The sequence below is a fragment of the Streptomyces sp. NPDC096046 genome (genome assembly GCF_040303285.1).
In the GTDB taxonomy this organism is placed as follows: Bacteria; Actinomycetota; Actinomycetes; order Streptomycetales; family Streptomycetaceae; genus Streptomyces.
On sequence record NZ_JBEOSZ010000052.1, the window covers coordinates 1 to 54,443 of the forward strand.

The window sequence follows — 54,443 nt, forward strand, 5'->3', positions numbered from 1 at the left end:
CGGGCGCTTGCCGCTCAGCGCGTAGGACACGGTGCTCCGCGAGACACCGGCACGCTTGGCGATCTCACCGATGTTCACGAAGAACTCCTTGCTCGAACCGCGGGTCCGCTCCGAGAGGAGCCGGGGGTCGCGGGTCCGGGTCGGACTGGGGACTGACGACGAGGCCGCATCCGGTCATCGAACCGGTTCGCGTGAAGTGAAGGTAGGAATGACCCGGACGGCTGTCAATACTCCGCGCAGCATTTCCTGGGGCGGAGCTGCAACCGTCGGTGACCTTCTCCGCAGCCGTTGTGACGCGGGTGTTGTCGACTGGCTGCGCACAGTGCGAGCATGACGCGAACCGGTTCGACGAAACGAGCCCTCCGGTCGCCCGTAGGAGGCACGTTGCCTGGATCCGTGCGGTCACAGCGGGGTGCGGCGGGCTTGTGGTCTGGGACGGTTGAGGGAGACTGCCGGCTCCGGGCCGGCGATGACGGCTGTCGCCGGCGCGAGGATCCGTGGTATTCCCCGCCACGGATGGTCGGCGCCACGGGCGGCGCGTCGTGCATGAGGAACGGGTGACGTGCAGCCGGGGACGCGGGCTGGGGCCCTTGTGACGCGGGCCTCTGACACCCGACGGCCGTAAGTGCCGCCCGAACACCTCCCGTTCACGAAGGTAGCCGGCGGTGACCGCGGTAGGGGTGTAGGCCATGAGCTTGCTGACGCCGGCCGGCCGCGAGCGGACGGTCTGCGTGGCGAGATGGCGCAGCATCCCCGTGAAGTGGGTGGTGGAGGTGCTGGTGATGCGGTGGTCTGCCGGGTGCCAGGCACCGGCGTGGTCGAACGCCGGGGAGTTGCGGCGGGGGCTGGACATTGTCGGTCTGGCGGTGCCAGCAGTCGGCGGTGTCACGCTCCCCCAGCGCCGGGTGGTGCGGGTTCAGAATGCTTACCTGGGGCATGTCCCCAGCTCCTCCGTCACGGGCAAGTTCTCGGCGAGCAGGTCCACGATGTCGCGCCAGGCGCGCCGCGCGTGCCGTGGGTGGTAGCCGACGCCGGGGACTGCGGGGTGGTCGACCGGTGGGTGGTGGAAGGCGTGCAAGGCGCCGCCGTAGACCGAGAGGCGCCAGTCGACGCCTGCGGCCTGCATCTCAGCGGTGAACGCGTTCCGTTGCGCGGGCGGCATGATCGGGTCTTCCGACCCGACCCCGGCCCACACCGGGCAGCGGATGCGCGCCGCCTCGCCCGGTCGGCCCGTGGTCAGTGCGTTCACTGTCCCGATCGCGCGCAGGCTGACGCCATCACGCCCGAGTTCCAGCCCGATGGCGCCCCCGGTGCCGTAACCGACGGCGGCGATCCGGTCGGGGTCGGTCCGCGGTTCGGTGCGCAACACGTCGAGCGCCGCATGGCCGATGCCCCGCATCCGGTCGGGATCAGCGAGCAGTGGCATGCAACGGGCCAGCATCTCCTCGGGGTCACCTAGATAGCGCCCGCCGTGAAGGTCGAAGGCCAGCGCTACATATCCCAGCTCGGCGAGAGCATCGGCCCGGCGGCGCTCGACGTCGCTGAGGCCCATGCCCTCTGGTCCGAGCAGCACCGCGGGCCGGCGGTCGACGCCGGCCGGGAGCGCGAGGTGCCCGATCATCGTCAGACCGTCGGCCGGATACTCGACCGTACGTGTCGTAATTGTCGTCATGAGACTGGATCGTAGTGATCGTCGAGCCCGGTCCGGCCGCTGTTCTGCCGCTGGCAGAACAGCGCGGGTCCCTCTGAAATACGGCGAGGACTCAGAGGAACCGTCACAATCCCCGTCCTCACGGTGGCACTGTCGGATCACCTGCCAAGGCCACGGTGTTGGAGGCTGACCCTCGCGGCAGGATTCTGGCGTATACCGACGCGCTCCCGTGAGGGGCGTCACCAGCTAGTTCACCTCACGGTTCCTCGCGATGGGCCCCTCCGGGCCCGTTTCCAAGCCACAGGCGCTGGGAAAGCGGCCCGTCACACCACGGGATCGCCCTTGCGCTGCACCCTGCTGCGCGCTCACTCACCCGTGCGACGCGCCGCGATCTCCTTCGCCGTGTCAGCGACAAGACGCCCCAGCTCCGGTAGCCGTGCGGCGTCGTACCGCGACTCGGGCATGGAGACGGTGATCGTCGCAAGGGGCGCGCCATCCCCATCCAGGATGGCGGCAGCCACCGCGCAGACGCCCGGCCGGTACTGATTCAGGTTGACGGAGAATCCGCCGGCCCGTACCCGCTCCAGCTCGGCGCGCAACTGAACCGGATCGGTCGGCGTGGCATCGCTGAAGCGTTCCAGGCCGCGCCTGACCACCTCGTCGACGTCCGCCGTCGGCAGATGCGCGAGGATCGCGCGCCCCGAGGCGGTCGCATTGTCCAGTACACCCGCGCCCGAAGCTGCTCCAGAGAAGGCCCGCACAGCCATGACCGCCGTCACCTGCGGTGAGCACGACCTGCTCGGCGACCACGACGTCCCCGCCGAGGCGATGCTTCCGTGGACGTTTCCGGTGTAGAAGATCTCGGGGAACGCCGAGATCTCGGCCCGGGCGGTCCGGACTTGTGTGATCTTCGAGCGACCGGGCAGACGCCGCCAATATGAGCATCTCGCGACCGAGCACGGCGGACGAGGACACGGAGCAGAGCCCTAACCTGCGCGCAGCGCCGCTCACCCCGTCGTCGGCACCACGGGGAAGAGAGGGCGGGCGGGGCTTTTCGTCGGCGCTGCGTGGCGGGCGGGTGGCGGGGCTGGACGGACTGCGGACGGTCGCGGTGGCGTTGGTGATCGTCTATCACGCGGAGCCGGACCGGGTGCCCGGAGGCTCGGTGGCGGTGGACTTCTTCTTCACTCTCAGCGGCTTCGTCATCACCCGGCTGCTGGTCGCCGAGTACGCCCGCACCGGTGGCATCGGCCTGTGGTCGTTCTACCGGCGGCGGTGGCTCCGGCTGGTGCCGGCCATGCTGCTGATGTGCGCGGTCACCGCCCTGCTCGCCGTGGCGCTCCCGCTACCGCTGTTCGACGGGGCCTGGGTAGCGGCGGCGCTGGCCGCGGCCTCGGTGGTCAATCTCGTACGGGCCGGGGAGTCCGGGACGTACTCCGACCTCACCGCGCCGCTGAGTCACACATGGTCCCTCGGAGTGGAGGAGCAGTTCTACCTGGCCTGGCCGCTCCTGTTGCTGGTGCTGCTGCGGCACGCGACGGCGCGGACGGTGCTGGGCTGGGCCGCGGCCCTGTGCCTCCTGCCGGTGCTGTGGCGCATGGTGCTGTGGGATTCCACGGCGGCGCACCGCATCTACAACGGCCCCGACACGCGCGCCGACCAGCTCCTCGTGGGGGCTCTGCTGGCCCTTGTCCTGGCCCGACTGCGCGCCGGGGACCCACGGCTGGCACTGCTGCGCCGATGGGCGGGACGGCTGTGCTGGCCCGCGCTCACGCTGCTGGGGCTGATCGCCTGGCAGGTGCCGATCACCGAACCCAGCGGGTGGAACCCCGTGTGGTACACCGTGGGATTCCTGGCCGCCGCCGTTCTGTCGGCCGTGGTCGTGGCCGCGATGGACCTGTGCCCGCGGGTGTGGCCCTCCCGCCTCCTGTCGCTCCCCGCACCGGCGTGGATCGGGCGCAACCTCAGCTACGGGATGTACCTGTGGCACTACCCCGTCCTCAGGTTGCTCTCCGACCTCGGTGTGGGCGGCGCCCGGCTGCTCCCGGCCGGCGTCGCGGCAACGGTTGTGGCCGCTCTCGCTTCGTACCTCCTCATCGAGCGGCCCCTGCTGCGACGTAAACGGTTCCGCGTGCGCCAGGTGGAACCGGTTGTGGCCACGGCGCGTTGACGAGCCCTGCGACAGAGCTCCCGACGACTGAGATCTGCCGCCTCTTGAGCAAGCCGGCCGACTGACACCCGCCGCAGCCCTCATTCGGCGGGGATCATGCACGCTCTCCCGCCGTGGGTCCGCAGCTGGGCCCCCCGCCCCGCATCGGCGCGAGCGGGCCCTATCGGCCGCCGGCACCGCCCGAAGGATGAAGAGCAACACCGTCGCACCGATGACGGTCAGGGCGCGTCGACCGGCTACGTGGGACGATCGGCTCGGTGGAGGGTGGCTTCCGTACGGGAGGAGACCCCGGTGAGACCCCGGTGTGCGTTCCGGTCATCGGTGATCGATGGTCGCCGCCGGGTACGTCGACGCCCTGACAGAGGTGTGCGGTCCGTTTCGGACCGGGGCGCGGCTTGACTGAGCGGCGACCAAACCGCGACACCGCTCACCGCGACACCGGTGGCGATGACGGTGCGCCGACTGGGCCCCGAGGTGGACTCACCGCTCCGGTGGGCGGAGAAACAGCAGTTTCAGGGAGTTCAGAGGACATACGTTCGCCTTTTCGTCGCGGACGGATCAGTCGTGTACACCGGCGGGAGACCAGGCACGAGATCGACGCCACCGCGGGAAACCGGGTGACCGCTCGCCTCGACGGGTCGGCTGATCACGCCGAGAGTCTTGCACCACGGGCGTCACCCGTGGCAGGGAGAGTTTTGTCCCCCCTTGCTTTTCCTTGGCCTTTCCATGGCTACTGCACCGCCAGTGAGACCGTCGGACACTGTCCGCCGGTTGAGTGGCCGGGCGAACGCCGAATTGCTCCCACCACGGCAGCGCTTACCGCGGGGCCTCGGAGGCTGGGGCGGCGGCGGGTGGTTCCTGGTCGCCGTGTTCGCCGAACCAGCGCGCGAGTTTGCCGCGGCGCCCGACGGCACGCAGCCGTCGCTCCGCGGCCTCCCGGGTCTGCGGCGTGGTGACCAGCAGCAGTTCGTCACCGGTGCGGAGCACGGTGTCGGGGCCGGGAACGTGGGCAGCGCCGTCGCGGACGATGAGGGTGAGCACGGTCGGCGCAGGCAGGCGGAGTTCGAAGACCGCCACCCCCTGCAGGCGGGAGCCCGGCGGGACGGTGACGGTGAGCAGGTCCGCGTCGAGGACGTCCAGCGGTGCGGTCTCGACCTGGACCTCGCGCAGAGCGCCGGGGCGGGTCAGTCCCAGCCGGCGGGCCGTGGCCGGCAGGGCCGGGCCCTGGATGAGGGTGAACAGGACGACCAGGACGAAGACGATGTCGAGCAGGTCCTGGGCGCCGTCGACGCCCGCGACGACGGGGAAGGTGGCCAGCACGATCGGGACGGCACCGCGCAGCCCGGCCCAGGAGATGAACGCCTGCTCCCGCCACGGCACGCGGAAGGGGGTCAGGCAGACGGCGACGCAGGCGGGGCGGGCGGCCAGCAGCAGCACGAGCCCGGTGATGATGGCGGGCAGGATCGCGGAGGGCAGCTGACGGGGGGTGACGAGCAGGCCGAGCATGACGAACAGGCCGATCTGGGCCAGCCAGCCGGCGCCTTCGGCGAAGGAGCGGGTGGCGGCGCGGTGGGGCAGCTTGGCATTGCCCAGCACCAGGCCGGCGAGGTAGGCGGCGATGATGCCGCTGGCGTTGGCGGCGCCGGCGGCGGCGAAGGCGATGACGCCGAAGCCGAGCGTGGCCAGCGGATACAGGCCGGTCGCGGGCAGCGCGATGCGCCGCAGCGCCACCGCCCCCAAGCGCCCGATCACCACACCGAGCAGCCCTCCCACGGCCAGTTGGTAGACGACGGTGCCGGCGACGGACCCCGCACCGGGCAGCTCGGAGGTGGCGGTGGAGAAGACCGTCACCAGGATGATGGCCGGCGCGTCGTTGAAGCCGGACTCGGCCTCCAGCAGCCCGGAGACCTTCTGCGGCAGCGGCAGCGAGCGCAGCACGGCGAAGACGGCCGCGGCGTCGGTGGAGGCCACGATCGCTCCGAGCAGCAGCGCCAGGTGCCAGTCCATGCCCAGCAGCCAGTGCACCCCCGCCGCGGTGACGACCACCGACACGGCCACTCCGACGGCGGCGAGCATCCCGGCCGGCGCCAGCAGGCGCCGGATGTCGCTCCACTGGGTGGTCAGACCGCCCTCGATGAGGATGACCGCCAGCGCGGCGGTGCCCAGCGCCTGGGCGAGCTGGGCGTCATCGAAGTGCAGGCCGATGACGTCCTCGCCGGTGATCACGCCGACGGCGAGGAACAGCAGCAGGCTGGGCAGACCGAGGCGGTGGGCGGCGCGGGCCGCGGCGATGCTGGCGAGCAGCACCGTGCCGGCGACCAGCAGCGTCATGTACAGCTCCTGGAGTGTCACCAGGACGCCCCGGCTTCCCAACCGCACGGTCCGAGCGGGGTGCATACGAAGCCGTAGCGCTCGGAGCGCCAGGTGAGCAACCCGTCGTCGGGGACCGGCCGCGGGTACGGCGGCCGTGGCCCAGAGGCACAGCCGCGCCGCCGCACAGGGTCGGCCGGAGTTACCGTGCCGCTCACCGTGGCCGTGACCCGGGTTGGAGCCCACCGTTCGGGCCGTAGTCGCTCGCCCGGGTCCTCGAGTTCACGGAACCGGGCCTTGGCCCCGGCCCGGACACGGCGAGCGGGCGGTGCTGACCTCCGCCGGAGGTTACCGCCATGGTCGGGGTGACCGCATGTCGCATGGATCGCATCAAGCACCCATGGTCGACGCTGGACCACCTGTCTGCGCGCATCGACACCGGCGACCGACAGGGACCGCGTCAGACAGGCGCCTGTCGCAGACCGCGTTGCCCGCGGTGCCGTAAAGCAGTACCACTGGCAGCTACCAGTACCTGCCCGCACGGACTCCGTGTACGCATCACGTCGGCGCAGACCCGCCCCGCGTCGCGGCCGGCGAACGCGGCGGCAGCCGGGAGGGTCTGCTTCCCTGAGAGGCGCGGTTCAGCGGGCGCCGGTTTCCTGATCGGAGTCCCCGTCCTTCGGGGGATGGGCGCGCAGGGATCCTGGGTGGGCCTTGGCAGTCGGGTCGCGCCGGGTCTTGATCAGACTTGCCACGGTGACGACCGCGAGCACGACGGCGATCACGGCGAGGCTGAGCGGGGTGGGAATCTCGGGGACGCCTTCGTGCACGTCGACATGCGCCCAGTGCAGGATGAGCTTGACGCCGATGAACGCGAGGATCAGCGCCAGCCCTGCGGACAGATACACCAGCCGGTCCAGCAGCCCCTTGACGAGGAAGAACAGGGCACGGAGACCCAGCAGGGCGAAGGCGTTGGCGACGAAGACGATGTAGGGCTCCCGGGTGATCCCGAACACCGCGGGGATGGAGTCGAGCGCGAAGAGCAGGTCGATGCTGCCGATGGCGAGCAGGACCACGAACAGCGGGGTGACCATCCGGCGACCGTCGACGCGGGTGGTGAGTTTGCCGCCGACGTAGTCGTCGGTGATCGGCAGGAACCGGCGGGTGGCCTTGACCATGACGTTGTCCTCGATGTCGGGGTCCTCGTCGCGGTGGCGGAACAACTGCACGGCCGTGTAGATCAGCAGCAGACCGAACAGCAGGAACATGAACGAGAACAGCGCCAGCAGGGTGGCGCCGAGCGCGATGAAGACCGCGCGCATGACCAGGGCGAGCACGATGCCGAAGGTGAGCACCTTGTGCTGGTGTTCCGCCGGCACGGCGAAGGTGGCCATGATGATGACGAAGACGAACAGATTGTCGACGGACAGGCTCTTCTCGACGATGTAGCCGGCGAAGTACTCGGTGCCGAACTGACCGCCGTACCGCGCGGCGAACCAGAATCCGAAGCCAATCGCGACGGCGATGTAGAACACTGACCACGCGGTGGCCTCGCCGAAGCCCACCCGGTGCGGGCGGGTCGCGGCGAGGATCAGGTCGACCGCGAGCAGGGCGAGGATCAGGCCGATGGTGACGGCCCAGGTGAGTGCGCTGATGTCCAGCACCGGTCCTCCATTCGGTTTCGGCGTCGGTCTCGGTTTCCGGGGCGGTCCTGGTTCGGCGGGGGCGACGTGGCGGTGGCGCCGCTGCCGCATCGAGCCGTGGGCTTCCCCGCCTGTGTGAGATTTCGTGATACGTGAGAGCGTCTGAGGCGTGAGTGAGACACCGTCGAACACCCTGCAGCACCGCTTTGACGGGCCAGAAGAGGCTCCCGTCCTGATCTTGGAGCCCTCCCTGGGTACCACATGGCACAGGTAGTCGGAACCGTCTTCTGGCGTCCACGGGGTCCAGGTTGGGAGTGTTCGGTTTGATCAGGTCCTTGTGGCGCAGCTGTGTCGACCCTGTCGGTGACACGTCTGTGACCGCTGTGGACCCCTGCCGGCTGATTCCGGCGGGGGTCTCTGCGTTCAGGGATGGGCCCGGTTGAGCGGTGGTCGATGAGGTTTGCTCTGCTCCGATTCGCTGTTCCGGGACTGCGAGGCGCGAGTGGCTGTGGCGACGCCGCGCGGAGCCGGGCACAGGCCAGCGTTCAGCGGTGACGCAGGAGCCTCATAGGCAGGGCACGAACCTTGAGCGTGTGGACATGGCAGTGCTTCACACAGCCGCGGAGCTGCCGGTCGCGTCGGGGCGCGAGGACCTTCTACGACGACTCGACCACGCCAACACCTTCCTGATCATCGCCGGCACCTGCACCCCCCTGGCCGTGCTCCTCCTCCGGCCGGAACAGTCCATGCTGCTGCGGATCGTATGGACCAAGGCAGTGGCCGGCATCGTGTTCCGGGTCCTGTGGGTCGGAGCTCCGCGCTGGCTGTACACCCGTGTTATCTGGCCCTGGGGTGGGTGCCGGTGCGCTACCTGCCCGACTTCCCGCACACCGGCGGAACAGCCTGACCACCTACTGAGGGCGCGGCGACGAGCATTGCCGCTCGCCGTTGATGCTTCCTCCGCTTCCCCCACCACTCCGAGGATTGGTGGCGAAGGGCCTGTTCCACCTGCTCGTCACCGGTGTGGTGGTCCTGACCGCTGTCTTCGTCTCTCAGCCTGCGCCTGGGCCGCATCCAAGGCGCCTCCCCCGGTGACGCCGCCATCCCGGGCAAAGCACCCCTGGGTCGTCCGCCCAAGGGCCCGCAGCAGCGGGGGACCGGAGAACGTCCGAGTCATGGTCCAGGAATGCTCTGCCTCGTCCGCGACGAGGCGGACGCGTCGCTGAGGTCGGCACCGGTGTCGGCGTCACGCCGGGAGTGGCCGACGCCCTGCCGGTCCAGGTATGTGACCGTCGCGTCGTCCTGCAGGTGACCGTGGTCGGCGTCGACGATCGCCGCGATGAGGGTGCGAGCGGCCTCGCGGGGACGCAGCACGCGGGTGTGCACGATCAGGTCTGGACGGATCGAGGCTGCCTGTGCTGCGCTCCAGCACGCCGTCGGGCAGCATCATCAGCGGGTCGCCCGGCCGCAGGTCCAGCGACTGGACCCGGTTGCTGTGAGGGGCAGGGGATCTTGAAGGTAGTAACAGCGTGGGGGCACCGAGAACGAAGCACGATTCCTGGACCGCTCGCGGACGCAGTCGTGGACGGTCGAAGAACGCGTCAGCTGACCCGGAGACCGACCGCCAGCGTCAGTTCAAGGACCCGGTGCGGCGATGCGAGATCGGGAAACAGCTCCCGCAGCTGCGACATCCGGTACCGGACGGTCTGGGGATGGACGAACAACGCCGCCGCCACCTCGTTCCGCCTGCCCTGGTGCAGCAGCCACGCCCGCAACGTCTTTTCCAGCCGCCCCGCGGTCGCGACAGGCAAGGCCCGCAGCGGTGCGAGGGCTCGGGCACGCAGGTCTGCGAACGCGTCCGGGTCGGCGCTCAGCACCAGCTCGGGCAGGTGGTCCTCAGTGTCGCGAATATCAGAGGAGAGGGAGCGCGCGCGTACGGCTCGTGCGTACGAGGCGGACGCACGAGTCCATGGCCGGGCCGGGCCGACCACGGCGGTGCGGTCGGTCAGCTGCCGCAAGAGATGTGATCGGTCGGCATCGGGGACGAGCAGCACACCGGTGGCGTCCGGCAGATCGTCGAGGACGAGGGTGCTCGGGTCGAGCACGCGGTAGGCAGGCCGGGCCTGGGCGGCGGGCAGCAGGACCGCGGTCAGCGAAACCGGGGGCTGCCACCCGGCCCGTTGAGCAGAGACAAGCAGTACGTCCGGGCTCGCGCCGGCGAGGAGGCCGCGGGCAAGCTGTTCCAGGTGGCGCTCGTGGGCCCTGCCCTGGGCGGCCAGTTCGTCGGCGTGGCCCGCGGCGCTCGCGGCGGAGAGCTCGTCGATGTAGGCGAAGGTCAGCTCGGCGAACTTGGCGACCTCGGCAGCGGGCAGACCTGCGGGCACGGCGCCGGCGGCCAGGCAGCGCCAGGCTACGCGGGCGCCGACGCGGTAGGCGCTGAGCAGGGCGTCCATCGAACGGCCGTCGCGTACCTCGCCGCGGCCCAGTTCGTAGGCTGCGTCACCGCCGTCGCCGCCCGTGGCGTTGCCGCTCGCGAGGTCCAGGTAGTGTCCCAGGGCAGTGCGGACGGCTCGGCGGATGGTGCCGCCCATGCTGCCCGAAAGGGCGTTGGCGTAGGAAGGGACCTCGTCGATGATCGCCTGGACGACCTCGTCGGCGGTGGTCTTCAGCTCGGCCCGAAGTGCGGTGACCGTCGTCTCGTCCAAGGCCAGTTCGCTGGCCCTCTGGATGGCATGGCTCACGTTTTGTTCCCCGCGAACAATTCAGCTGATCAGATTTACGTCCTGCGGTCAGGACTTTACGCCTTGAGGCGCAGCAAGCTGGAGTCATGACGAGTACAGCCCTGCGCACCCGGGCGTGGAAACTGCTGGAGATGGTCACGACGCCGCTGCTGCCGTCGGACTACCTGGACCTGGTCAGCCCGCTGCGTGCGGGCGCCGACCTGCGTGGGCGCATCGAAGCCGTGCACCCCGAGACGGGTGACGCCGCGACCATCGTGATCAGGCCGGGACGGGGCTGGCGCGGCCACACAGCCGGTCAGTACGTGCGGATCGGGGTCGACGTCGACGGGGTGCGCCTGTGGCGTGCCTACTCCATCACCTCGCCGACAAACAGTCAGGACGGCCGCGTCACGATCACTGTGAAGGCGATCCCGGACGGCAAGGTCAGCAACCACCTGGTCCGGAGGGCGAAACCGGGCACGCTGATCCAGCTCGACCAGCCGACCGGTGACTTCGTACTGCCGCAGGCCAAGCCCGCCAAGGTGCTCTACCTGACGGCCGGCAGCGGCATCACGCCCGTGATGGGCATGCTGCGCGACACCGAGTTCGACGACGCCGTCATGGTCCACTGCGCGCCACAGCCGCAAGACGTGATCTTCCGCAACGAGCTGCACGACCTGGTCGCGGACAAGAAGCTGCGGCTCACCGAGGTGCACACCGACATCGACGGCATGCTCGACATCGCCCGTCTCGACGAACTCGTGCCCGACTGGGCCGAGCGCGAGACTTGGGCCTGCGGACCCGCGGGCCTGCTCGACGCCGCCGAAAAGCACTGGAGCGAACACGGCGTCCCAGAGCGCCTGCACACCGAACGCTTCCGCCCCAGAGTCGTCGTCACCGGCGACGGCGGCCAGGTCACCTTCAGCACCACCGGCAAAACTGTCGACGCGGACGGCGCCACGCCGTTGCTGGACGTCGGTGAAGAGGCCGGCGTGCTCATGCCGTCGGGGTGCCGCATGGGCATCTGTTTCGGCTGCGTCACTCCGCTCAAAGCGGGCGCCGTCCGCGACCTGCGCACCGGCGAGCTCACCGAGGCCGAGCCGGGCGTCCTCATCCAGACCTGTGTGTCCGCCGCGGCGGGCCCCTGCGACATCGAACGGTAGGACCACTTTGACCGCCATTGACCCCACCGCCCACCTGACCGCGGAGCAGATCGAGGAGCTCGGCCGGGAGCTGGACGCGATCCGCGACGAGGTGATCGCCGGCCGCGGCGAGAAAGACGCCGCCTACATCCGCAAGGTCATCTCGGCGCAGCGCAAGCTCGAGCTGGTCAGCAGGGGCGTGCTGCTGTTCTCGCTCTTCCCGCCCGCGTGGCTGATCGGCACCGCCGGTCTGTCCGTGGCGAAGATCATGGACAACATGGAGATCGGCCACAACATCCTGCACGGCCAGTGGGACTGGATGCGAGACCCGAAGATCCACTCCACCACCTGGGAATGGGATCACGTCTCGCCGGCCGACCAGTGGAAGCACTCGCACAACGAGCTGCACCACACGTACACCAACGTGATCGGCAAGGACAACGACCTCGGCTACGGAATCATGCGCGTCGACGAGGACCAGAAGTGGCACCCGTTCCACCTCGGCCAGCCGCTGTGGAACTTCATCAACGCCTGCTTCTTCGAGTACGGCATCGCAGCGTACGACCTGGAGCTCGGCAAGAACCTGCACAAGCGCCGCCGCAAGAACCCGGAGTTCCGCGCGCGGGCCAAGGCAGTGGGCCGCAAGATCCGCAAGCAGGTGCTCAAGGACTACGTGATCCACCCGCTGCTGTCGGGCCCGTCGTTCCTCCCCACGCTCGCCGCCACGTTCACCGCGAACCTGGTCCGCAACATCTGGTCCCACTCGGTGATCATGTGCGGGCACTTCCCCGAGGGCGTGCAGGTCTTCGAGCGCCGGTCGATCAAGGGCGAGACGCGCGGCCAATGGTACCTGCGCCAGATGATGGGCTCGGCGAACATCAGCGGCAGCAAGGCCATGCACTTCATGACCGGCAACCTGTCGCACCAGATCGAGCACCACCTGTTCCCGGACCTGCCGAGCAACCGGTACGCCGAGGTCGCGGTGAAGGTGCGCGCGCTGTTCGAAAAGTACGAGCTGGAATACGTCACCGGGCCGCTGCCCAAGCAGGTGTTCTCCGCGTGGCACAAGGTCTTCCGGCTCTCGCTGCCGAACAAGAAGCCCAAGGTCGAAACGCCGGACCGCGAGCAGGAGCTCGTCGCGGCCTGATTCGGGGGACCGGGTCGGTACGCTGACGGCAGGCGTCCGCCCACGTCCAGAGTTCTCACGGACGCCGATCTACGGCTGCGCCATAGCCGACATCGACCGCTGCAGTGCCGAGCCGCACCACTGGACTGGAGTGGACTGCCGCTGCCTCGGCGTCCGGAGACGAGCGCCGGAGCTGCCGGACGCCGACGGATGGACTACCCCGCGAGTTCCTTGGTGATGCGGTCCAGCATGAACGCGGAGGATTCCTTGGCGCGTTCCTCCCAGGCGAAGACGCAGGCGGTGGCGACGCCGTCGAAGTCCAGTTCGCGCAGGGTGCCGAAGAAGGCGTTCCAGTCGACCTCGCCCTGGCCGATGTCGAGGTGCTGGTGGATGCGGGCGGTGGTGCCCGGTGGGTTGAGGATGTAGCGCAGGCCGGAGGAGCCCTTGTGGTTGAAGGAGTCGGCGATGTGCAGGTGCTGAAGCTTGTCGCCGGCGTAGCGCATCATCGCCGCGATGTCGGTCGTCGGATCCGCGCCGGAGAGGTGGAAGGAGTGCGGGGCGCAGTAGAGGTAGTTGACCCAAGGTTTGTTGATCGCGCGGACGAGGTCGACGGCGGGCGTGTTCTCCTCGCAGAAGTCGTCGGGGTGGGCCTCAAGATTGAGTGCTATTCCCTCGCGCTCGAACAGCGGGAGCAGCTCCTCCAGCGAGCGCCAGAAGGCGGCTTCGCTCTCGGCGGCGCGCTCGGGGCGGCCGTTGAACTCCGAGTTCATGAGGGGGCATTTGAGGTCGGCGGTGATCTCGATCATCCGCTTCCAGTAACGGACGGCCGCCTGTCGCTCCGCCTCGTCCGGCGAGGACCACCTGTAGAGGGGGAGGACGGAGGAGAGCTGGACGCCGTGCGTGCGCAGGGAGTTCTTCAGCTCGGTGATCCGCTCGTCGTCGGCGCGCGGGTGCAGGAAGAACGGCATGAAGTCGTCGCGGGGCGACAACTCGATGTATTCGTAGCCGAGTTCGGCGACCGTGCGCACCATGTCGTCGATCGGCAGGGCGCGGAACATGTAGGGGTCGAGGGCGATCTTCATGCGGTGCCTCCGTAGAAGGCCGGGCGGGGCTTCATGTCGACGGTGACGACGGGGCCGTGGGACTCCAGGGAGCGGACGGCGGCGTCGGTGATGACGGTGGCGGCATAGCCGTCCCAGGCGGATGGGCCGGTGGGCTCGGCGCCGGCGGCGAGCGTGTCGACCCATTCGCGGAACTCGGTGTCGAAGGCGTCCGCGAAGCGGCCCTTCCAGTCCTGCAGGACGGCGGTGCCGTGCCGCCCGGCGGTGCGGACGCCGACGGCCGCGGGGTCGGGCAGCCGGACCAGGCCCTCCTCGCCGACGGTCTCGCACTGGATGTCGTAGCCGTACTGGCAGTTGACGAAGACTTCCAGATCGATGCGGACACCGTTCGCCGTCTCGAAGTACATGATCTGCGGGTCCTTGAGGTGCGCGAACCGCTTGCCCGTGGCCCGTGGGGTGACCACCTGGGCGGAGACGATCTCGTCGTCCAGCAGCCAGCGCAGCACGTCGATCTCGTGCACCGCCGTGTCCTGGGCGGCCATGGCGGAGTGGTACGACTCCGGCACGGTCGGGTTGCGGTGGGCGCAGTGCACGATCAGCGGAGTGCCGAGGGCACCGGAGGCGATGACCTCCTTCATCTGCCGGTATCCCGGGTCGAAGCGGCGCATGAAACCGACCTGGACGAGGCGGCGGCCGTGGGCGCGTTCGGCGTCGACGATGCGCAGGCAGTCCTCCGCCGTGGTGGCGAGGGGCTTCTCGCAGAAGACCGGCTTGCCGGCGGCGACGGCGCCCAGGACGTGCTCGGCATGGGTGGGACCCCACGAGGTGACGAGTACGGCGTCCACGTCCGGGGAGGCGATGAGGTCGGTGCCGGTGGGCAGTGCCACCGCGCCCACCCGGGCGGCCACTTCGGCGGCCCGCTCCGGGGCGATGTCGGTCACCGCGGTCACGGCCGCCCCGGTGACGACCTCGGTGAGGCGGCGTATGTGGTCCTGGCCGATCATTCCGGCGCCGATGACGCCTACGCGTACGGTCATGTCGATTCCTTGAGAAGGTGAAAGGAGAGGGGTCAGGAGAAGCGCGCCCGGAGTTCGGCTTCGAGATTTTCGAGGGTGCGGCCCTTGGTCTCGGGGACGTAGAGCTTCACGAAGGTGAACGACAAGAGGCCCGCCGCCACGAAGAGGAAGAACGTGTTGGAGACTCCGATCCCGGCGACCAGGGAGGGGAAGACCAGGCCGATCGCGAAGTTCGTCAGCCACAGCACCACGGCCGCGACGCCCATGCCGAAGCCGCGCATCCGCATCGGGAAGATCTCCGAGAGCATCAGCCAGGTCACCGGTGAGATGGCGCCCTGCTGGAAGGCCAGGAAGGTGACGGTCATGGCGAGCACCGCGTACGCCCGCCCGTCGCCCGAGGGCAGCGCCAGGGAGAAGACGCCGATCAACAACAGGGCTGCCGTGGTGCCGATCTGACCGGTCATCAACATCGGGCGGCGCTTGACGCGGCCCAGCAGCCAGATGCCGACGAAGGTGGCGAGCACCGATATGACGCCGTTGGCGATGTTGGCGGTCAGCGCGCTGTCGGAGGCGAAACCGGCGTCGGTGAGGATCTGGGTGCCGTAGTACATGATCGTGTTGACGCCGGTGATCTGCTGCACGATCGCGATGCCGAAGCCGACGAACATCAGCCTGCGCAGCCACGGCGTGGACTTCATGTCCTGCCAGCCGCCGAGCCTTTCCCGCTCCTCCTTGACGGCGAACGCGGACACCTCGGCGAGTTCGGCCTCGGCCCGCTGCCGGGACCGTACCTGCTTGAGGACCTCCAGGGCCTCGCCGAAGCGGGTCCGGGAGGCCAGCCAGCGTGGGCTTTCCGGCATCACCAGCATGCCGAACCAGAGCACGACGGCCGGGATCGTGGCGAGGACGAGCATCCAGCGCCAGACGCCGCCGGACTCGCCGCCGACCCGGGCGATGGCCGCGTTGGAAGTGAAGGCCAGCAACTGCCCGCTGACGATCATGAGTTCGTTGCGGGTGACCAGCGCGCCGCGCCGCTCGGCGGGGGAGATCTCCGCGAGGTAGACGGGCACGGTAACCGACGCCCCGCCGACCGCCAGACCCAGCACGAACCGGGCGACGACCATGACCGCCGTGTTCGGCGCGAGCGTGCAGCCGAGCGCGCCGACGAAGAACACCCCGGCGAGGAGGAGGATCGTGCGCCGCCGGCCGCGCGCGTCCGACATCCTGCCACCGGTGATCGCGCCCAGGGCAGCACCGAGGAGGAGCGAGCTGGTGACCATGCCCTCGGTGAAGGGCGTCAGACCGAGGTCCTCGGCCATGTAGGGCAGGGCGCCGTTGATGACGCCGGTGTCGTAGCCGAAGAGGAGTCCGCCGAAGGTGGCGATCAGCGTGATGACGCGCAGTCTCCGGGCGACGGCGGGTGAGGCGTCGCTCGTGGGGGTGGGGATCTTGGGCGCGTCGTCCCTGACGTCCATGTCCGCCTCCTACCGGTCGAGGTTCGGGCGGCGGGTACCCGCCAGCCCGCGGCCGACCAGGTACTCACGGGTGCTGACCGCGATGGGCAGCGGGACCTCGGGAGCGCAGGGGTACAGGTCCTGCTCGACGATCACGAACAACTCGGCGTCCAGCGCGGCCAGCTCGGTCACCACGTCCGCCGGATTCGGCACCCCGGCCGGAGGGGACACGCACACCCCGCGCTTGACGGCTTCGCCGAAGGACAGGTCCTCGGCCGTCACCTGGGCCAGCACCTCGGGATCCATCTGCTTGATGTGCACGTAGCCGACGCGCTCACCGAAGCGCCGGATCAGGTCGAGGTTGTCGCCGCCCCCGTAGGCCACGTGTCCGGTGTCCAGACAGAGGTTGGTGTAGCGGGAGTCCGACTCGCTCAGCAGCCGCTCGATCTCCGGCTGGGTCTGGATGTGGCTGTCGGCGTGCGGATGGATCACGAGCCGTACGTCGTACTCGTCGAGCAGCAGCTTGCCGAGCCGGTCGGCGGCCTTGCCGAAGCCTGCCCACTGCTCGGCGGTCAGCTCGGGCGACTCCGTGAACGCGCCGGTCTTCTCGTCCCGGTACATCGGCGGGATCAGGACGAGATGATGGGCTCCCGCGGCGGCGGTCAGGGTGGCGACCTGGCGGACGTGGGTGAGCATGTCGTCCCACGCCTCCGGCCGGTGCAGCGCACCGAACGCGGTACCGCCGGAGACCTGGAGCCCGCGGGCGTCCAGCTCCTCCTTCAGCCGCTGTGGGTCGGTGGGGAGGTAGCCGTACGGCCCGAGCTCCAGCCACTTGTATCCGGCTGTGGCCAGTTCGTCGAGGAAGCGGGTGTAGGACACCTGGTGCTCGTCTTCGGGGAACCAGACGCCCCAGGAGTCAGGGGCGGAGCCGAGGCAGAGGTTGCCCGCGACGGTACGGAGTGCGGATGGCACCGTTGCCATGGAGAGTCCTTTGCGGGATGGGGACGGGACGGGACGCCCTGGTGTCAGCTGGAGGTGGGGAAGTTGAAACCGGCGGCGGCGTGCTGCTGCGCCGGCTGCGGCCAGCGGCTGGTGACGACCTTGGGGCGGGTGTAGAAGCGGATGCCCTCGGCACCGTGGATGGGGGAGTCGCCGATGAGGGAGTCCTTCCAGCCGCCGAAGGAGTAGTAGGACATCGGGACCGGGACGGGGACGTTGATGCCGATCATGCCGACCTTGATGGTGCGCTGGAAGCGGCGGGCGGCTTCGCCGGAGGCAGTGAAGAGGGCGGTGCCGTTGCCGTAGGGATTGGCGTTGATCAGCGCGATCGCCTCGTCCAGGGTGTCGACCCGGAGGACGGCGAGGACCGGGCCGAAGAGTTCCTCCTTGTACGCGTCCATCTCCGTGGTGACGTGGTCGAGGAGGGAGGGGCCGGTGAAGAAGCCGTCAGCGCATTCGGGGTGATCGTCGACCTTCAGCCCGCGCCCGTCGACGACGATGGTGGCGCCCTGTGCGGCGGCGACGCCGACGGCGTTCTCGACGCGCTCCTGGGCGGCCTTGGTGACCAGAGGGCCCATCTCGGTGCCGGGGGCGTCGCCGGGGCCGACCTTCACCTCACGGGTCTTGCGCTCCAGCACCTCGACCAGAGCGTCGGCGGCGTCGCCGACCGCGACGGCCACGGAGACGGCCATGCAGCGTTCGCCCGCGGAACCGTAGGCGCCGGCGGTGATGTGGTTGGCGGCGAACTCCATGTCGGCGTCGGGCAGGACGACGGCGTGGTTCTTCGCACCACCGAGGGCCTGGACGCGCTTGCCGTGCGAGGTGGCCTGCTCGTGGACGTACTTGGCGATGGGGGTGGAGCCGACGAAGGAGACGGCTTCGATGCCGGCGTGGGTGAGGATGGCGTCGACAGCGGGCTTGCCGCCGTGGACGACGTTGAAGACGCCGTCGGGCAGCCCGGCCTTCTTGTACAGCTCGGCGACGAAGACGGCGGCGGAGGGGTCGCGCTCGCTGGGCTTGAGGATGAAGGTGTTGCCGGTCGCGATGGCGATCGGGTGCATCCACAGGGGCACCATGGCAGGGAAGTTGAACGGGGTGATGCCCGCGACGACGCCGAGGGGCTGGCGGAAGTCGTGCACGTCCACGCCGCGGGAGACCTGGTCGGAGAAGGAGCCCTTGAGGACGTCTCCGAGGCCGCAGGCGAACTCCACGACCTCCCGGCCACGGGTGATCTCGCCCCGTGCGTCGTCGACGGTCTTGCCGTGCTCGGCGGAGATGATCCGGCCGAGTTCCTCCTCGTGTTCGACGAGGAGCTGGCGGAAGGCGAACATGACTTGGGTGCGCTGGGTGAGGGAGGACTCCGACCAGGTCTCGAAGGCATGCGCGGCGGCCGTGACGGCCGCGTCCACGTCCGTGGCCGAGCCCAGGAGGACCCGGGCCTGTCCCTGGCCGGTGGCCGGGTTGAACACCGGGGCGGTGTCCGTGCCGGCCACCGGCGAGCCGTTGATCCAGTGCTGGATGGTCTTCACGGTGAGGGTTTCCTTACGGGGGACGGGACTTACAGGTAGTGCCGCTGGGCGTGCTTGCGGGCGGCGTATGTCTCGTATGCGGTGCGGGTGGAGTCGAGGGCGGAGGTCTGGCTGACGGGGACGTCCCACCAGCCGTGTCCGGGCGGGTTGGGCCCGTAGAGGTCGGTCTCGACGTGCACGACGGTGGTGCGGTGCGCGGCCTTGGCCTTCTCCATCGCGCTACGGAATGCGTCGACGGTGGTGGCGTGCAGGACGTCGGCTCCGAGGGAGGAGGCGTTGGCGGCGAGGTCGACGGGGAGCACGTCGCCGTCGAGGAGGCCGGAATCGCCGTCACGGAAGCGGTACTTGGTGCCGAACCGTTGCGAGCCGAGCGACTCGGACAGCGCGCCGATGGAGGCGAAGCCGTGGTTCTGGACGAGGACGATGATGACCTTCAGGCCCTCGGAGACCATGGTCACGATCTCCTGCGCCATCATCAGGTACGAGCCGTCACCGACGAGGACGACGACCTCGCGCGAGGGGTCGGCCATCTTGGCGCCGACACCGGCGGCGACCTCGTAGCCCATGCAGGAGTAGGCGTACTCGACGTGGTAAGCCTTCGGGTCCCGGGCCCGCCACAGCTGCTGCAGGTCACCCGGCATCGATCCGGCAGCGTTGATGACGACGGCCCGGTCGTCGAGGACGTTGTTGAGCACCCCGAGGATCTCCGTCTGGGCGGGCAGCGGACCATGGCCGACGGTGAAGCAGCCGTCCTCGATCTCCCGTGTCCGGGCGATGAGCTGCCGGGTGTGTGCGCGATATTCCGGTGCTGTTTCCCAGTCCGCCAGCGCACCGGCGAGCGCCTGGACGCCGAGCCGTGCGTCGGCGACCAGCGGCTCGGCGGAGTGCTTGACGGCGTCGAGACGGGCCACATTGAGGTTGACGAAGGTGACGTCGGGGTTGCCGAAGACGGTGTGGCTGGCGGTGGTGAAGTCGGAGTAGCGGGTGCCGATACCAAGGACGACGTCCGCCTCGCGCGCCAGCTCGTTTGCCGCGTACGACCCGGTCGACCCGATGCCGCCGACCGCGCAGGGGTGGTCCCAGGCAACGGCGCCCTTGCCGGCGTGAGTGTCCGCGACCGGGATCCCGGTGCCCTCGGCGAAGGCCCGCAGCGCGGTCTCCGCACCCGAGTACACGACCCCGCCGCCCGCCACGATCAGCGGCTTCTTCGCGCCCCGCAGCAGACGTGCCGCCCGCTCGACCGCGGCGGGCTCGGGCACCGGGCGGCCCACATGCCACACCCTGCGCCGGAAGAACGCCACCGGCCAGTCGAACGCCTCCGCCTGGACGTCCTGCGGCAGCGCGAGCGTGACGGCCCCGGTCTCGACGGGGTCGGTCAGCACCCGCATCGCCGCGAGCGCGGCCGGGATGAGCTGCTCGGGACGCGAGACGCGGTCGAAGTACTTGGACACGGCGCGGAAGGCGTCGTTGACGGTGACATCCCCGCCCCGGCTGTCCTCGAGTTGCTGGAGCACGGGGTCGGCGGCGCGGGTGGCGAACATGTCGGAGGGCAGCAGGAGCACCGGCAGCCGGTTGGTGGTGGCCAGCGCCGCGCCGGTGATCATGTTGGTGGAGCCCGGTCCGGTCGACGCCGTGCAGGCGAACGTCGCCAGCCGGTCGCGCATTTTGGCGTAGGCCACCGAAGCGTGGACCATGCCCTGCTCGTTGCGGGCCAGGTAGTAGGGCAGGTCGGCCTCGCCGGTGGTGGCGGCCTGCAACAGCGCCTGCCCGATCCCGGCGACGTTGCCGTGCCCGAAGATGCCCCAGACGGCGGGGATCAGCCGCTGCTCCTGGCCGTCGCGCTCGCTGTACTGGTTCGCCAGGAAACGCACCAGGGCCTGCGCGGTGGTGAGTCGGACGGTGTTCATTGCTCGGTTGGTCCTTCGAAGGGGAGCCGGTCGTCGATGTCCTGGGAGTCCCAGGTGGCACGGACCCAGCCATGGGCGGGGTCGTCGCAGATCAGCCAGGCCCTCTCCTGCCCCGGACCGGCCATGACGTTGAGGTAGTAGAGGTCGTAGCCTGGTGCGGCGATCGACGGTCCGTGCCAGCCGTGTGGAATCAGCACCGCGTCCCCGGAGCGGACCTCGGCGAGTACGTCGATCGGCCGCTCATCGGTGCCGTAGACCCGCTGGTAGCCGAAGCCGTTCTCGCCCGAGACCTGGAAGTAGTAGATCTCCTCCAGTTCGGACTCGGCTCCCGGCCGGGCTTCGTCGTGCTTGTGCGGCGGGTACGAGGACCAGTTGCCGCCCGGGGTGAGGACCTCGCACACCAGCAGTTGCTCGGCGTCGAACGTGCCCGGCAGGCAGTAGTTGTTGACCTGCCGTGAGCAGGCTCCCGCGCCGCGCAGTTCCACCGGCACGTCCTCCTTGCGCCCGTACCGAGCGGAGAGTGAGCTCCGCTCGGTACGGGCGGAGGGCAGCGCGAACAGACCTCCCTGCGCGCTGCTGATCAGGGCCTCCGACGCGGGAGGCAGGTATGCGAAGTCGGTGGCCGAGGCGAACACTCCGGACCGGCCCGCGAGTTCGAAGGTCCGACCGTCGATGGTGACGGTGCAGCCACCGTTGAGGGGAAGGACCAAGAACTCTGCATCCCCGGTGGACAGGGTGTGCGCCTGACCCGGCGTCAGGGGCAGGACCCTGAGGCCGGAGTGTCCCCAGCCAGCCGACTCGGGGGTGACCAGGAGGTCGTAGGAGCCGTCAGCCGCAGTCCCGTTGGGCAGGTGGTACTCGCTGCTCACAGCAGGCTCACCGCCTTGTCCACCGCTCCGGCGACGTCGCCGCCCGCGGGGTAGAGCAGGGACCGGCCGACGACCAGGCCCTGCGCGGTCGGCTGCTGGAGGGCCTTGCCCCAGGAGGCGAACGCCGCTTCCGGGTCCTTGACCTCGCCGCCCAGCAGCAGCGCCGGAAGAGTGGAGGAGGCGAGCACCCGCTCCATGTCCTCGACGACCGGGAGCTTCAGCCACGTGTAGGCGGTGCGTCGGCCCAGTCCCGAGGCGATGGTGACCGACTTGACCACGGCGTCCGTCGAGAGATCGTTGCGGATCCTGCCGTCCTGCCAACCCGACAGAAACGGCTCCACCAGGGCAATGAGCTGACGGTCGTTCAGCTCGTTGACGGCCCTCGCCGTCTCGGACAGGGCGGCCGGGGTGGCCGGGTCGTCGAGAGCGATGCGGGTGAGCATCTTGCCGCCGTCGAAGCCCATCGCGGCGATGGTCTCGGCGTCGTACCCGGTGAAGCGGTCGTCGATCTCGAAGACCGAGCCCGCAAGGCCGGCCCGGTTCATCGAGCCGAAGACGCTCTTGCCGTCCAGGGCGCCGAGCAGGAGCAGGTCCTCCAGGATGTCGGCGGTGGCCAGCACCCCCGTAACGCCCGGCCGCTCCAGGGCGACGCAGAGCCGGTCCAGCAGTTCGAAGCGGTCGGCCATGGCGGTGGGGTCCGCGCCGACGGCGTTGGCACCGCGCGCGGGATGGTCGGCCGCGATGATCATCGCCTTGCCGTGCGCGCCGAGCACCGAGGTGGCCTTCACGCGGCGGGCGGCGGCGGCCGCGATGGCGCCGGGGTCGACGACCCGGGCGGACACGATCCGGCTCACGTTCTCGGACAGCACGTCATCACGCCTTTCCTGCGGAGGGGGCGAGGGATGCCTCGCGGAGCTTGGTGTCGACCTCGGCCTCGGTCGGCATCGCGTCGGAACAGGCCAGCCGGCCCGCCACGATCGCGCCGGCGGCATTGGCGAAGGCGACCGTGCGGCGGGTGTCCCAGCCGGAGAGCAACCCATGGCACAGCGCCCCACCGAAGGCGTCACCGGCGCCGAGACCGTTGACCACGTCCACCGGCACCGGCGGGAGCTCGGCCACCGAACCGCCCCTGTCCATCGCCAGGACGCCCTTGGGGCCCTGCTTCACCACCGCCAGTTCGACTCCGGCGGCGAGCAGCGCCTCTGCGGCGGCGTACGGCCGGCGCTCACCGGTGGCCACCTCGCACTCGTCGAGGTTGCCGACGGCCACGGTGGTGTGACGCAGGGCCTGCCTGTAGTACGCACGCGCCTCGGACGGGTCGGCCCAGAACATCGGCCGCCAGTCGAGGTCGAAGACCGTCGGCCCTGTCTTCGCCCGGTGAGCGAGGGCGTCCAGCGTCGCCGAACGGCTCGGCTCCTCACTCAGTCCCGTCCCGGTCACCCAGAAGACCGCGGCTTCCCGTACCGCCCCCAGGTCCAGTTCATCCGCACTGATGTCGAGGTCCGGTGCCTTGGGCAGCCGGTAGAAGTACAGCGGGAAGTCGTCCGGAGGAAAGATCTCGCAGAACGTCACCGGCGTCGGGGCGATGTCCGACGTACCGACGAACCGGCTGTCGACGCCGTAACCCTCCAGGGCCGCGCGGACGAAGTCCCCGAACGGGTCCCGGCCGGCCTTGGTGATCACGGCCGAGGAGTGCCCGTACCGAGCGGCGGCGACGGCGACATTGGTCGGGCTGCCGCCCAGGTACTTGCCGAACGACGTGACTTCCGCCAGCCCCACGCCTGTCTGGAGCGGATACACGTCCACCCCCACGCGGCCCATGGTCAGCACTTCGAACGGCATCACGCTGGTTTCCCCTTCGTGCTGGAGACGGGACTCGCAAAGATCCGCTATCGCGCTCTACTAGCGCGCTCTAGTCCCTGTACGATGACCCCTGTCCAAATGTCATGTCAATAGCTTGTTGCTGGGAGATTTTCGAGAGGCCCCTAGGGTGGGCCGCGTCGAAGGGTGGGGCTCACAGGTGGATGCGTCGGGAAAGCAGCGGCCCACGATGGCGGACGTCGCCGCGAAAGCGGGGGTGTCCCGGGCGCTTGTCTCGATCATCTTCCGCGGTCAGCCGGGGGCGAGCGAAGAGACCCGGGAGCGCGTGCTGCGGGTCGCCGACGAGATCGGTTACCGCCCCGACAGCGCGGCCCGGTTGCTGGCACGCGGCCGCAGCCGCACGCTCGGCGTGTTGTTCACCGTGCACCAGACCTTCCACGCGGACCTCATCCAGGGGATCTACCCCGAGGCCGAACGTCTCGGCTACGACGTCCTGCTGTCTGCGGCGACCCATGGCCGTAGCGAGGCGAAGGCGGCCGAGGCGCTGCTCAGCCACCGCTGCGAGGCGTTGATCCTGCTCGGCCCCGAGGCCGAGGCCGCGTATCTCGACGAACTCGGACACAGGGCGGTGACCGTCTCGGTCAGCCGCCGGGTGCCCCGCGCCCGCGTGGACTTCGTGCACAGTGCCGAGAGCAAGGGTGTACAGCAGGCCATGGAGCATCTCGTCGAACTGGGGCACCGCCGGATCATTCACATCGACGGCGGCCGGGGGCCCGGATCGGCGGAGCGGCGGCTCGCCTACCGGGCCGCGATGCGCCGGCACGGGCTGGAGCCCGAGGTGCGGGTGATCCCCGGGGAGCACACGGAGGAGTCGGGTATCGCGGCGGGCCGCCTGCTCCTGGCGGAGCGCGAGCAGGGGCAACGCCTGCCGACGGCGGTCCTCGCGGGCAACGACCGGTGTGCGTGGGGCCTGCTGATGGCCTTGACGCGGGCAGGAGTCGACATCCCGCGCGATATGTCCGTCATCGGGTACGACGACAGCCACCTCTCCCATCTGATGCCCGTCGGCCTGACCACCGTCCGCCAGGACGCGACTCTCATGGCGGAGCACGCCGTGCGGTTCGCCGTGGAGCGGCTGGAGAATCCGGTGCTGGAGTCTCGGGAGGCCGTACTGGACCCGAAGCTGGTGGTACGCGGCACCAGTGACACGCCCCCAGAGACGTCCCCCTGAGACATGGCGACCGAGGGCGGAGGGAGGCGGCCGCGTAGAGCGCGGCGGCCTCGGCGGCTGTCCCCCAGCAGGTTGGGGTCAATGGCCTTTCGATGGGTCGCTACAGAGCCGTCAGACCCCTCTCTTCGGGGAGCTCTTCGACGTCGACGCCGCTGACTTGGGCCAGTTCGTGTTTGAGGGACGCGAGTTCGGCGCCGCCGGCCATGTGGTCCGTCAGCTCTTCGAGGCTGACCTGGTCGCGGGAGGCGGACAGTTCCATGGTGCCGAGGCGCAGCACGCTGAAGTGGTCGCCGACCATGTAGGCGTGGTGGGGGTTGTGGGTGATGAAGATGACGCCGAGGCCCTTGTCGCGGGCGGCGGCGATGTACTTGAGCACCACACCGGACTGCTTGACGCCGAGGGCGGCGGTCGGCTCGTCCAGGATGAGGACGCGGGCGCCGAAGTAGACGGCGCGGGCGATGGCGACGCACTGGCGCTGGCCGCCGGAGAGCGTGCCGATGGGCTGCTCCAGGTCGTCCAGGACGATGCCCATCTCGCGCAGTTCGTGATCGGCGGTCTTCTTCATCGCCTCGATGTCGAGACGGCGTACGGGCCAGGGGCCCTTGGTCAGCTCGGAGCCGAGGAAGAAGTTGCGCCACACCGGCATCAGCGGGACGGTGGCGAGGTCCTGGTAGACGGTGGCGATGCCGCGGTCGAGTGCCTCGCGCGGTGTGCTGAAGCGGACGGGGGCGCCGTCGACGAGGAACTCGCCCTCGGTGTGCTGGTGCAGCCCGGAGATGATTTTGATGAGGGTGGACTTGCCGGCGCCGTTGTCACCGAGGACGCAGGTCACCTTGCCGGGCTGGACGGCGAGGCTGACGCCGTGCAGGGCGCGGATATTGCCGTAGGACTTGCCGGTGGACTTCAGCTCGACGACGGGGGAGCCGTCCTGGGCATTCGCGTCCTGGGGCCGGGCATCGTCGGGCGTGATGTGGTGGGTGGTTGTCATGGGGGTGGTCACCTCCGGGTGGCCGTTCGCTGGACCCACAGATTGATCAGGACGGCGCCGAGGAGCATCACGCCCAGGAACGCCTTGAACCAGTCGGGGTTCCAGCCGGCGTAGACGATGCCCTGCTGCACCATGCCGAACATGAACGCGCCGAAGAGCGGCCCGATCGCGGAGCCGTAGCCGCCGGTCAGCAGACAGCCGCCGATCACCGCCGCGGCGATGAAGATGAGCTCCTGGCCCACGCCCTCGCCGGATTGCACCGTGTTGAAGGAGAACAGCTGGTGCATGCCGACGAACCAGGCGCCGAAGCCGACCAGCATGAACAGCGAGATCTTGGTGAAGGTCACCGGCACGCCCACCGCCCGGGCAGACTGCTTGTTGCCGCCCACCGCGAAGATCCAGTTGCCGTACTTGGTGCGCAGCAGCACCCAGGTGGCGATGGCGGCGAAGACCAGCCACCACACGACCGTGATCTTCACCTGAATGCCGCCGACGCCGAACGACGAGGCGAAGACCTTCCTGGCCTGGTCGAAGCCGTCCATGTCGCTGATGTCGTCGGTGGCGACGTTACCGGTGACCAGCTTGGTCACGGCCAGGTTCACACCCTGCAGGATCAGGAAGGTGCCGAGGGTGACCAGGAAGCTGGGCAAACCGGTGCGCACCACCATCCAGCCGTTGAAGAAGCCGACTCCCACAGAGACCAGGAGCGCGACGATCACGCCCACCCACACGTTCATCGTGAGCTGGTAGGTCAGCATGCTCGCGGTGAGCGCCGAGGTGATGACCGCGACGCCGGACGACAGGTCGAACTCACCGCCGATCATCAGCAGCGCCACCGGGAGTGCCATGATCCCGATCGTCGATGACTGGTACAGGACCGTCGCCATCGAGCTGCCCTGACGGAGCGAGGGCGCCGCGATCAGGAAGAAGGCGAACACCGCCAGGGCGCCGAGGAAGACACCCACCTCGGGGCGGGCCAGCAGCCGTAGCGCCATCGGGCGCTGGGCAGTCCGGCCGTCGGTCTGCTTCGGGCCGGAGGCCGGCGGTGTGCTCACCGCCGGCTCAGCCTGCTGGGCCATACTCATCACCGGGTGCCCTTCGCGGCGAACTCGGAGACGGCGTCGACATTGGTCTTGTCGATGAAGGCCGGTCCGGTGAGGACGGGCGCCGTGCCGCCGCCGCTGACGTTGCCGTTGGTCTTGTAGAGCCAGAGCGAGTCGACGGAGAGGTAGCCCTGGAGGTAGGGCTGCTGGTCGACGGCGAACTCGACCTTGCCGTCCTGGACGGCCTTCACCAATTCCTTGTTGAGGTCGAAGGTGGCGAGCTTTGCCTTGCTGCCCGCGTCGGACAGGGACTGCACCGCGGTCAGCGCGATCGGCGCACCGAGGGTGACGACCTGGTCGATGGACGAGTCCTGCTTGAGCTTGGCGGTGATCGTCGACTTCACTGACGGCATGTCGGTGCCGTTGACGTAGAGAGTGTCCGTCTTGCCGCTGAAGCCCTTCTTCAGGCCGGCGCAGCGTGCCTCCAGGGCGACCTGCCCCTGCTCCTGGATCACGCACAGGGCGTGCTTGGCGCCGAGCTGGTTGAGCCGCTCGCCGAAGGCCTGACCGGCGATGTTCTCGTCCTGGCCGAAGTACTCGAGCATGCCGAGCTTCTTCCAGTCGTCCACACCGGAGTTGAAGCCGACGACCGGGATGCCTGCCGCCTTCGCCTTGGCCACGACGTTCTTCATGGCGTCCGGCTTGGCGGCGGTGAGGGCGATGCCGTCGACCTTCTGGTCGATCGCGTTCTGCACGAGGTTGGCCTGGTTTCCGGCGCTGGGGTCGCTGGAGTACACGAGCTTGATGTTGTCCTTGGCGGCGGCGGCCTGGGCGCCCTTGCGGACCAGGTCCCAGAAGGTGTCGCCGGGTGAGGCGTGGGTGACCATGGCCACGGTCATCCGCGGGGTGGTGGCCTTGCCCGCCGAGGCCGCCGCACCCCCTTCCTCGGACTTCTTCCCGCCCGAGCTGCTGGAACAGCCGGCGGCGAACAGGGTGCCGGCGAGGACGGTGGCCGTGAGAACGGCGACTCGGTGGTTTCTGTGCATGTCCCTTGTACCTCGCTGTGCTTGTCGGAGTGGAATCTTGGGTGGGCGTAAGCGCGTCCGACGTCATCGGCCGATGGCGGATCACCGAGGGGCGACGCGGTGCGCTGTGGTTTGCATGTGCCGTGCGCGGCGGTTCTTCTGCGGCAGTCGTAGGGGTGTGACCACCAGGTTTGCGACTGGAGCGCTTTAGTAGCGCGCTCTAGTTGGAGAGACTATGGAGCCGCTCTGCAGGGATGTCAACAGGTTTGTCAGGACGTACCAACAAAGTGTTCGGAATGAAATCGAGTGGTGGAACCGGCCACCAGGCGAGCGGACCGATCGCGTCGGGAGGTCGTCTCGGTGGGCCGGGCACCCGAAGGGTTCCGCGGGAGGCAGCCGCCCTCGCAAGACCGCTACTGCGGGTCCGGGGCGCGCTGGGTCCGGACCACCCGCCGTCAGCGGGTTCTGCTGCCAGGGCCTGCCGAAGGCCCTCCTGGTCGGAGACGGTCGACCACCGCCGAAGCAGGATGCGCCGCCGCTTCGCCGACGCGCGCGAGTGGGCACCGTCGGGGGGAGCCCCGTATCCGCCGTGCCGCTGCTTCCCAGCAGCGATACTGGATGCATGGACACGGCGATCACCCCTCGCGCCGAGGTGCCGCTACCGGTTCTACGCCGCCGCCAATGTGATCGCCAGTGTGGTGGCGGGGCTGGGGGCGGCCTTCGTCGGGGCGGCCTTCGCGGACGCGCTGTGGGGCTGAGTATCCCTACAGCGCGTGGGGCGCTCGTTCGTCTGCGGCGGATGGCTCCCGGCGAGTGCCGGCACCGTTCATGATGTATCGGTGGCCAACCGCATCAGCACAGCGATCTCCGTTGCCGGCGTCCTCGCCGGTGTGATGCTGCTCGTCGGCGTCGTTCGGGAGTACCGGGCCGGGGCGTCGGCTCTCTGGGCGGGGCTGGGGGCTGTGATCCTTCTGGCTGCCGTCGTCGCGCTCGTGCGCGACCTTCGCTGCTCGCGCGGTCCGAAGGCAGCTCCACCCGAGGCGTGACGACGCAGGCCGCTGGTCACTCCGCGCGGTGCAGGGCGAAGGTGGTGAGTACCGCGGCGTGGTCCGATGGCCAGTCGTTGCCGGCGACGTCGGGCCGAGCGCGTGGGGTGCCGCTGACGATGGTGTGGGAGTCGAGGACTTTCAGGTCCTGTCCGTTGTGGAGGACGTAGTCGATGCGGTCCTGGGGTTCGGGGCGGCTGCTGCCGTCCTCGTGTTCGGGGTGGATGGGGGACCAGGTGTGGCCGGGGTCCGGCGGCCGGGTCGGGGTGGGCCTCGCGGTAGGAGTCGCGCAGGCCGGCTTCCTCGGCGGCTTTCGTCACGGGCCATTCGACGTCCGGCCAGTCCAGGTGGGAGGGGGAGTTGAAGTCCCCGGTGAGAACCACTGGCGTGGTGGCGTCGGCCGCTTGGGCGATCCACCGCGGGGTGTCCCGCATCTGTGCGAGCCGTACCTCTTCGTGGGCGATCAGCTCGGCTGCGGGGAGGCCGTCGAAGGCGGCCTCGTAGGGCCCGTACGGTGTGTAGTGCAGGTGGGCGGTCCAGACATCGACCTCATACGCCTCCTCGATGCGGATGCGGGCACCGGCCGCGCCGTAGAAGCCGACGTCGGGGTCGCCGAGGCGGGCGACGATCGGGTGGCGGCTGATGACGCCGAGGTTCCGGCCCGCTGTGTGGTGGTGCAGGCGAGGGCCTCGGCGAGTTCCCGGGCCGCCGTGCCGCCTGTTTCCTGCAGGCCCACGATATCGGCCTCGGTGTCCAGGATGACCTTGAGCTGCTTGGCCCGGTGGTCGTCCACCTTCGTCCCGCCGTGCCAGAGGTTCCAGCTCAGCACGCGCAGCTCGCGGGGCAGCATCGCGCACAGCCGCTCCGGAGTGACCCCTTCGAGGCTGTCCAGGACCGTCCGCCGAGGCGCCGTGGCGATCGGGGCCAGGGGCGGCACCGCGAGCACCGCGCAGCCGGCGGCCTCGGCGGAGTTGACGCCGGTTGGGGTGTCCTCGACGGCGACGCAGCGGGCGGGGTCGGCACCGAGGGCGCGGCAGGCGGCGAGGTAGGGGTCGGGGGCGGGTTTGATGTGCTCGGTGTCGTCAGCGGTGACGGTGACGGCGAAGCGGCTGGGGCCGAGCACTTCCAGGACGGTGTCGGCGACCGCCCTGGGGGACGCGGTCACCAGGGCGGTGGGCACACCCTCGCGGGCTAGGGCGTCGAGCAGGTTGAGCGCGCCGGGGCGCGGCACGATGCCGGCGCGGACGCGGTCCGCGAACTCCCGGTGGAGCGTGCCGGCGAGGTCTGCGGCCGGTGCTCCGGTGACCGCGGCCAGCCAGGCGGCGGTGTGCTCGACCGGCCGGCCGAGTACCTTCGGCTGGTCCGCCTCGGTCAGGGAGCGCCCGGAGACCTTTTCCACGGCCTCCCACCACAGCCGCTCGGTGTCGACGAGCGTGCCGTCCATGTCGAACAGGACGGCCTGGAGGGGGAGTCGAGTCACGGTTGTCTCTTTCACGTGGGGGAGGGCTGTCGTCTTGCAGGTGGGGGATGGTGGGGTCGGCGCGCGTGTTCGGCCACCAGCACCGGCCGATCGGGCAGCGACACTTGTACGGCGGTCCCGGCACCGAGCGTGGCGGCTTGGTGCGTGGGCAGGTCGGCCTTGACCTCGGTGCCGTCCGCGAGCCGTACCGTGAGGCGGGTGGCCGCGCCGAGGTAGGCCGTGGCGACCACGCGGGCGTCGCCGTGCTCGTGCCCCGCGACGTGGAGCGCTTCGGGCCGCACCAGCACGTCCACCTCCGGCGTCGCGGGTGCCTGCCCGTCGACCGAGAGCCGCTGCCCGAGGACCTCGACCGTCGTGCCTCTTCTGCGTCGCCTCGACGCGTTCGGGCTGTTCACCGTCGGACTCGGGCGCAGCCAGCGGGCACCACGTACGCTGCTCCCAGGGACTCATCTCGCGCGGGAGTGCTCATGGCCACCGTCGATCCTCGTACGCAGGGGCGTGAGTCGTACGGGCGGCTGGCGTGGCGGGACGCGTATGAGCAGCTGCGGGCCGCCGACCGGGAGGGTCTGCTGGAGCCCGATGACCTTGACCGGATGGCGCGGTCGGCGTACCTGATCGGAGCCCTCGACGCGGCGGTCGAGAGCTGGGAGCGGGCCCATCACGCGTTCCTGGGCCGGGGGGACGTGGCGCCGGCCGTACGGTGTGCGTTCTGGATCGGCATCATCCTAGTCCTGCACGGTGAGCAGGCCCGCGGCGGCGGATGGCTCGCGCGGGCGGGACATCTCCTCGATGACGCCATCCTGGACTGCACCGAGCAGGGATACCTGCGCATCCCCGGGGCGCTGCGGGCTCTGGACGGCGGCGATCCCGAGTCGGCGCGCCGTTCGTTCGTGGAGATCACCGAGATCGCCGATCGGTTCGACGACGCCGACCTTCGGGCGTTCGGGATGCTGGGGCAGGGCCAGGCGCTTCTTGCGCGAGGGCGGGCGGTCCAGGGCGTCGTCCTGCTGGACGAGGCGATGGTGGCGGTGACCACGGGAGAGGTCTCACCTGTGGCCGCCGGGATCATCTACTGCGCCGTGATCATCGCCTGCCGCGGAATCTTCGACCTTGGTCGCGTGCAGGAGTGGACAGCGGCGCTGAGCCACTGGTGCGCCGTGCAGCAGAGCCTCAAGCCCTACCGGGGCCAGTGCCTGGTGCACCGCTCGGAGATCATGCAACTGCGCGGCGAGTGGGGCGATGCGATGGACGAGGCGCGGCTGGCGTGCGAGCATCTGGCCGCCCCGCCCGGTGGCCCGGCGATGGGCATGGCGCTGTACCAGCGTGCTGAACTCTTCCGTCTGCGCGGCGATTTCTCCCGGGCCGAAAGCTGCTACCGCGAGGCCAACGACTGGGGGCACTCGGCGCAGCCCGGCCTGGCTCTGCTCCGGCTGGCACAGGGCCGCATCGATGACGCCGCCGCCGCGATCCGCCGGACGCTCGCCGAGACCGAGGGGGCGGCACAGGAGCGGCCCGGGGTGCTGGCCGGCTCCGTGGAGATCGAGCTCGCCGCCGGTGACGTGGAGGCGGCTCAGGCCGCGGTGGACGAGCTCGGCAAGATCGCCTCCGGCTTCGACTCGCCGTATCTGCGGGCGGTGGTCGCGTACGCGCACGGGTCCGTCCTGCTGGCCGCGGGTGAGCCCGAGGCCGCCTGTGTCGCCCTGCGCCGCGCATGGACGGCCTGGCATGAGATCGACGCTCCGTTCGAAGCGGCACGGGTGCGGCTGCGGATGGCGCGCGCGTGCCGCCGGATCGGCGACCACGACACGGCCGAGATGGAGCTGGACACCGCCCACCGGGTCTTCGAGCAGCTGGGCGCCGTACCGGCGCTGGAGGAGGCACGGCAGCTCATGGGCCGAACCTCGTATCCGAGCCCTGGAGGTCTGACCCCTCGCGAGGTCGAGGTGCTCCGCCTGGTGGCGACCGGCGCGACCAACCGGGACATCGCGGACGGTCTTGTCATCAGCGAGAAGACGGTCGCCCGGCACGTGAGCAACATGTTCACCAAGCTGGGTGTCTCCTCACGGGCCGCGGCCACCGCGTACGCCTACGAGCACGACCTCGTGTAGGGCCCGGCGCCCTCTGCACAGAAATACCCACACGGCGCGCGGCGACCGAGTTGGTCAGTGTGACCGATGCGGCCACCGCTCTCGGACGCGGATTCTTTCCTCGTAGGCCCCACGGCTCTCGTGGCCCTGGCAGGCCACCGGGAAAGGAGGCCGTGATGAGCACCCCGGAGAGCACAACACGCCCGGAGCGGTCCGCCGGCCAGCAGACGCGCGACCAGCTCCTCGTCGCGATGCCGCTGAAGGAGCGACAGCTTCAGCTCGCAACCATATCCACCGCCGTTCTCGAGGGCGGTGACGGCCCGCCCGTCGTGCTGCTGCACGGCCAGGGTGAGTTCGCCGCATTGTGGATCAGGGTGATCCCCGACCTGGTCAGAACCCATCGGGTCATCGCGCCCGACCTGCCAGGCCACGGCGCATCGTCCGTACGCGACAACCGAATCGACACCGAAGTGGTCCTGAACTGGCTCGACGAGCTCATCGACCAGACCTGTCGAGGCAGGCCGCCTGTGGTGGTCGGCCACCTGCTCGGCGGCGCGATCGCCGCGCGGTACGCGGTGCACCACGGCGACCGCCTGGCCCATCTGATCCTGGTCGACACGCTGGGGCTCGCCGTGTTCCGGCCGGCGCCCAGCTTCGCCGCGCCCATGATGGGCTTCATCGCCCACCCCACCCCCAAAAGCAGGGACCGCCTGTTCAACCGGTGCTTCCTCGACATGGACCGAGTGGGCGAGCAGACAGGCCAGCAGTGGCAGCCGCTGCTGGACTACGCCCTGGACCGCGCCCGCACACCCAGCGTGCAGGCGGCGCTCCGCCGTATCGTCCCCAGGATCGCCATTCCTGCGATCCCCTCCGGCGATCTCAAGCGCATCGACGTCCCCACTGACTTGATCCACGGCCGTCACGCCCTCCAGGTGCCGCTGCGTGCCGCGGAGGCTGCGAGCGGCCGGTACGGATGGCCGTTGCACGTGATCGAAGACTGCCGGGACGACCCGGCAGTGGAGCGGCCGGAGGACTTCCTCGACGCGCTCCGCACCGCGCTGGGGTCATCGCGGAAGGCGGAACCGGCATGAACACGAAAATGTTCGAGGTCGCCGGGCTCGGCGGAGGGCATGTCGGCCTGACCTCTTCCCGGATCGAGCAACTCGGCACCCGGCTCGAAGGGCCCCTGCTCACGGCCGGCGACGAGGGCTGGGAGGAGGCCGTCCTGGTCTGGAACGCCATGGCGACAGCGAAACCGTCCCTGGTCATTCAGCCAACCTCGGCGCAGGACGTGGCCACGGCCATCCGATTCGCCGCGGACCACGGCCTGCTGCTGAGTATCAAGGGCGGGGGCCACAACATCGCCGGAACCGCACTCGCCGACGGCGGGCTGACCCTGGACATGTCCCGCATGCGTGAGGTGACCGTGGATCCGGCCGCCCGCCTCGCGCACGTCGGCCCGGGATGCCTCCTGCGGGACGTCGACCGGGCCACCCAGCAGTACGGCCTCGCGACGGTGCTCGGGTTCGTGTCCGAGACGGGAGTTGCCGGGCTGACCCTCGGGGGCGGATTCGGTTATCTGACGCGCCGGTTCGGCTGGGCGGCCGACAACCTGGAGCAGGTGGAGATCGTCATGGCGGACGGAAGGATCCGGACCGCCGACCGGGCGGAGAACCCGGATCTGTTCTGGGCGATCCGTGGCGGTGGCGGCAACTTCGGTGTCGTCACCCGCTTCACCTTCCGGCTGCACGAGGTCGGTCCCGTCATCACCGGCGGCCTGGCCGCCTGGAGCATCGACCGGGTGGACGACGTGCTCGCGACGTACCGGCACCTCACCGCGACCGCTCCCCGCGAGCTGACGACGGTGGCGATCATCCGGCTCGCTCCGCCCGCGCCGTTCGTCCCGGCAGAGTGGCACCTCAAACCCGTCGCCGCACTGCTCGTCTGCCACAGCGGCACGAACGCCGAGGCCGACCTCGCCCCGCTGCGCGCCCTTGGAGAACCGATCTTCAACCTGATCGGTGCGAAGCCGTACGTGGCCCAGCAGTCAATGCTCGACGCGATGGAGCCCAAGGGGTTGAACCAGTACTGGAAGGCAGAGTTCCTCCCCGATCTGCCGGGCGAGTACCTCCCCACCTTCCGGGACGCCGCGCTGGAGGTCGCTTCCCCTCTGTCCTTCTCCGTCATCTTCCACCTCGCGGGTGCGCTGAACGACCCCCACGGCGACGGCGGATCGGTCGGCAACCGGGAAGCCGAATTCATCAGCGGCTTCTCCGGAGTATGGCCTCCGCACACCGACGACGATGGGGTCGTGGCCGCTGTCCGCAAGGGATGGGAGAACATACATCCGTTCTCGACCGGCGGGAACTACGTCAACTTCCAACTGGCCTCGGACGAAGCCACCAGAACCGCAGACGCATACCGCGGCACCTATGAGCGCCTCCGTCAGATCAAGGCAGAGTACGACCGGGACAACCTCTTCCGGGTCAACCGCAACATTCGGCCGGGCAGATGAACGAGTACCGGGCCAGCCTCACCATGAGACTGGCTGCATAGGAAGGACTCCACAGTCCGAGGGGATTGACAACGACGTCGGTCCCCGGGTCGCAGCTCTTGCCGCTGGCGACCTCTGATCGCGCCGCTTGCCTTCGTGGCCGACATCGCGCACGCGGTCGGCGAGGCGGTGGCCCGGCACGGCGTGCGGCTCGCCTTCCACACCGAGTCCAACAGCACCCTCTGGTACGAGCGCGACGTCGACCTGTTCATGGCCCTCACCGACCCCCGCTACGTGTGGCTGTGCCCCGACTCCTGCCACATCGCCCTCGGCGGAGGAGACCCCGTCGCCCTCGCCCGCCGCCACACCCCGCGCATCGCGCTGGCGCACTGGAAGGACGCGGTCGGGCCGATCGACGCCGAACTCACCGTCGACGAAACGGTCTTCGCCCAGCAGCAGCCCTACATGACCGCCCTGGGCACCGGCATCGTGGACTGGAAGGGCTGGGCCGACGCGATGTCCCGCACGCCCGGCGCCGGCACCGTACTCATCGAACTGGACGAGGCCGCCGACCCGGTGGCCGCGCTGCGGGCGGGGACGGCCGTGGCGCGGCGGTGGGACCTCAGCGGCGTAGTCGGCAGCGCTCCACCCGCCCTCTTCGGGTGAGGGAGGCCGTCGGTCCCCGGGCCGCGCGCTCGTGTGCTCGGGCCACACCCTGCGGGGGGCCGACCGGCCGCCCGCAGCGCGGAATCGGGGTGGGGGTGGTGGCCCCACCACCACCCCGGGGGGTCGGGTGTGTGCCGGACAGCCCTCGTGGGAGCGGGGGCCGCTGGGAGAGGCTCTGCGTGTAGTCACCGACCGAGGGGGAGGGCGAGGTCTCATGGGCCCGCAACTCGTGCAGTTCAAGCGCTCACACAGCGGCCCGGCCGGCCCGGACGCGGTGGGCCGCCTGTGCCAGGGGCTCTTCGACTCGCTGCCGCGGGCCGACCAGCGCCGCAAAGCCGAGCTGTATGTGCGGGGGCTGCTGACGGCGGGCGGGCGCAAGACGATGCGCAACATCGCCGCGCACGCCGGGATGCCGGCCGGTGAGCAGAGCCTGCATCACTTCATCTCCTGTTCCACCTGGGACTGGCGGCCGGTCCGCGAAGCGCTCGCCGCGCAGCTGGACGGGCTGCTCAACCTCCGGGCCTGGGTGGTCAAGCCCATGGTGATCCCCAAGTCGGGGGCCCACTCGGTGGGCGTGGAGCGCAGGTTCGACGCGGAGTCGGGGCACATGGTCAACGGGCAGCAGGCGTTCGGCGCCTGGGCTGTCTCCGAGGGGGCGAGCGTGCCGGTGAGCTGGGCGCTGCACCTGCCGGAGGAGACCACGCTGGCGGGCTGTGCGGCCCGTGCGGCGCTCGACATCGCCGAGGCACGCTCGCTGCGCCGGCTGCCCGTGGTGGTGGACGCGGTCGACGGCGGACCGGAGCTGCTGCCGGACCGGCTGGGGGCGGCCGGTGTGCCGTTCATGATGGAGGTCGCCGCCGCCACCCCGCTGTATGTGACGGACCCCCGACTGCCGGGAGCACACGGGGCATTGGTGACGGCCGGGCGGGTGATGGAGGCGGCGGGTCCGCTGCGCAGGCCGGTCCGGTACGAGGACCGGGCGAACCGCTCCGTGGGGATCAGCTTTGTCGCCTCTCTCCAGGCGGAGCTCCCGGATCAGGCCGGTCCGCGGACGGCCGGTCGCCGTACCGCGCCCCGTCGGCCGCTGCTGCTCATCGGGGAGTGGGCGGAGGCCGGGCGCCGGCCCGATCGCTACTGGCTGACCGATCTGACGACTGCCCCGCCCGCGCTGCTGATGCGACTCGCCGAGTTGTCGCGCCGGATCGAGCGAGGCGCCGTCAACACGGCGGACCGGGTCGGTATGCGGGACTTCGAGGGGCGCTCCTTCCAGGGCTGGCACCGGCATGTCACCCTCGCGTCCGCCGCGCAGGCCGCCCTGGCGACGACGGCTCAGGCCACCGAGTGGGGCGGTGCCGGGCAGGGAAGGGGACACGCCATGCGCCCGGGGTTCGAGGGCGGCTTCGACCGGGCCGTCGACTTCGCGGGGATCGGCGCAGGCGGTGTCCTCGCCGGGGCGGCGCCCTTCGGCGGTGACGGCGCCCACGCGGAGCGCAGGCGCTCGGCATGACCGGGCCGGCCCTGGGGAGGGCGGGCGCCCCGGACGAGGTGCGCGGGCGGTGAAGTGGGCCCGTGGCTACGGCTGCTGTGCCGCCGAGTCCTCCGTGACGAGGGTGTCCCTGGTGCGGTGCAGCCGCAGGGCCAGCTGGACTTCGAGGGCGCGGGCCGGTTCCTGCCAGTCCTCGCCGAGCAGGGCGGTGATGCGCTCCAGGCGGCGCGAGACGGTGTTCGGATGGACGTGCAAGGACTCCGCCGCGTACGTGGGGCTGTTGCCCGACTCGAAGTACGACTCGAGCGTCTGGACGAGGTTGGTGAAGCGATGGGCGTCGTAGTCGATGACCGGGCCGATGGTGTGGGCGATGTACTCCGTCACGTTGCGGTGGTCGCCGAGCAGCAGGCCCAGGAAGCCGAGTTCCCTGGCAGAGGCCGTGGAGCCGCTGCCGCCGAGTGCGCTCAGAGCGCTGAGGCAGCGGAGCGCCTCGGAGTAGGTCGGTTCGACGTCCTCGATGCGCCCGGTGGGGCCGGCGGCGCCGACGGTCACCGGGTGGCCGAGCAGCGGGGACAGTTCCTGGGAGATCCGGCGGGCGGTGGCGCCGGGGTCCTCGGACGGCAGCAGCAGAACGAGGCAGCCGCTGCGCACGCTGGACAGGCCGCCGCAACGCAGCGCGTAGGAGGCGGCCCAGACCACGGCGCGGCCCTGGGAGCCGCCTTCGGGACGGATGACCACGACGGCGTGCGGGCTTTCCAGGTCGATGCCGAGGCTGCGGGCGCGGTCGCGCAGCTGGGGCAGCGGCCGTTGCGGAGTGCTGAGCAGGGCCTCGAAGAACTCGTCGCGCACCTGGCTCTCGGCGACCGCGGTGTTGCGCTGCATCAGCAGCAGAACTCCCGTGGTTCCGGCGGCGAGCCGCAGGAGGCGGAGCTCGTTCTCGGCCAGCGGCTCGGTGGCGTGCAGCAGGAGGCAGCCGAGCCGCTCGGCACCGGCCGTCACCGGGGCGAGCCAGCCGGTGTCCGTCAACTGGATGGGTTCGCCCGCCACCTGGGCCTCCAGCATTGCCTCGGCGACCGGCGCGAGGCCGTCCTCGGGGAGATCGCCGGTGGCGGCGAGGGTGCGGTTGCCGAGGTCGAGGACGGCGACCGCGCCGTCGAGGGCCTCGGCGGTCAGCGCGGTCAGCGCGGTGAGGCCGGACCCGTCGAGGAGCAGGTCGATCATGCGGCGGTGGACTTCGTTGACGCGGTGGGCGGCCGTGAGGTCGGACTTGGCCCTGGAGCCGTACTGCTCCAGAGTGGCTATGTCCGTGCGCGCCTGGCTGAGCACCCGCGCCTTCTCGATGGCCACGGTGGCGAGGTCGCCGAGCGAGGACATCAGCGCTATCTCGTCGGGGGTGAAGTGCCGGATGTTGCGGTCGGCCGAGTAGAGCACCCCGAAGGCGGCGTCGCGGTGGCGCAGGGGTACCGCGAGGAGGGCGTGGATGCCTTCGGCGTTGACGACCTCGTCGATCACCGGATGGTGGGTGATGCGTTCGTCGGCCATGTAGTCGGCGGTCCAGAAGGGGGCGGCCCCGTCCCGCGCGGCGCGGCCGAGACCGGCCTGTCCAGGCACCCGGAAGCCGACGGTCAGGGCGGTGGCGTGGCCGTCCGCCGTGCGTACGTAACTGTCGCCGGCTTCCTCGTCGTAGAAGCTGATGTACGCCATGTCGAGGTTGAGTAGCAGACGGGCGCGCCGGGTGATGACCTTGAGCAGGGCGTCGAGGTCGTACGGCAGCGTCAGGTCGCGGGCGGTGTCGACGAGGGCGGAGAGCCCGGCCTCGCGCTGCTGGCGACGGCCCAGCTGGGTGCGCACGGTGAGGGCGAGGGCCAATGCCTCTTTGAGAGAGTCGATTTCCTCCTCGCCAGCGCCTGCGCGACGGGCGGTGGTGACCAGCTCGTCATAGGCGGCCGCGGGCGCTTCCCGGGCAAGGAGTTCGAGCACTGAGAGAGCGCCGACATGGGTGGGGAGGGCGTCCAGTGTCAAGGCTCGTCCTCCGGGTCAGGAATGTTCGCGTTGAACAGCGGTGCCCATGGAGTGTAGGTGAGGTGTCGGATCATGGTCAATTGATAACTGTCCGTATTCATTAGCGGATCGGGTAACTCCGTATTGGGAGTTTCTTTGTGACTGCTTGATTGTTTTTGTGGTGGGGGTAGTGGCCCCAGCACCACTCGGAGCCCTCGGGTGTGTTGACAGCTCACCTTCCGCCCCCGGTGTCCGCCGACCCAGACTCTGAGGCATCGGGGCTCGCCGGAGCCCAAGGCGGAAACGCATCAGGGGGACACAGTCATGAGGCAGAACCAACTTCTGGACGAGTCGGCGCAGCAGGACTCCCAGGTCCGCGACTACGAGCGCTCACTGGCCCGCAGCGCGATGTCCCGCACCCGGGCGGACCGCCCCGACCAGTTCGACATGCGCGGCCGCACCTGGGACCTGCTCGACGAGGTGTTCGCCCCCATCTACTCGCCCAGCACGGGAATCGCGCTCGACTTCCTCGGCTGGACCGGGACGGTGTCGGCGCCCCGGACCGGCTCCATGCTGGAGATCGGCTGCGGCACCGGAATGATCGCGGTGACCGGAGCGCTGGCCGGCTGCGAACGGGTGGTCGCCTCCGACATCAACCCGCGGGCCGTCGCCAACGCCGCGCTCAACGCCGCCCGGCACCAGGTGGGTGACCGGGTCGAGGCCGTGCACAGCGACCTCTTCGACGGGCTCGACCCCGCCGAGCGCTTCGACCTGATCTTCTGGAGCTCCAACTACGTGCTGGCGCCCGAGGGCCACAGATACGGCTCGGTGCACGACGCCGCCTACGTCGACCCCGGGTACGCGGCGCACCGGCGGTTCCTCGCCGAGGCCGAGGACCGGCTGGCCCCGGGCGGCTCCGCGCTGCTGCACTTCAGCTCGCGCGGCGACCTGCGCGCGCTGCACGCGCTCGCCGCCGGCACCGGACGTGAACTGCGCACCCTGCGCTCCGCCGTCGTGCAGGAGGGCGAGTACCCGGTCGAGCACCTGCTGCTCGAGATCGTCCCGGCCGGCTGAGCGAAGACCCCGCACCCCCACCCCCCCACACCTTCGAAGCGAGGTCCCCGTGCGCACTCTTCTGGTCGACAACTACGACTCCTTCACCTACAACCTCTTCCACCAGATCGCCGAGGTCACCGGCCGGGATCCGGTGGTGCTGCGCAACGACGAGACGGCGTGGCGGCCGGAGTTGCTGGACGGCTTCGACGCGGTCGTGCTCTCGCCGGGTCCGGGCAGCCCCGAGCGCGCGGCGGACTTCGGTATCTGCCGGGACATCCTGGAGCAGGCGGACCTGCCGCTGCTCGGGATCTGCCTCGGCCACCAGGGCCTCGCCCAGGCACACGGTGGGCGGGTGGTGCGGGCGGCCGAACCCCGGCACGGCCGTACCTCGCCGGTGCTGCACGACGGGACGGGCCTGTTCTCCGGGCTGCCCTCGCCGTTCGAGGTGGTGCGTTACCACTCGCTGGCGGTCACCGACCTGCCGGCGGAACTGGAAGTGACCGCGTGGAGCGACGACGGGGTGGTCATGGGTCTAAGACACCTCGAACTCCCGCGCTGGGGAGTGCAGTTCCATCCCGAGTCGATCTGCACGACGCACGGACACGAGCTGATCCGGAACTTCCAGCGGCTGGTCGGCGAGCACCATGGCAAGCGGTTCACCGCCACCCGCCGATACGCCACTCGCGAAGGACTGCCCGCGGTGCGGGAGCAGGTCCCGGCGCCGGTGCCCGCCGAGCGCCGCAAGCTGCGGGTGATCGCCGACTTCCTCACCACCCGCTGGGACGACGAAGTGGTGTTCGACGAGCTGTTCCGGGACGGGCCGCACGCGTTCTGGCTGGACAGCAGCCGTACCGACAGCGCCGGCCGGTTCTCCTTCCTCGGGGACGCCGGCGGACCGCTCGCCCGGGTGGCGAGCGCCGACGTCGCCAGTGGCACGGTCACCGTGTCCGATGCCGACGGCGTCACCGAGCAGCTCGTCGCCGAGCACTTCCTCGACTGGATCGACCGGGACCTGCGTTCCCAGGACGTCCACGTCCCCGACCTGCCCTTCGACTTCGCGCTCGGCTGGGTCGGCTACCTCGGATACGAACTCAAGGCGCAGTGCGGCGGAGACCTGGGCCATCGGGCCGAACAGCCCGACGCCGTCATGGTGTTCGCCGACCGGGCGGTCGTCCTCGACCACCACACCGGCACCACCTATCTGCTCGCGCTCGCCGAGTCGGGCGACGAGGAGAGGGCCCGCGGCCGGCTGCGGGACACCGCCGACCGGCTCCGCGCCCTGGCCGACCGCCGGCTAGCCGACCCCTTGCCGCAACCGCCCCTGACCGGGCTGCGGCTGCGCCACGACCGGGACCGCTACCTCGCGCTCATCGAGGAGTGCCGTCAGGAGATCGCGGCGGGTGAGACGTACGAGGTGTGCCTGACCAACATGGCCGAGGCCGACGGGTCGCCCGACCCCTGGGAGACCTACCGGACGCTGCGCCGCTCGCACCCGGCGCCGTTCGGCGCGCTGCTGCGGTTCGGTGACCTCTCGGTGCTCAGCACCTCCCCCGAGCGGTTCGTGCGCGTCGGCTCCGACCACGTCGCCGAATCCCGGCCCATCAAGGGGACCCGGCCGCGTGGGGCGACCCGCGCCGAGGACGCGGAGATCCGCCGGGAGCTGGCCGGGCACGAGAAGGACCGCTCCGAGAACCTGATGATCGTCGACCTGGTCCGCAACGACCTGGGTCGGTGCGCGCGCACCGGCACCGTCGAGGCGGACGACATCTTCCGCGTCGAGACGTACGCGACCGTCCACCAGCTGGTCAGCACCGTACGGGCCGAACTGTGCGCGGAGCTGTCGGCCGTCGACTGTGTGCGCGCCGCCTTCCCCGGCGGCTCCATGACCGGGGCACCCAAACTGCGCACCATGCAGCTCATCGACCGCCTCGAAGCGGGACCGCGCGGCGTCTACGCGGGCGCCATCGGCTACTTCTCGCTCTCCGGCGCGACCGACCTGAGCATCGTCATCCGTACGATCGTGATGACCCCGGGACGGGTCGGCTACGGGATCGGCGGGGCCATCGTCGCGCTCTCCGACCCGGCGGAGGAGTTCGAGGAGACCGCGGTCAAGGCGGCCCCGCTGCTGGACCTCACCGACACGGGCTTCCCGGGCCGCGACACGGCCGCCGCGCAGGAGCGCAAGCGGGGCCTGGCCCCAGCGGCCGGCTGACCCGCACCTGCCGCGACCAGCCCGCCGACCGTGCCCCCGCCGCCCCGCGCGGGTCCGCGGACCCTCACCGGTCCACGGACCCGTACGGGGCGCGACGCGTGCGAGGCACCTGCCGCTCGCGCGGGGCACGTGGCCGCGCAGGCGGCGTTTCTTGCGGCTGCCGCCCGGCTGCCCGCCCGCGTGACGCGTTCGTGCGCGTCGCGTTGTGTGTGCCGGTAACCGTGACAGTAACCGTGACCGTGGTCGTGTCGTGCGTCCGGGGCGCCTTGCCGGTCGGGGGCACTCCGCTTCACCGGCCCACCCGCTCCAGTGCCCGGCCCACCGCGCTGACCAGCTCGTGCCAGGCCTCGTGCTGGCGGCGGGGTGCGGCCCGGCTCAGCTCGCGGACCCGGCCGGGCCAGTCCACACCCAGGTCGGCCAGGAGTTTCAGGTCCTCTCGGGCGCTGGGGACCCGGCCCGACAGGGTGTCACCCTCCATGGGGACGACCGTGCCGGACAGCAGGCGCAACCCCTCCGCGGTGAGCGACTGGACGGTTCCCTCGGCCACCAGCCCGCCCGCGAGACGTTCCGTCGACTCCCCGTCCACCGACCACACCAGACGGTGCGGCCGGGCTCCGGCCCGGACCAGTTCCCGCCAGCGCGGGGCGTCCAGCCTGCGTTCGTACGCGGTGAAGACCAGCCGGGCCACCGCGATGCCGACGCGTCGGCGCAGGGCCTCCGCGGTGCGGCCCGTGTGCGCGGCCAGCGCCCCCCGTACCGCCGACTCGATCTCGCTCACCGGAACATGTACGGCGGCCGGGATCCCTCCGGGCGCCAGCCCCGCGTCGCGAGCCCGCTCCAGGCCGAGCATCCAGGCGTCCAGGACGTCCTCGTACTGCTCTTCGCCGTAGACGGGGCCCACGGCGATACCGATCCCCTCGGCGAGACAGTCGCCCATCGCGGTCAGCCCCACCGCGTCGGCGGGCAGTCGCACCAGCAGGTTCGGCCTGTCCACGGCCCAGTGCAGCGAGCGGGCCTCGGCGAGCGCGGCGTCCGCGTCCAGCGTGTGGCCGATGGGGGCGCAGACCTGCCCCTCGGCGCCCCGGCTCCGCCGCCACAGCGGAAGCAGGGCATCACACACGGCCCTGGCCTCACGGCCGGACAGCGCGCGGGCGGTCTCCGCCGCGCCCGCACCGTACGCGTTCAACTCGCCCAGCTGGGTGAGCAGTTCGCCGCGGTCGAGCTGCGCGCCCAGTCCGTCGGACAGGCACCCGACGCCGGTGATGCCGTAGGTGGCCAGGGAGTGCGCCAGTTCCCCGTCGACGGACTGCCGGCGGCCGGCGCCCTCGAGCCACAGGGACACGCCTTCCGCGGCGAGTTGTCTCAGGGGATCGGCCGTCATCCTCGTACTCTCGGCCTCGGCCCATCGTCCGGGTGAGGGCATGGTCACAGGTCCCCCATTCCGCTGGGCGTTCGGATTCCTGCTATTGAGTCGAAAGATAGGGAGAGCGGGACGCCCCGGGCCAATCCGGTAAGCGATCCTTGTCAATTGCACGGGATATTTGGCGGGGATCTGACAAAGTCCATGACGGTTCTTTTACATCCCGCCCGGAGCGGACGAGGATCGACGGGCCCTCCCCGTCGCCGCCACGTCGGCCCCCGCCCGCGGCGCCGGGGCCGGGCCTTCAGGCGTTCACCGTCACCAGCCGGTTCTCCGGGTCGACCCGTACCTGGTGGTAGCCGTGCTCCAGCAGCTCCCGGTGCGGCCGTACCCGCGGGGCGCGGACCAGGACCCGCTTGAGCCAGCGGTCCGAGCCGTCGTAGCGGGCCCGGAAGGCCACCCGGCCGTGCACCACGGCGTCGTTGTCGACGATCAGCAGGTCCCCCGGCCGCAGCGGCACGATGAACCCGCACTCCTCGAACGCCTCGCCCAGCTGGCGATACGCCTCGGCGAACGCCGGGTCGTCGGTCAGCGCCCGGCTGTAGGACGGGTCGTAGCGCACGCACAGGCCCTCGTCCCCGTCCCACACGGTGGCCATGCCGATCCGCTCCTCGTGAGCGGCGTCCTGGTCCTCGTAGCTGTCGTCGGGCTCGATGACCAGCGCCGGCCGGCGCAGCTGCTCGACGGCGGCCGCGGGGAGCGGGGCCCGGCGGATGCCCGCCAGCCGGGTCCCGATGTCGTCGGGGTTGCGGATGCAGGCGAGCATCAGCAGATCGGCCCGCGACGGGTGGAAGCCGTCCTCGGTGTGCCAGGCGAGCGGCACGGTGCTGCTCGCGCCGACCTGCATCTCCTCGTAGCCGGGGCTGGGCAGGATGTTGTGCACGACCCGGCCGTCCTGCTGATCGGTCCAGCCGAAGACCCTGCCGAGCAGCCGGGCGGTGAGCGCCAGGGCCACGTCGTGCGCCGCGGAGTCGTCCGGGTCGGTGGTGGACCAGTGCGAGGGAGTCGGCCCCGGCTCGGCGAAGCCGTCGAACAGGCCGCGGACCACCCGGAATCCGTCGGCCGGGTCCGGGGAGCCGAGCCAGTCGCGCAGCGCCCCGGCGAGCGGCTCGGGCAGCTGCCACTCGGGGCGGCCGAGCACCGAGTCGCCGTGGGCGCCGGCCGCGACCCGCTCGGACACCGCCTCGGTGAACGCCTCTCGCAGGTGCTGGGGGACGCTGTGGACCTGGATCTCGGGCATGGTGGCCTCTCGGGTGAGGGTCGTGGGGGTGGGTTGGTCCGGGCCGGCCGGGCCAGGGTGCGTCCGGGCGGCGGGCGCCGCCGGTGGGGCGGCCCCGAGCTGCCCGCTCACAGGGCGCGGGCCACGGCGCGCAGCCGGTCCAGGGCCAGCTCCTGGTCGGACAGCAGGTGCTTGGCCCGGTTGCGTACGGAGGCCTCGGCCACGGCGGGCTCGTCGCGGGCCATCGCCACACCGATGCGCAGGGCGCTCCAGTGGTGCGCCACCCGGTCCACGGTGCGGGCCGCCTCGAGGAGCGCCGGGGAGTCGAACGCGCGAGCCGTCGCGGCCAGGTAGTCGCCGTGCACACCGGTCATGGCGAGGACCGCGCCGGTGACGATGAACGTCTCGTCGATCACCGACTCGTCACCGGCCGCCAGCCGGTCGCCCAGTTCGTCCAGGAACCGCTGCTGGCCCGCGAGGCCCGCGAGCTCCGGGCCGGCGTGGGAGGCCGCGAAGCCCCGCTCGTTGGTTTCGAGGACACTTCGGACGAAGTCCCGGTCGTGCGTGGGCACCTCACCGCCGACGCCGACCTCCAGCCAGCGGTTGGCCACCGGGTTGTCGGTGAAGAACAGGTCGCGGTCGTGCAGCACCGGGTTCGCCGAGTCGCGCGCGTCGGTGAACTGGCCGATCGGAATGGCCCCTTGGAAGCGCGGCGGCACCGGGTCGGCGATCAGGACCAGCTCGCGCTCGTCGTCGAAGCCGTACACGGTGAGCAGGTGGTTGGTGTGCACATCCCGGTAGGCCGGCCGGAACGGCAGGTGGAAGTTGTCCGCCGCGGCCGCGACCGGAGCGCCGGCCAGCACCGCGGCCCGCACCTCCTGCCAGCCCGACGCGGCGTCCTTCGGCCAGTGCCAGCGGGACCACACCGGGTGGTGCGGGGCCATGCTCTCCAGCAGGCCCTCGCGGTGCAGCGGGAAGAAGTACTCCTCACGGCGGATGTCCCCGGGCCGGTGGAAGAAGCCCCAGTGGGCGCCCAGAACCTGGAGCGGGTCCAGGCCGTGGTGCCGGAGCAGTACCCCCATGGTGGTGTGCAGGCAGTGCCCCAGGTCGTGGCGCCAGTGGGTGATGTCGGGCAGCTCCACCCTCATGCCTCTACCGTCCTTCGGGTCTCCAGGGTCATGGCGAACAGGTGCATGGCCGGGTTGTCGGGCAGTTCCACGGCCGTCACAGCACCGGGCACGGTGACCGGCACCCGCTGGGACCAGACGGACGGCAGCATGTTGTGCTGGGAGTGCCGGGGATACATGAGGTAGCGCGTGCGGAAGGCCAGCAGTTCGCCGAAGCGCTGGTCGGTCTCCGGCCAGAAGTCCGAGATCCGCAGCCACTGGCGGCGCGTCGCACCGTCCGCGTAGTGCAGCGTCAACTCGTCCTCGGTACGGCGTTCGGCGGCGGCCAGCACATGGATCCACTGGACGTCGGCAGCCGGGAGCCTCAGCAGCTGGCCCCGGCAGCGCAGGTTGTCCAGGGTGCTGCCGGCCGCGACGGGGCCCTGGTCGGGCAGCCGGAAGGGAGTGCCCTCCACGACCGCCTCGCCGTCCTCACCGGGCAGGCCTTCCGCGGGAAACGTATTGCCCCACACATTGAAACCACCGGTGGTGGGCCAACGCCTCGGCGCGGAAACGCCTTTTCCATTGAATAGGCCGTCCAGGGAGACCGGGATGAACTCTTCTTCTCCCACCCTCGGTCGATCGGCATCCACTAGGTTCGCCATATGAACCTCCTTGACAGTGCGATAGACATTGCATTCATGGGATTCGGTGCCGGTCCGTCAGTCACCGCCGAACTGGCGGGTCAGGTCGCGGCGGTCACGCGGGCCTCATTCGCCGATTCGGACCCGCTGCCGGGACTGCCGCGGCCGGACGGTGCCGTGGAGTCCGCCGAGGTGGTGACCGCCGATCTCGCGGCGGGCGCCGGCCTGTGGCTCGCCAGGGACGCGGACGGGGAACTCCTGGGCAGCATCCGTGCGATGCCCAAGGGCCCCGGGACCTGGGAGGTGCGCCGGCTCGGCGTGGCCCCCAAGGCCCTCGGTACGGGTCTCGCCCGGCGCCTGGTGCGCGCGCTGGAGGCCGACGCGGTCGCGGACGGCGCGGACCTGGTCGTCCTCGACGCCGTCGTGGAGCGCGGCAATCCAGCGGTGTACGCGCGACTCGGCTACCGGACCGTCCGCTACCTCCCCAACCCCGACAAGCCGCTCAGCGAGGTCACGATGGAGCGCGCGCTCGCCGGCCCCCCCGAGCCCGTCCGTCATCCGCAGCCGACTGGGACGCTGCCCGAGGGGGCCGCGCTGCTGGACTGGTTCGTCACCCAGGACGGCAGGACCGCCGCCGTCCTGGGGACGCATCGGGGACAGGACGAGTTCGCGGGCGTCGCCGCGCACGGTGCGCGGGTCGGCGGGACCGGACCGGTCCGGCACATCGGCACTGACGCGTGGGCGGGTCCGGCCGATGTGCGCGCGCGGTGGCGCGAGGTGCTGGCCGTCCACGCCGACAGCGTCGACGCGGACCCGGGGAGCGGGGACCTGCTGACCTTCGGCCGTGGCCCGGCCGGCGTCGCGCCCTTCCTGATGCCCCGTACGGTCGCCGACCCCGTCCTCGCGCTGTGCCGCATCAGCGCGAGGGAGCCGGCGCCCCGCCCGCCGGAGCGGGTCTGAGAACTCCCCGCCCTACCGCTCGAACGTCCCCTGGGCGGCATGCCGGACGACCTCCTCGGCGGCCTCGGCTATCCGCTCGGCGCTCACGCCGGCCAGCGCGAGCAGTTCGCGCTCGCTGCCGACCTCGTCGTGGAAGCCGTCCGGTACGCCGATCCGGCGCACCCGGCACGGCGACCGCTCGGCGGTCAGCTCGGTGACCGCCGAACCGAGGCCGCCGACCAGCACATGGTCCTCGACCGTCACCAGGCCGGCGGTCTCCCGGACCGCGGTGAGCACGGCTTCCTCGTCGAGTGGTTTGACGGTGTGCATGTTGAGGACCCGGGCGGCGATGCCGCGGCCGGCCAGCAGGTCGGCCGCGGCCAGCGCCTCGCAGACCGGCAGCGGCCCGGTCGCCACGATCGTCACGTCGTGGCCGGCACGCAGCAGGTCCGCCCTGCCGATCCGGAACTCGTACGGACCGTCGTGCACCAACGGGGTGGCCTTGCGTCCGAGCCGCACGTAGACCGGGCCGGGGAAGGCGGTGGTGTCGGCGATCGCCCGGATGACGTACTCGGTCTCCGCCGCGTCGGCCGGCACCACCACGGTCAGGTTCGGCAGCGTGCGCAGGATCGCCACGTCCTCGAGCGCGTGATGGGTGGGACCGTAGTGCGCGGCGGAGAAACCGCCGTGCGTGCCCACGATGCGCACCGGCAGGTTGTTGCCCGCGATGTCGACCTTCACCTGCTCACAGGCGCGGGTGGCGGCGAACGAGGCGATGGTGTTGGCGAACGGCACCAGGCCGTCCGCGGCGAGCCCGGCCGAGACGCCCATCAGATTCGCCTCGGCGATGCCCACGTTGACGTACTGGCCCGGAAGCGCGGCTTCGAAGGTGTCCTCGAGACCGCCCATGTCCGTGTCCACGGCGAAGATCCGCGGATCGGACGCGGCGAGGTCGAGCAGGACCGCCCGGTAGACGTCGCGGGACGCCCGCGCGTACGTCTCCTGCCAGAGGTCCGCGACAGCTGTTTCCTCGATGCCCTCGATGCCCTCGATGACGGTCACGGCTGCCTCCTCGAACGGGCCCGCAGACCGCCGAGCGCGCGCCGGTGCAGAGTCGGGCCGAGTTTCACCGAATGGGACTTCTTCTTGTCCTCGAACAATGGGACGCCCTTGCCCTTGACCGTTTCGGCGATCACCATCCTGGGCCGGTCGCCGGCGGCGGGCGGCGCGGTGAACACCGCGCGCAGGGCGTCCAGATCATGGCCGTCGACCTCGACGGTCTCCCAGCCGAAGCTGCGCCACTTGTCCGCCAGCGGCTCCAGGCCCAGCCGTTCCTCGGTGTGCCCGGTGATCTGGAGCCGGTTGCGGTCCACGACCGCGGTCAGGTTGCCGAGCCTGAGATGAGCCGCGGACATCGCGGCCTCCCACACCGAGCCCTCCTGGATCTCGCCGTCGCCCATCAGCACGAAGACCCTGCTGGTGCGGCCCTGGCGCCGGGCGGCGATGGCGCTGCCCACCCCGAGCGAGAGGCCGTGGCCCAGCGAGCCCGAGGGGAACTCCACGCCGGGCAGCCTGCGCAGCGGGTGCCCGGCGAGCCGCCCGCCGGTCACGCCGTACGAGGCGAGTTCCCCGGCGGGCAGGAAGCCCCGGGAGGCGAGCACGGCGTACAGGGCGGCGCTCGCGTGCCCCTTGCTGAGGATGAAGCGGTCGCGGTCGGCCCACTCGGGCTCATCGGGGCGAAGTCGCAGTACCTCGTTGTAGAGGACTGCCATCACGTCGGTCGCCGACAGGCTGCCGCCGATGTGGGTGCCGTCCGCGCTGGTGCCCATCTCCAGGACGCGTTCCCGGACCAGGTGGGCGAGTTCGGAGGTGGGAAGCGCGCAGAACGTGTCGGCTGCTTCGGAAACGGTGGTCATCGCTCAGACCCCCGCCTTCTCGGTGGCGCGCCAGGCGGGACGGGGGTCGATGCCGGCGGCCGCGGTGCCGAGCATGTCCAGATGGGTCCAGACCTTCTCGAAGCCGTCCGCGATGCGCTGCAGGACCGGGCCCGAGGAGGGGTTGAGGTGCCAGCGCTGCAGTGTCAGCGAGTCCTCGATGACCTCACAGGTGACCGGGAAGTCCTCGGCCCGGTGACCGAGTTCGCGAAAGGCGGGCTGGCCGGGCAGCGGCAGCACCTGGTACGGCTGCACCGGTATCCCCTCGGCGCGCAGTGCGCGGTGCAGGATCGAGCGCATGGCACCCGGCGCCACCCCGCCGTGGCCCATCGCGGCCGGGTCGAAGCGCAGCCGCAGGATGTGCCAGGCGTGGGTGCGATCGGCCGGGGTGTGCGGCACCACGAGGCCGGGCAGGTGCCGGATCCGGTCCAGGAACGCCTCGACGTTGCGGGTGCGGGCCGCGTGGTACTCGTCGAGCCGGGCGAGCTGGGCCCGGGCGAACGCGGCCTGGACGGCGCTCAGTTTCTCGTTGCCGGCCAGGAGGCGGGAGCGGTAGTCGCGCTCCTTGGCGCCCTGGAGCTGCTCGCCGAACTGGCGGCGCAGCTCCACCTGGCGGTGCAGACCGGCCGAGTCGGTGGTGACCAGTCCGCCTTCACCGCACGTGGGCAGGTTCTTGACCACGTTGAGGCTGAAGGTGGCGATGTCACCGAGCGAGCCGGTGCGGGCGCCCCGGTAGGTCGCCGCGTGGGACTGGGCCGCGTCCTCGACGAGCAGCAGCCCGTACCGGTCGGCGAGCGCCCGGAACGCGGCCATGTCGGCGGGCAGGCCGTGCAGATGGACCACCACGATGGCCCTGGTGCGGGGCGTGATCGCGGCCTCGGCGGCGACGGGGTCCATGCAGAAAGTGACCGGGTCGATGTCCACGAAGACCGGTCGCAGCTGCCGCTGTACGGGGCCGATGGCGCTGGCGACGAAGGTGAGGGCCGGTACGAGGACCTCGGCGCCCGGCTCGATTCCGCCGGCGGCGAGGGCCAGGGCGATGGCGGCGGTGCCGTTGGAGACGGCGGCGCAGTGCGCTGTGCCGACATAGCCGGCCCACTCCCGCTCCAGGAGCTGCACCTCGCCGTCGCTGTTGTTGGAGGTGAACTGTCCGCTGTCGAAGATCCGTAGGGCCGAGGCGCGCTCGGCGTCGGTGACCACCGGCCAGCCGATCAGCGCCGGGTCCGCGTCCTGGGGGGTCACCGTGCGGGTGCCGCCGAACATGGCGAGCTTGGACATGACGATCAGACTCCGATCGAGAGGCCGTCGGCCGCGGGAGCGCGGCCGACGCAGTCGGCGGTGTGCACGGCCATCCCGGCACGGTTCGGCAGTCGCAGCGCGAGCAGTTCCTCGCGGCGGGGCACCGGGACGCGGGCGGTGCGGCGGCCGTCGTCGGTGGTGCCGGTGGCGCGCAGCCACTCGGGGTCGGCGCCCTCGCGGTAGTGCAGCCACACCTCCTCGTCCAGCTCGGCGTCGTCGTCGAGCGAGACCAGCAGGCGGATCCAGTCGTAGTGGCCGGCCGGCACGGGCAGCAGGCTGCCGTCGCAGGCCAGGGGAGCGGCCAGCGGGATCGTGGTGACACGGGTGGGGCTCGTCTGCGTACTCATCGGGATCATCTCCAGGGCGTTGTGGGCCGCAGGGCGGTCGGGAAGCGTCGTCACCGGGGGTCCAGGCGGCCGAGGACGTAGTCGGCGTAGCGGCCGACCATGCCGGTGCCGAGGACGTCGATCGCGCCGTGGAACTCGGGTGTGTGGTTGACCTCGTTGACGAACACCTCGCCGTCCGGGCCCTCCAGGAGGTCCACGGCGAGCACGCCCTCGCCGATCGCCTCGGCGGTTGCGACCAGGAGCTTCTCCAGGTCGGGGGTGACTGGGCAGACCTGGGGGCGCCCGCCGCGCGCCGTGTTGGTACGCCAGTGGTCCGAGTACTTGTAGATCGCGCCGACCACCTCGCGGCCGAAGACGTAGGCCCGGATGTCACGCCCCGGCTTGTCGACGTACTCCTGGACGTATGTGATCTGGTGCTGGGTGCCGGTCAGCGCGGCCTTGTACTCGAGGATCGCCTCCGCCGTCTCGTGGTCCTTCAGCCGGGCACCGAGCCGGCCCCAGGAGCCGGTCAGCGGCTTGGTGACCGCCGGGTAGCCGAACTCGTCCAGGGCGTCGAGTGCCGCGTCGGGCGTGAGGCCGACCAGAACACGCGGGGTGGGGATGCCCGACTCCAGGAGCCGCAGCGTCGTGAGCAGTTTGTCGCCGCAGGTCGTGATGATGTCGTGGCTGTTCACCACCGTCAGTCCCGCGTGTTCCAGGAGGCGGGTCGCGTATACGTTGCGGGTGTGCGAGATCTCCCGGCTCAGCGCACCCCGGTAGGGCAGCCGCAGCCCGTCCGGGCGGAACACCGCGGCCCGGGAGTCGAGGAGCTCGTACGCCACCTTCCTGCGGTCGAACTCCTCCAGCAGCCGGCGCTCCTCGACCCGGATCCGCGAGTGGACCACGGCGATCGGGGCGTCCGGGTCGCCGTGGACGGCGGACAGGGTGGGTGTGGTGGATTCGGTCATCGCAATGCCCCCGCTTTCTCGCCGGCACCCACCGCAACCCCGCCGAGCGAATCGGCGAGGAGTCCGAGGGCGTCGGTCAGTACGTCGACAGAGAGCCGGTAGTCGCGCAGGTCGATGTGCTCGTGATCGGTGTGGTCCAGGCGCGCGTCGCCCGGACCGTAGGCGGCGACGGGACAACCCCAGTGCGGCACCACCACGTTCATGTCGGACGAGCCGAGCTTCACCTTGGGAACGGGCCGCAGGCCGCGGCCCCTGATCGCGGCGGTCAGCGCCCGCACCACCGGGTCGGTACGGGGCGAGCGGACCGCCTCGGTGCGCTCGACGACCGTGATGCGGCCGCCCGCGGCCCGCTCGCCGAGCCATTCGAGGAGGCCGTCGGTGTCGAAACCGGGCGGCATCCGGCACGAGATGTCGAGCGAAGCCCGCTCGATGTCGCCGGACATTCCCACCAGGGCCGGCAGCGCCTGCTCGAAGAACGGGGCGTCCGGGTGGAATCGGGCCAGCCGGTCCCGCAGCCGGGTCCAGAAACCGGTGGCGACCTCGGTGGCCTTCTCCTCGGGGCTGCTGGTGTGCGCGGCCGGCCGCTCGACCTCGTAGCGCAGCCGCAGGATGCCCTTGTAGCCCAGCACCACCCCGTCGACGCCGCTCGGCTCGCCGATCACCAGCGCGTCCGGGGCGTGCCGGTCGATCAGATGCAGCGCACCGCGCGATTCCCGCTCCTCCTCCACGGCCCCGACCACGACGATCCGCGCCCGCACTCCGGCGGCGGCGGCACGCGCGGCGCCCCAGGCCATCGCGGCGAGCGGGCCCTTCGCGTCGACGGTGCCGCGGCCGTGCAGCAGCTCACCGCGACGAGCGACGGGAAGGACGCCGGGGACCGTGTCGATGTGCCCGAGGAGCATGATGACCGGGCCGTCCACGGCGCCGGTCTCGCCGACGGCGTTGCCCGCCTCGTCGACGTACGCCGTGAAGCCCATGGCGCCGAGCCGCTGGACGAAGAGGTGTGCGGCGCTGTCCTCGTGTCCCGAGACGGAAGGCGTCGACACCAGGTCGAGCAGGAGGGGTACGGGGTCGGGCACGGAGTTCACCGTGGAGGAGCTGGGACGGCTCACGGCCGGGACTCCCGGCTGTCGGCGCCGATCGCGTTGTAGTCGCAGAGCAGCATGTCCCGTACGCCCTGGCCCGCGCCGTCGCCCGTGCGCGCGGTGATCGGCGTGACCTCGTGCATGATCGCCGAGTCGATCACGACCATCCCGTCCAGCGGGTCGGTCAGCGTCAGCCGGGTGTCGGGCAGTCCGTCGCGGTAGACGATCGACTCGCCGCCGGAGCAGTTGCGGCGGCCCAGGAGGTGCATGCCGATGTAGTCGTGCCCGTCGCGGTGCCGGCCCTCGGGGGTCGGCAGGCCGGGGGTCTCGCCCGCCACCGTGCGCACCAGGTGCAGTCCGATCTCCCACCGCCGGCGACTGTCTCCGGCGCCGATCAGCCGCAGCCCTTCGGCGAGCAGGTTCAGCAGGACCGGGTGCGAGAGGTCGGCCCGGCCGACCGGCTCGAAGTGCCGGGCCCTGCCCATGTGGATCGGGATGTGCTGGGCGGACTGCTGGAACCTGGCGTGCGGCAGCGGCGTGAACCGCGTGCCGTCCGCACCGGTCTCGGCCCGGACCCGGCCGTAGCGGCGGTAACGGTACGTGCTGCCGTCGGCCAGGTTCTCGTCCAGCACCAGGTCGTCCCAGAGTGCCTGGAAGGAGGCCAGTTCGGCCGGTGGGAAACGCTCGGGCGAGCGCGCCGCGCGAAGGACGGTGAAGCCTTCGCGGAAGAGCTCGGATCCTGTGACGTCGGTCGCCGTGGTGCGGTCCTCGGCGACGAGCAGGGGTGCGGTGGCCATACGGGGTTCTCCATTCGGCAGCCCGAGAACGACGGGCGGTGTCGAGGGGGCGGTACGGGTACGGGGGAGTGGTCTTCAGACGGCGAGGGCGTCCGCGCTCGGCTCGGCGCTCGCCTCCCCGCTTGACGCCGGGCTCGGCTCCGAGTCGCCGCCGAGCCCGGCGGCGAGCTGCTCGATGGTGTGGTTGCCGAGCAGGACGGCCAAGGGGACCGGTGAGCCGGCGTCCGAGAGGAGCTGGAACATCTGCACCGCGCGCAGTGAGTCACCGCCCACGTCGTAGAAGTCGTCCTGGACGCCGATGTCCCGCACCCCGAGTACCTCGGACCACAGCTCGGCGATGACCAGCTCCTCGGCGGTGCGCGGAGCTACGGACACTCGCTCGGTCACGTCGTGTGTGGGGGTGGGGAGTTGGTGGTGGTCGGTCTTGCCGTTGGGGAGTTGGGGGAGGTGGGGGAGGTGGGTGAGGTAGGTGG

At 70.7% G+C, this 54,443-nt stretch carries 45 protein-coding genes and 4 pseudogenes; 15 read left to right on the forward strand and 34 right to left on the reverse strand.

Annotated features, from left to right (window positions below):
* The 3 genes from ABTX62_RS31875 to ABTX62_RS31885 form a co-directional block, all read right to left on the reverse strand.
* On the reverse strand, positions 1-78 hold a 78-nt coding region (locus tag ABTX62_RS31875), incomplete at its 3' end, for a LacI family DNA-binding transcriptional regulator (RefSeq protein WP_352119461.1).
* 847 nt (positions 79-925) lie between these two features.
* On the reverse strand, positions 926-1,672 hold the full coding sequence (locus tag ABTX62_RS31880; RefSeq protein ID WP_352119419.1) for a dienelactone hydrolase family protein: 747 nt from the start codon (positions 1,670-1,672) through the stop codon (positions 926-928).
* 344 nt (positions 1,673-2,016) lie between these two features.
* The gene (locus ABTX62_RS31885) at positions 2,017-2,418 is read right to left on the reverse strand and encodes an IclR family transcriptional regulator (RefSeq protein ID WP_352119420.1); all 402 of its coding nucleotides are present in this window, start codon (positions 2,416-2,418) and stop codon (positions 2,017-2,019) included.
* A gap of 170 nt (positions 2,419-2,588) precedes the next feature.
* Here ABTX62_RS31885 and ABTX62_RS31890 point away from each other — a divergent pair, with 170 nt between their 5' ends.
* On the forward strand, positions 2,589-3,821 hold the full coding sequence (locus ABTX62_RS31890; RefSeq protein ID WP_352119421.1) for an acyltransferase family protein: 1,233 nt from the start codon (positions 2,589-2,591) through the stop codon (positions 3,819-3,821).
* Between the two features lie 816 nt (positions 3,822-4,637).
* Here the strand turns inward: ABTX62_RS31890 and ABTX62_RS31895 are convergent.
* Positions 4,638-6,173: a potassium/proton antiporter gene (locus tag ABTX62_RS31895; protein ID WP_352119462.1), complete on the reverse strand. Its 1,536-nt coding sequence runs from the start codon at positions 6,171-6,173 to the stop codon at positions 4,638-4,640.
* Positions 6,174-6,772: 599 nt separating this feature from the next.
* The gene (locus ABTX62_RS31900; protein WP_352119422.1) at positions 6,773-7,795 is read right to left on the reverse strand and encodes a TerC family protein; all 1,023 of its coding nucleotides are present in this window, start codon (positions 7,793-7,795) and stop codon (positions 6,773-6,775) included.
* A gap of 626 nt (positions 7,796-8,421) precedes the next feature.
* Between ABTX62_RS31900 and ABTX62_RS31910 the strand changes: the two are divergent.
* Positions 8,422-8,678, forward strand: a pseudogene (locus ABTX62_RS31910) (hemolysin III family protein); the annotation flags it as partial.
* Positions 8,679-8,947: 269 nt separating this feature from the next.
* On the opposite strand, the gene ABTX62_RS31915 reads toward ABTX62_RS31910, so the two are convergent.
* On the reverse strand, positions 8,948-9,160 hold the full coding sequence (locus tag ABTX62_RS31915) for a hypothetical protein (RefSeq protein WP_352119423.1): 213 nt from the start codon (positions 9,158-9,160) through the stop codon (positions 8,948-8,950).
* A gap of 215 nt (positions 9,161-9,375) precedes the next feature.
* Positions 9,376-10,515, reverse strand: coding sequence for a PucR family transcriptional regulator (locus ABTX62_RS31920; protein ID WP_352119424.1), 1,140 nt, complete (start codon positions 10,513-10,515; stop codon positions 9,376-9,378).
* Between the two features lie 86 nt (positions 10,516-10,601).
* On the opposite strand from ABTX62_RS31920, the gene ABTX62_RS31925 reads away from it, so the two are divergent.
* Both ABTX62_RS31925 and ABTX62_RS31930 read left to right on the forward strand, forming a co-directional pair.
* Positions 10,602-11,657 carry a ferredoxin reductase gene (locus ABTX62_RS31925; protein WP_352119425.1) on the forward strand — a complete coding sequence of 352 codons (1,056 nt, stop codon included), beginning with the start codon at positions 10,602-10,604 and terminating at the stop codon, positions 11,655-11,657.
* Positions 11,658-11,664: 7 nt separating this feature from the next.
* On the forward strand, positions 11,665-12,783 hold the full coding sequence (locus tag ABTX62_RS31930; protein ID WP_352119426.1) for a fatty acid desaturase family protein: 1,119 nt from the start codon (positions 11,665-11,667) through the stop codon (positions 12,781-12,783).
* A 194-nt stretch (positions 12,784-12,977) separates the two neighbouring features.
* Here ABTX62_RS31930 and ABTX62_RS31935 read toward each other — a convergent pair whose 3' ends face one another.
* From ABTX62_RS31935 to iolC, 9 genes are read right to left on the reverse strand one after another with little or no spacing between them, the layout of a single operon-like run.
* Entirely contained in the window at positions 12,978-13,844 is an 867-nt protein-coding gene (locus ABTX62_RS31935) for a sugar phosphate isomerase/epimerase family protein (RefSeq protein ID WP_352119427.1), read from the reverse strand.
* Positions 13,841-14,860, reverse strand: a complete 1,020-nt coding sequence (locus tag ABTX62_RS31940) for a Gfo/Idh/MocA family oxidoreductase (RefSeq protein WP_352119428.1) — start codon at positions 14,858-14,860, stop codon at positions 13,841-13,843. Before ABTX62_RS31940 ends, ABTX62_RS31935 begins: the two co-directional genes overlap by 4 nt.
* A gap of 32 nt (positions 14,861-14,892) precedes the next feature.
* Complete coding sequence (locus tag ABTX62_RS31945) at positions 14,893-16,314, reverse strand: sugar porter family MFS transporter (protein ID WP_352119429.1); 1,422 nt, start codon at positions 16,312-16,314, stop codon at positions 14,893-14,895.
* Between the two features lie 9 nt (positions 16,315-16,323).
* A complete protein-coding gene (locus ABTX62_RS31950) occupies positions 16,324-17,274 on the reverse strand; it encodes a TIM barrel protein (protein ID WP_352119430.1) in 951 nt (316 codons plus the stop codon).
* 44 nt (positions 17,275-17,318) lie between these two features.
* On the reverse strand, positions 17,319-18,821 hold the full coding sequence (locus ABTX62_RS31955; protein ID WP_352119431.1) for a CoA-acylating methylmalonate-semialdehyde dehydrogenase: 1,503 nt from the start codon (positions 18,819-18,821) through the stop codon (positions 17,319-17,321).
* 29 nt (positions 18,822-18,850) lie between these two features.
* The gene (gene iolD, locus ABTX62_RS31960; protein WP_352119432.1) at positions 18,851-20,728 is read right to left on the reverse strand and encodes a 3D-(3,5/4)-trihydroxycyclohexane-1,2-dione acylhydrolase (decyclizing); all 1,878 of its coding nucleotides are present in this window, start codon (positions 20,726-20,728) and stop codon (positions 18,851-18,853) included.
* On the reverse strand, positions 20,725-21,597 hold the full coding sequence (gene iolB, locus ABTX62_RS31965) for a 5-deoxy-glucuronate isomerase (RefSeq protein WP_352119433.1): 873 nt from the start codon (positions 21,595-21,597) through the stop codon (positions 20,725-20,727). Before iolB ends, iolD begins: the two co-directional genes overlap by 4 nt.
* Positions 21,594-22,463, reverse strand: a complete 870-nt coding sequence (locus ABTX62_RS31970) for a Cgl0159 family (beta/alpha)8-fold protein (protein WP_502998052.1) — start codon at positions 22,461-22,463, stop codon at positions 21,594-21,596. The genes iolB and ABTX62_RS31970 overlap by 4 nt, the downstream gene beginning before the upstream one ends.
* A 7-nt stretch (positions 22,464-22,470) precedes the next feature.
* Positions 22,471-23,439 (reverse strand): 5-dehydro-2-deoxygluconokinase, encoded by a 969-nt coding sequence (gene iolC / locus ABTX62_RS31975; protein WP_352119435.1) that lies wholly within the window; start codon positions 23,437-23,439, stop codon positions 22,471-22,473.
* A gap of 208 nt (positions 23,440-23,647) precedes the next feature.
* Here iolC and ABTX62_RS31980 point away from each other — a divergent pair, with 208 nt between their 5' ends.
* Positions 23,648-24,649, forward strand: coding sequence for a LacI family DNA-binding transcriptional regulator (locus ABTX62_RS31980; RefSeq protein ID WP_352119463.1), 1,002 nt, complete (start codon positions 23,648-23,650; stop codon positions 24,647-24,649).
* A gap of 100 nt (positions 24,650-24,749) precedes the next feature.
* Here ABTX62_RS31980 and ABTX62_RS31985 read toward each other — a convergent pair whose 3' ends face one another.
* The 3 genes from ABTX62_RS31985 to ABTX62_RS31995 are packed head-to-tail and all read right to left on the reverse strand — an operon-like array spanning position 24,750 to position 27,726.
* Entirely contained in the window at positions 24,750-25,637 is an 888-nt protein-coding gene (locus tag ABTX62_RS31985; protein ID WP_352119436.1) for an ATP-binding cassette domain-containing protein, read from the reverse strand.
* A gap of 8 nt (positions 25,638-25,645) precedes the next feature.
* Positions 25,646-26,722, reverse strand: a complete 1,077-nt coding sequence (locus ABTX62_RS31990; protein WP_352119437.1) for an ABC transporter permease — start codon at positions 26,720-26,722, stop codon at positions 25,646-25,648.
* Positions 26,722-27,726, reverse strand: a complete 1,005-nt coding sequence (locus ABTX62_RS31995) for a sugar ABC transporter substrate-binding protein (RefSeq protein WP_352119438.1) — start codon at positions 27,724-27,726, stop codon at positions 26,722-26,724. Before ABTX62_RS31995 ends, ABTX62_RS31990 begins: the two co-directional genes overlap by 1 nt.
* A 641-nt stretch (positions 27,727-28,367) precedes the next feature.
* Here ABTX62_RS31995 and ABTX62_RS32000 point away from each other — a divergent pair.
* Positions 28,368-28,463, forward strand: a pseudogene (locus tag ABTX62_RS32000) (fluoride efflux transporter CrcB); the annotation flags it as partial.
* An 81-nt stretch (positions 28,464-28,544) separates the two neighbouring features.
* Positions 28,545-28,751, forward strand: coding sequence for a hypothetical protein (locus tag ABTX62_RS32005; protein ID WP_352119439.1), 207 nt, complete (start codon positions 28,545-28,547; stop codon positions 28,749-28,751).
* A 16-nt stretch (positions 28,752-28,767) separates the two neighbouring features.
* Here ABTX62_RS32005 and ABTX62_RS32010 read toward each other — a convergent pair.
* Positions 28,768-30,231 (reverse strand): annotated as a pseudogene (locus tag ABTX62_RS32010) (HAD-IA family hydrolase).
* 11 nt (positions 30,232-30,242) lie between these two features.
* Positions 30,243-30,590: pseudogene (locus tag ABTX62_RS32015) on the reverse strand (TOBE domain-containing protein); the annotation flags it as partial.
* 108 nt (positions 30,591-30,698) lie between these two features.
* On the opposite strand from ABTX62_RS32015, the gene ABTX62_RS32020 reads away from it, so the two are divergent.
* From ABTX62_RS32020 to ABTX62_RS32040, 5 genes are all read left to right on the forward strand, one after another.
* On the forward strand, positions 30,699-32,339 hold the full coding sequence (locus ABTX62_RS32020; RefSeq protein WP_352119440.1) for a LuxR C-terminal-related transcriptional regulator: 1,641 nt from the start codon (positions 30,699-30,701) through the stop codon (positions 32,337-32,339).
* A gap of 155 nt (positions 32,340-32,494) precedes the next feature.
* Entirely contained in the window at positions 32,495-33,409 is a 915-nt protein-coding gene (locus ABTX62_RS32025; protein ID WP_352119441.1) for an alpha/beta fold hydrolase, read from the forward strand.
* Positions 33,406-34,833, forward strand: coding sequence for an FAD-binding oxidoreductase (locus tag ABTX62_RS32030; RefSeq protein WP_352119442.1), 1,428 nt, complete (start codon positions 33,406-33,408; stop codon positions 34,831-34,833). The genes ABTX62_RS32025 and ABTX62_RS32030 overlap by 4 nt, the downstream gene beginning before the upstream one ends.
* Before the next feature lie 135 nt (positions 34,834-34,968).
* Positions 34,969-35,478: a sugar phosphate isomerase/epimerase family protein gene (locus ABTX62_RS32035; protein WP_352119443.1), complete on the forward strand. Its 510-nt coding sequence runs from the start codon at positions 34,969-34,971 to the stop codon at positions 35,476-35,478.
* Between the two features lie 214 nt (positions 35,479-35,692).
* Positions 35,693-36,985 (forward strand): IS701 family transposase, encoded by a 1,293-nt coding sequence (locus ABTX62_RS32040; protein ID WP_352119444.1) that lies wholly within the window; start codon positions 35,693-35,695, stop codon positions 36,983-36,985.
* 66 nt (positions 36,986-37,051) lie between these two features.
* On the opposite strand, the gene ABTX62_RS32045 is transcribed toward ABTX62_RS32040, so the two are convergent.
* Complete coding sequence (locus ABTX62_RS32045) at positions 37,052-38,986, reverse strand: helix-turn-helix domain-containing protein (RefSeq protein WP_352119445.1); 1,935 nt, start codon at positions 38,984-38,986, stop codon at positions 37,052-37,054.
* A 303-nt stretch (positions 38,987-39,289) separates the two neighbouring features.
* Here ABTX62_RS32045 and ABTX62_RS32050 point away from each other — a divergent pair, with 303 nt between their 5' ends.
* A complete protein-coding gene (locus ABTX62_RS32050) occupies positions 39,290-40,039 on the forward strand; it encodes a methyltransferase domain-containing protein (RefSeq protein ID WP_352119446.1) in 750 nt (249 codons plus the stop codon).
* A 49-nt stretch (positions 40,040-40,088) separates the two neighbouring features.
* On the forward strand, positions 40,089-42,233 hold the full coding sequence (gene pabB / locus ABTX62_RS32055; protein WP_352119447.1) for an aminodeoxychorismate synthase component I: 2,145 nt from the start codon (positions 40,089-40,091) through the stop codon (positions 42,231-42,233).
* A 289-nt stretch (positions 42,234-42,522) separates the two neighbouring features.
* On the opposite strand, the gene ABTX62_RS32060 is transcribed toward pabB, so the two are convergent.
* The 4 genes from ABTX62_RS32060 to ABTX62_RS32075 form a co-directional block, all read right to left on the reverse strand.
* Entirely contained in the window at positions 42,523-43,614 is a 1,092-nt protein-coding gene (locus ABTX62_RS32060; protein WP_352119448.1) for a transaldolase family protein, read from the reverse strand.
* 283 nt (positions 43,615-43,897) lie between these two features.
* A complete protein-coding gene (locus ABTX62_RS32065) occupies positions 43,898-44,893 on the reverse strand; it encodes a TauD/TfdA family dioxygenase (protein ID WP_352119449.1) in 996 nt (331 codons plus the stop codon).
* A 107-nt stretch (positions 44,894-45,000) separates the two neighbouring features.
* Positions 45,001-46,020: a BtrH N-terminal domain-containing protein gene (locus tag ABTX62_RS32070; RefSeq protein WP_352119450.1), complete on the reverse strand. Its 1,020-nt coding sequence runs from the start codon at positions 46,018-46,020 to the stop codon at positions 45,001-45,003.
* Positions 46,017-46,643, reverse strand: coding sequence for a beta-sandwich domain-containing protein (locus ABTX62_RS32075; RefSeq protein WP_502998051.1), 627 nt, complete (start codon positions 46,641-46,643; stop codon positions 46,017-46,019). The genes ABTX62_RS32070 and ABTX62_RS32075 overlap by 4 nt, the downstream gene beginning before the upstream one ends.
* Before the next feature lie 36 nt (positions 46,644-46,679).
* Between ABTX62_RS32075 and ABTX62_RS32080 the strand changes: the two genes are divergently transcribed.
* The gene (locus ABTX62_RS32080; RefSeq protein WP_352119452.1) at positions 46,680-47,582 is read left to right on the forward strand and encodes a GNAT family N-acetyltransferase; all 903 of its coding nucleotides are present in this window, start codon (positions 46,680-46,682) and stop codon (positions 47,580-47,582) included.
* Between the two features lie 12 nt (positions 47,583-47,594).
* On the opposite strand, the gene ABTX62_RS32085 is transcribed toward ABTX62_RS32080, so the two are convergent.
* The 8 genes from ABTX62_RS32085 to ABTX62_RS32120 form a co-directional block, all read right to left on the reverse strand.
* Positions 47,595-48,623: a transketolase family protein gene (locus tag ABTX62_RS32085; protein ID WP_352119453.1), complete on the reverse strand. Its 1,029-nt coding sequence runs from the start codon at positions 48,621-48,623 to the stop codon at positions 47,595-47,597.
* A complete protein-coding gene (locus ABTX62_RS32090; RefSeq protein WP_352119454.1) occupies positions 48,620-49,477 on the reverse strand; it encodes a transketolase in 858 nt (285 codons plus the stop codon). Before ABTX62_RS32090 ends, ABTX62_RS32085 begins: the two co-directional genes overlap by 4 nt.
* A 3-nt stretch (positions 49,478-49,480) precedes the next feature.
* A complete protein-coding gene (locus ABTX62_RS32095; RefSeq protein ID WP_352119455.1) occupies positions 49,481-50,773 on the reverse strand; it encodes a DegT/DnrJ/EryC1/StrS family aminotransferase in 1,293 nt (430 codons plus the stop codon).
* A 5-nt stretch (positions 50,774-50,778) separates the two neighbouring features.
* Positions 50,779-51,141 (reverse strand): hypothetical protein, encoded by a 363-nt coding sequence (locus ABTX62_RS32100; protein ID WP_352119456.1) that lies wholly within the window; start codon positions 51,139-51,141, stop codon positions 50,779-50,781.
* 50 nt (positions 51,142-51,191) lie between these two features.
* Positions 51,192-52,088 carry a lysine biosynthesis protein LysX gene (gene lysX, locus ABTX62_RS32105; protein ID WP_352119457.1) on the reverse strand — a complete coding sequence of 299 codons (897 nt, stop codon included), beginning with the start codon at positions 52,086-52,088 and terminating at the stop codon, positions 51,192-51,194.
* The gene (locus ABTX62_RS32110) at positions 52,085-53,200 is read right to left on the reverse strand and encodes a M20/M25/M40 family metallo-hydrolase (protein ID WP_352119458.1); all 1,116 of its coding nucleotides are present in this window, start codon (positions 53,198-53,200) and stop codon (positions 52,085-52,087) included. The genes lysX and ABTX62_RS32110 overlap by 4 nt, the downstream gene beginning before the upstream one ends.
* Positions 53,197-53,970, reverse strand: a complete 774-nt coding sequence (locus ABTX62_RS32115; RefSeq protein WP_352119459.1) for a 2OG-Fe dioxygenase family protein — start codon at positions 53,968-53,970, stop codon at positions 53,197-53,199. The genes ABTX62_RS32110 and ABTX62_RS32115 overlap by 4 nt, the downstream gene beginning before the upstream one ends.
* 75 nt (positions 53,971-54,045) lie before the next feature.
* The coding region (locus tag ABTX62_RS32120) for a phosphopantetheine-binding protein (protein ID WP_352119460.1) at positions 54,046-54,443 on the reverse strand (398 nt) is incomplete at its 5' end.

What these genes read in the sequence shown, in the direction of transcription:
- ABTX62_RS31880 (WP_352119419.1), bottom strand. Translation starts at nt 1,672, where the DNA reads ATGACGACAATTACGACACGTACGGTCGAGTATCCGGCCGACGGTCTG.
- ABTX62_RS31885 (WP_352119420.1), bottom strand. Translation starts at nt 2,418, where the DNA reads ATGGCTGTGCGGGCCTTCTCTGGAGCAGCTTCGGGCGCGGGTGTACTG.
- ABTX62_RS31890 (WP_352119421.1), top strand. Translation starts at nt 2,589, where the DNA reads ATGAGCATCTCGCGACCGAGCACGGCGGACGAGGACACGGAGCAGAGC.
- ABTX62_RS31925 (WP_352119425.1), top strand. Translation starts at nt 10,602, where the DNA reads ATGACGAGTACAGCCCTGCGCACCCGGGCGTGGAAACTGCTGGAGATG.
- ABTX62_RS31935 (WP_352119427.1), bottom strand. Translation starts at nt 13,844, where the DNA reads ATGAAGATCGCCCTCGACCCCTACATGTTCCGCGCCCTGCCGATCGAC.
- ABTX62_RS31940 (WP_352119428.1), bottom strand. Translation starts at nt 14,860, where the DNA reads ATGACCGTACGCGTAGGCGTCATCGGCGCCGGAATGATCGGCCAGGAC.
- ABTX62_RS31945 (WP_352119429.1), bottom strand. Translation starts at nt 16,314, where the DNA reads ATGGACGTCAGGGACGACGCGCCCAAGATCCCCACCCCCACGAGCGAC.
- ABTX62_RS31950 (WP_352119430.1), bottom strand. Translation starts at nt 17,274, where the DNA reads ATGGCAACGGTGCCATCCGCACTCCGTACCGTCGCGGGCAACCTCTGC.
- iolD (WP_352119432.1), bottom strand. Translation starts at nt 20,728, where the DNA reads ATGAACACCGTCCGACTCACCACCGCGCAGGCCCTGGTGCGTTTCCTG.
- iolC (WP_352119435.1), bottom strand. Translation starts at nt 23,439, where the DNA reads ATGCCGTTCGAAGTGCTGACCATGGGCCGCGTGGGGGTGGACGTGTAT.
- ABTX62_RS31980 (WP_352119463.1), top strand. Translation starts at nt 23,648, where the DNA reads ATGGCGGACGTCGCCGCGAAAGCGGGGGTGTCCCGGGCGCTTGTCTCG.
- ABTX62_RS31985 (WP_352119436.1), bottom strand. Translation starts at nt 25,637, where the DNA reads ATGACAACCACCCACCACATCACGCCCGACGATGCCCGGCCCCAGGAC.
- ABTX62_RS31990 (WP_352119437.1), bottom strand. Translation starts at nt 26,722, where the DNA reads ATGAGTATGGCCCAGCAGGCTGAGCCGGCGGTGAGCACACCGCCGGCC.
- ABTX62_RS31995 (WP_352119438.1), bottom strand. Translation starts at nt 27,726, where the DNA reads ATGCACAGAAACCACCGAGTCGCCGTTCTCACGGCCACCGTCCTCGCC.
- ABTX62_RS32020 (WP_352119440.1), top strand. Translation starts at nt 30,699, where the DNA reads ATGGCCACCGTCGATCCTCGTACGCAGGGGCGTGAGTCGTACGGGCGG.
- ABTX62_RS32025 (WP_352119441.1), top strand. Translation starts at nt 32,495, where the DNA reads ATGAGCACCCCGGAGAGCACAACACGCCCGGAGCGGTCCGCCGGCCAG.
- ABTX62_RS32030 (WP_352119442.1), top strand. Translation starts at nt 33,406, where the DNA reads ATGAACACGAAAATGTTCGAGGTCGCCGGGCTCGGCGGAGGGCATGTC.
- ABTX62_RS32040 (WP_352119444.1), top strand. Translation starts at nt 35,693, where the DNA reads ATGGGCCCGCAACTCGTGCAGTTCAAGCGCTCACACAGCGGCCCGGCC.
- ABTX62_RS32050 (WP_352119446.1), top strand. Translation starts at nt 39,290, where the DNA reads ATGAGGCAGAACCAACTTCTGGACGAGTCGGCGCAGCAGGACTCCCAG.
- ABTX62_RS32060 (WP_352119448.1), bottom strand. Translation starts at nt 43,614, where the DNA reads ATGACGGCCGATCCCCTGAGACAACTCGCCGCGGAAGGCGTGTCCCTG.
- ABTX62_RS32065 (WP_352119449.1), bottom strand. Translation starts at nt 44,893, where the DNA reads ATGCCCGAGATCCAGGTCCACAGCGTCCCCCAGCACCTGCGAGAGGCG.
- ABTX62_RS32070 (WP_352119450.1), bottom strand. Translation starts at nt 46,020, where the DNA reads ATGAGGGTGGAGCTGCCCGACATCACCCACTGGCGCCACGACCTGGGG.
- ABTX62_RS32075 (WP_502998051.1), bottom strand. Translation starts at nt 46,643, where the DNA reads ATGGCGAACCTAGTGGATGCCGATCGACCGAGGGTGGGAGAAGAAGAG.
- ABTX62_RS32080 (WP_352119452.1), top strand. Translation starts at nt 46,680, where the DNA reads ATGGGATTCGGTGCCGGTCCGTCAGTCACCGCCGAACTGGCGGGTCAG.
- ABTX62_RS32090 (WP_352119454.1), bottom strand. Translation starts at nt 49,477, where the DNA reads ATGACCACCGTTTCCGAAGCAGCCGACACGTTCTGCGCGCTTCCCACC.
- ABTX62_RS32095 (WP_352119455.1), bottom strand. Translation starts at nt 50,773, where the DNA reads ATGTCCAAGCTCGCCATGTTCGGCGGCACCCGCACGGTGACCCCCCAG.
- ABTX62_RS32100 (WP_352119456.1), bottom strand. Translation starts at nt 51,141, where the DNA reads ATGAGTACGCAGACGAGCCCCACCCGTGTCACCACGATCCCGCTGGCC.
- lysX (WP_352119457.1), bottom strand. Translation starts at nt 52,088, where the DNA reads ATGACCGAATCCACCACACCCACCCTGTCCGCCGTCCACGGCGACCCG.
- ABTX62_RS32115 (WP_352119459.1), bottom strand. Translation starts at nt 53,970, where the DNA reads ATGGCCACCGCACCCCTGCTCGTCGCCGAGGACCGCACCACGGCGACC.